Raw genomic sequence first — 40,480 nt, 5'->3', positions numbered from 1 at the left:
AATGCAACCGTCAGCGTTATCAATAATCGGGGCAATCTGGGGGCAGTGTTCAAGGACGTCACCTCATCGGATGCGATGAAGGGCTACGTGATATCGGGCGTGACGGCAGGCCTGACGAAAGGGCTTTTCGATGGTTGGACAGGCACGCAGACCAATCCAAACACAGGGGCCGTTATCACTTCGCCAGCCCTCAACACCTGGACCGGCGTTGGCCAGTTTGCGGCGAACCAAGCCTTGCAGAACGGTACGTCGACTTTGCTGAGCAAAGCGCTCGGACAAGGTGGTGACTTTGGTGATGCACTCAAAGGCGCATTGTTCAATACATTGGCTGCAGCAAGTTTTAATGCCATTGGCGACTACACCCATGGGGTACTGACGGAAGGCTACCCTCCTAAAATTGTGGTTCATGCAATGGTGGGTGGCTTGCTCTCTAAGGCCACAGGCGGGGACTTCAGAACGGGGGCTTTGGCAGCCGGGATCAACGAAGCTCTAGTCGTTCATCTGGACTCTTTGGTTAAAGGCGATAAGACCTTGTTGTCCATGAGCTCACAGATTGTGGGAGTGCTGGCAGCGGCTTCGCAGAAGGATGCTGATGCGAAGTCGATCGAGAAGGGTGGCTGGGTAGCTAAAAATGCTACGGAGTATAACTACCTGGGCGATCATCAAAAGGCTCAGAGAGAGAAAGAGCTGGCAGAAAGCAGTGACTCGTTGGATCGGCTCAGGATCAATACGAAGTGGGAATTGATCGATGCTGGGCAGGACGCCAGCTTTGCGGGTGGGGCAGTGGTTGGGGTGCCGGAAGGGCTACTTGATACGGTCAAGGGCATCTTGGAAGCTGCCAGCAGCCCGATGGAGACGTTTCGGGCATTGAAATCCGTGGTTCAAAGCGGGGATGTGCTGGGTAACGTCTCGGACGCCATGAAGCAGTCCTATATCCAACGCATTGACAATCTAGAAGCGGAGTATGAGAGAGCCGGGGCGAGTGGATCGTTTAACGCAGGGCGTGAAACCGGGAAGCTGATAAGCGAAGTGGCGGCGCTTGCGACGGGAGTGGGAGGAGCCCTAAAAGGAGGGGCATTGCTCGTCGAAAAGGTCGCTGCTAAGGTTGTTAAGGTGGAGTTGAAGGGTGCAAAAGGACCAGTGCAGGTTATCCCTGATGCAATCAGCCCACCGAAGCTCAGCCCGGTTGAAGACCTGTTTGGGCAGACATTTGAAAGTATCCCGCTGTCGCACCTTCCCAATTGGAAGACCGGTTCGCTTGTAAATGATGGGGTGTTGGGCGAGCAACTGGCCCTTCAAACCCTCAATGGAAAAACCGGCCTCAATTTCAAGCCATTGCAGAACGGTAGCAACCACGGCTGTGATGGCTGCGCGGTGGCGATCAATGGCGATACGATTACCGTGGTAGTGATGGATGCGAAGTCTTCGGTGAATGGCGTGAGTAAGGCCGGTACGCCGCATGGGGACCCGAGGACGCGGTTGGAGGGGCAGCTGGGTAATAAATCAATTGCTGACTCTGATCCTGCCTTACGTGATGCTTTGCAAGCGGAGTTGGACTCAGGAAAAGCCAAGGTTCAAGGTTTAACAGTCAAAGTCGGTGTTCCCGCCCCCGGTAAAACAGGTGTAGCAGAATTTAAGGTGGAACCATGGACCAAGAAGTAATTCAGTGCGAGCGCTCGGGCGTAAACCCAAAATGGCCCTCCTACAAAAGTGTGCTGGTGCGCATAGCCAAGGGACCACACGTCTCAGATGAATACGAGTTGAACGGCATCCGTGAATATGTTGAGCGCGGTGATGCATTTGCGAAGCCATCAATGCCTGTACCGAATAGTGACAACGTTACGCGTAGTAGCTCTGAATGGATGGCCGTTACACGAGCCCACAAGGTATTGGCAACCGCACCAGATAATCCGCAATGGCTTCTGGAATTGGCCCATTGGCTGCGCTATTACCAAGTAGGCATTTGGCAGTTGTTCTTCTGGGCGGGCCAGTTCGACATTATTGCCAAAGCGGCAGGCAATGATCGACGGCGCCAGAACTACAGCATCCAAACCGCCACTAATATGATGGCCGCTATGGCGATGTTAGGCTGGAAGGATGCCGTCATCCATCAGGGCTATCTCACCCATGCGGCTCTCAACCGTGGGCATCAATTAGTGATTGAGTACGAGGAGCAACACCGCCGCGCCCAAGCCTTTATGCTGCGTGTGTTTGCCGATTGGGTGGGCGATGTCTCGCATCAATGGCCTGCTTATGCTTACGACGAACCCATCTACGAAGCCTTGTTGGCCAAGTGGCGCACTCCCTGCCCCGACGACCTGATGCCCTGTCTGTTGGCCGCGTGTGACCGCCACACTTGGCAAACCGGCAAAGAGAGCCAGAAGAATTCCTACGACTTCAATCAGGATTGGCACTTGGAGCGCGTGCCCGTGGAAATTCTCTATATCTTGCGCCTGCGCCAGTGGGAAGGTTTAGCCAATCCGCAGAAGATTGATCATCCGCTGCTGACCGCGCCCTTTGACCAATTGCCGCCCGAGCAGCCAGTGCCTGAGTTGGACAAGTTGATGCAAGGTGTGCTCAAGCGCGCAAGGGAAGACTGGCCGCAGTACGATGAAGTGCTGTCTCTGCCAGCATTGAAGGGTTGAACAGGTGCAAAAGCCACAGCGGGTTCTGTAGACAAGCAAGCGATGCCTAGTTTTTCCAATCAATTCCCAGATCATCCAACCGTTGTTATAACGCTAATCTCAGATACAAAATTGACCCAAAGCGCAGAAAGATATAGCTAAGTCGTTCTTCAGGATGGTCAGTTAGTGAACGGGCGAAGGTTTAATGATGTAGGTGGTGGTCACATTGACCTAGCGAATGGCAAACCCGTTGTTGCTGCGGGATAAGTAAAATTGTGAGCGGAAAAGTTAAATGTATTGATAATGCATAAGCATACTATGACCCCTCTGGTCGGGCTGCTCAAGCCGCAGCAGAAGAAGCTTTTTCTAAAAAAGGGTTTGAAATGGGAGAGGAATATATAGAAAAGTCTGGGTGCCAGATTCTGGCAATTCCAGAAAAGGTGTTTGGGGGGCGAAATGAATGACGTCATTAAAGAGTTTGATGAGCTTTGTGATATAGCTATAGCCGCTTTTGGTGAAGAGCTAGATATTACCTATGAGAGGTCCTTGATAAATATTTTGGAATTTGTAAAAAAACATCCTGGCTGTAAAGAATATTTCATAAATAGATTTAAGTTGATTTTAGTGTCTCGGGGGTCTCCATTTGAAGTTGTGGCATTTTGCATGCGTGAGCTTCAGTGGCCCGAAATTAAAGAATTTGTCATTTCAAACATGAATCCTTCTGAGGACCCTCGTAGTGAGGCCCTACAAAGTACATTAACCGCATACGACGAACGTTGGCCTGATGCGGATCTTTACAGTTACTATGGTGGGGATTAATGGGTCCAAAGCAACTGGTGGCGCTGCCAGAAAGTTAGATGATCTAGCTACTAGTGGCTTAAGTTCAGCGTCAAACCTGCTAAGTGGAACAGGTCTTGGTGGTTTCAAGGTCGACTCAAGTGCAGGCGACATCACTGCTATAAATTCACAGTTTGGCAGTTTGGTTTCATTCAGAGAAATTGATACGGCTATTGCAGATGCTGCCAATTATGATGGTTTTTATAAAGAAAGCGGGTTCAATGATCAGGGGTATTACTGGCGGGCATCTTTTTGGTAATGGAAATAAATGGACTGCTGTTGAAGTGGTTGAGCAGCTGAATGTAAAAACGGTGTGGATGGCCCGCCAAAGCAAATTATTTGGAATGTTGTGGATAAGGGGTAAATGGGGTCTGACCCCAATTAGTCCCAGTAAATGGCGGCTGACCCTGAGCAGTCCCGTTAGAGTAGTTGGAGAGTAGCTGTGAACGAGTCTGATTTTAATGATGTTAAGAGACAACTGATTCGGTACCTCTCAACCGGGCTTGTCGAAAATGCAATAGAATATTTCAAGGCCTGCTCGCATTCACTGTCTGATTCTGCATGTGCTGAATGTTTAGGTGATATATGTTTCTATCAGCGTGACTTTGGTCAGGCTATTAAGCATTATGAAGTCGCTACCCAGTTGGCCCCTGATCAAGTCATAGCTCGATATCTTTTCCTTGCAGGCGTATCGAATGAGCGTGCGTCAAATGTTGTCGACGCATTCAAGTATTATCAGGCCGCCATTGAAGCCGAACCTTCATTTGTCGATACGTATCTTGAACTAGGTGCGATGTTGGTTAAGGTGGGAGATCTTGAAGGCGCCTTGCAGTGTTATGAGGATGCTATGAAAATAAAGCCTACAGACTTGGCTATTCATGAAAGTCTGGTGTCGATTTTGGGGGAGCTTCACAAGCGCACTCCGGAAAAATATGCTGATAAGTATTTAGGGGTCAACGCGGAAACTGAAAAAGTTAAGCATTCCGGAACGTCGACACCCTCGAACCGTCACGCTGCGTGGTAAGTAAAATTGATAAAGGGGATCCTAAACGGGGCGGATTTATTGAGTTTGAGGTAGGTGACGAAACGAATCGAGTGATGATGCTGTATCTAATTCGGGCCGACAATCGCCTTGCGCTGAATGGCGGGTTGATGGGGTAAATGGTGTCTGACCCTGAGGGATCCCGACCAAGCCAAGTTCCATCAGATTACGTAATGATTGACGGGAAGAAAGTTATCGCAAACACTAGGAGTTCAACTGCTTTGATAGAGGCAGGCGTTCCTAAAAATCCATGGTATGGAACCAATAAGACAGGAATAAAGGCATATGATAACTTGACCTTTGATGATTTGGTAAGGCAACAGCTTAATAACAACTACGGCGGCTCTGTAGATAAGGCTAGAAAATGATTGAAAAAATTAAATTGTCAAATCCTAGGCAACTGCTTGATCTCGATCAGTTGTTGCCTGGTGGCGGTGAAAATAGATTTGAGATTTTTTATTCGGGAACAACTCTTGAATTGGATGTTTATTATGATGATGAGAATTCAAGTGCTGGAGAGATTAAAAAGAGTATTCGTTTCTTAAAGGTTTCATATTTTTTAAAGCAGCCATTTCCCGGTTATAGTTTTTTTAGTTGTAAGGATGATGGTGATATTTCAATGCTTGGATCTCTTGTTGAATATGGATATTCAGATATTATAGCCATGCAGCAGGGCAAAGAGCTTTCAAGTGGTGACAAGCATTACAGGCTATTTCTGCATTCTGTAGGTGTTGCGTTATATGTAGTTGCAAAATCAGTAGAGGTTTGAGTTTGTGAGGTGGTAAGTTGTTGAAGGTAGGGTGTGTTCACGTGATTTAAGCATGTATAAAAGGCCTGATTTCTTGGTGTTAGTGGTTAGGCTTTGTAAGTGTTAAAGGCTGTTTCTTGTTTGTTTTTGGGGTCTTGTACCGTTGTATGGGAGAGGAAAAGTTGTCGTTGGGGAATTCTGTCTATCTATTATCTTCGATAATAAAGTTACGCGGTACGTGATTGGTTGACCAAGTGTTGTTTTCGGCCCGAAAGAATTTGAAACTGCTTGGATCAATTCGTAGTCTAGAACTTGTCCCTCTTTAGCTGCCCCTCAATTAGTAAAGCAATTTTCGCCCAACCTTCTGTATCTAGCTTAATGCCGAAGGTTACTCGGTAACTGACAGAGGGCGCCTCCTTTTCCTACAGGTCATTGAAAAGTCCTGCTTTGACAAGCCCCTCCAACCCGACTAACTTTCCTAGCGTGACGCACTCATGCGACCCACGCTATGCAGCTAACCTATTTTCTGCGCCACATTTCGTCGTGGCCCCAGTGCGCCTAACAGCTAGCAAGTGACTGTTAATCATTCGGTCCCTGGTTCGAGTCCAGGTCGTGGAGCCAGATAGCGACATAAAAAGAAGCTAGCAGCGATGCAGGCTTTATTTGCCTTGGGTTTCGCTAGGCGCTAAAAGCTGCCCCCTCAATGTGATAAACCTGCGGCTCCTCCGAAAAGTATTTTTCCAGTCCCAACCTAAACACCCGATGATCTTCACTCGCTTCAAACCCCGGTGTGTGATCCTCCAGCGATGCCCAGCGCATAATCAGGTTGAATCGCTCAGGCGTCTCGATCCCTTGCGCGAGCATGTGGCCCAGGTAGCCTTTGGCACGGCTCAGCAACGGCGCCACCTCGGCAAAGGCCCGCCTGAACGCGTCGATGTGTTCTTTATGAACCGGCAGCACGGCGATCTCGTAAATCATGGCGTTGCTTCCTGAGTGGGCAGGACGGTGATCACCATTTTTCCTTGGATACCGTTGTGAGCACTCTCCAATCGGGCATGGGCAAGTCCAATGTCGGCCAGCGCATAGACCGCCCCTACATGCGCCCGCAGTTGGCCCTGCGCAACCAACGTACTCAACTCATCCAGCTTGCCGCGATTCTGCCGCGTGAACACAAAGTGGTAGCTCGCGTTCTTGCCCCAGGCCTGGACCAGGTTCTGCGGCTGCGCTATGTATCAGAGTTTTGATCCGCCTCCTATAGCGCGCTGTTCACGACCGTGAGTATCAAACGGCTCGGATGCCCGGCGCCGATATGCACGGTATTGCGCGCCACCTGCGGATGCTCGCCCATGCCTTCGGCCTCGCCACTGTTGGGGTTTACATCGAAGCGCGGAAAGTTGCTGCTGGCGATATCCAGGCGCAGGCGGTGGCCACGCTTGAACAGGTTGCAGGTGGCGAAGGGTTCGATCACCACCTTGAAGGGCTCTCCCGGCGTGAGCGGAGCAGGGTGTTCCCACGAGTCGCGGTAGCGACACCGGATAATCCCGTCGGTGATATTCATGGCGTACCCCTGCGGGTAATCGTCGCTCGGCGGATAGACGTCCACCAGCTTGGCGGTGAAATCGGTATCCGGCGCGCTGCTGTGCACCCACAGTTCGACTTTCACCGGGCCGGCGACCACCCAGTCGTGCTCAAGCGGTTGGGTTTCGAAGCTCACTACGTCATCTCGGTCGCACAGTGCCGAGTGGTCACCCCGGGTGCCGAAAAAGTCCGGGCTTTCGATCTGGTTGAAAGCGCCACCCACGAACACCGGAGCGCCCGATGTCAGCGAGCCGCCAATGGTCGGTACCGGGTGGGCGGGATCGCTGAAGTAGCTCAATGAACTGGGCGGCCCCACAGGAGCGAGCGGCGAAAGGGCTTTTTGTGGTGTCAGGTAGAGGTTCAGCTGTTGGCTGTCCGCGAGCGGCCAACACGGCGACTTGAGCCAACGCCCGCCATGCTCCAGCCGACCCTGCGCATTTTTTCGGCCGCTGCCGCCGCCCATCAGGAACACATCGACCTGATGAGTGGCGCTCCGTTCGGCGTCGGTCGGTTTGAGCCAGCGTTGCATCCATTCCACTCGGCAACTCAACCAGTCTTCGCCCAGGTTGCCGTCGAAAGGCGCGGCGTTGCCAAATTCGGCGTTGCCGCTGTAGCTGATGTTGCGGTCACCGTGTAGCCACGGGCCCATGATCAGGCGTTGAGGTGACTGCTTGCGTGCGGTGAACGCCGTGAAGTTGTCCAGCGTGCAACTGACATAGGCGTCGTACCAACTGGACATGAACAACACGGGGATGTCCGGGATCTGCTCGTAGAAACCTTCGGCATAGATACCCAGTTGCTTCCAGTACTGATCGAAGTCCCCGTGGGACCACTGCTCGAACAGGTAGTTTTCGTACTCCGGTACATGGCGCAATGGCGAATGCCCTGGGCGCCACGGCATGCGTGCAAACCAATCGAGAATATCTTCCTGGGCCAACGCCTCTCGCAACTGCGGGTCGGCCTGCACGGCGGCGCTTTGCTGGGCTTGCTTGTAGGCCCAGGTCGCTTGCTTGAGTTCGAACGCGCCGCCCTGGCGAATGCCGCACTGGTAGGCGTTGGCGAACCCCCCCGAGTCCAGCACCATGGTCTTGAGACCTGGCGCATTGCAGCAGGCCATCGCCATCTGCGTGTGCGCTGCATAGGACAGGCCCATGCTGCCGATGTGGCCATTGCACCAGGGCTGTTCGACGATCCAGCGCAAGGTGTCGTAGCCGTCTTCGCCTTCATTGATGTATTTGGTGAACACGCCTTCGGAACGGTAACGCCCGCGACAATCCTGGAAGATCGCCACAAAGCCCTGCTCGGTAAAAGCTGCGGCCATTTGCTCGCGGGTAAGGTGCAGCCCGTCCAGGCGTTTTTCCGAGCGTGAGGGGCCGGATTTGTCGTAGGGCGTACGCTCGATGACAACCGGCCAGGGCCCGCTGCCCAGCGGTAGATAAATGTCGGTGGCCAGGCGCACGCCATCGCGCAGGGTGATCATCTGGTTGCGTACGATGTGCATGTTTTCGAATGCAGGGAGGGTCATGACAAAGCCTTGGTCAGTCGAATTCAATAGCCGGTGAGGGCGGCGCAGGCGAGCAGGAGCAACGCCACCGCGGTGCAGATCAGGAACAGCGGCAGCACAAACCGAGCCCACTGCACCCAGCCCACATTGGCCGCAGCAAGCAGTACCAGCAGGCCGCTGGAAGTGGGCGTGATCATGTTGGTCAAGCCGTTGCCCAGCAGGAAGGCATACACCGTGGTCTGCGGGCTCACGCCGGCCAGTTGGCCCAGCGGACCGAAGATCGGCATCGTCACGGCGGCCTGCCCGCTGGTGGACGGAATCACCACATCCAGGCTCATCTGCGCGAAGAACATGCCGAACGCCGCAGGCAGTTGGCCGTGCTGGCCAATGATCTGCGACAGGCCGTGCACGATGGTGTCCAGCACCTGGCCGCTGGCGAGGATCGACTCCACGGCCGTGGCCAGTGCGATCAGCACGCCGGCCATGAGCATCTTGTTCATGCCTTCGACAAAGGTGCTTGCCGTGGTGCTCGGGCTCATGCCTGCGATGGCGGCGAAGACGATGGTCAGCGCCAGGTAATACGAGGACAGCTCGGGGGACTTCCAGTGCCAGGTGTTGGAGGCGTACACCAGGAAGCCGACCCCAACCCCCAGTGTGATCAGGCTGAGAGTGTGCCGCACGGAGAGTTTTTTGCCCGAGTGGGAAAATGTGGCCGAGGTATCGAAGCCGCTCCGGCGGATGTAGAACAAGATGTAGCCCACGGCCAGCGTGACAAAAATGAAGTACGCGACGATGCGCATGCTCAGCCCGCTGAACACTGGCAGGCCGACCAAGGGTTGCGCGACAGACAGCGCGATGGGGTTGGAAATCGAGCCCATGTACCCAGTCTTTACCGCCAGCGCGACGATTGCCAAGCCGACGATGTTGGGCAGGCCCAGGCGGTTTGCCATGGCCACCATCACGGGCACGAACATGATGTATTCCTTCGCCAGCCCCATGAAGGTGCTGCCTGCCGACAATGCGAGCATCAGGGTTGGCACCAGAATGTAGACGTTGCCTTTGGTGGCACCGAGCAGCCGGTCCAGGCCGGCATCGATGGTGCCGGTCTTGTTCAGCACGGCAAACATGCCACCGATGAACAGCACCATGAAAATCAGCCCGGCGCGTTTCTCGATGGCCAGGGGAATGGCCAGAAAGGTCTCGGCCAGCGATACCGGTTGTGCCACGGTTTTATTCGACGAGCGCGGCGGCAGGGCGAAGAGTTGGCTGAGCGAGGTGTCTTTTTCCAGTACCTGATAGGTCCCGGGAATCACGCGGACGTCTTGGCGTTCAAACTGGCCGGAGCGCACCACATAAGTCAGCACCATGGCCAGGAACACAATGCTCAGCAAGATGATTGCCGGGTTGAGTTGGCGGGTGTTTTTGGGTGGCGCGGTGTCGGTGACTGTTGGCGCAGTGGATGACATAGCGGTGCTCTCATCTTTTTTTTATGGGGATAGCCAACGGCTACATCGGCACAGTAGGGCAATCATAAATACCTCACAACGTTATGAAGAACGCGTATTGGGCTATGCGTTTCAAGGTGTTGTCGGGTTATCTGTCATAGCCTGATGCGCTTTTGTCATAAGCTTGTCGCCCCTGTTTTAATTCGATAGCGTTGTTTGCTCATTCAGGTCATTAACACCGAAGAACATCGGCCAGGAAATACTTGGTCAAGTTACTTTTCTTACTCTCTGCCACAAAAAATAAAACACAGCTGAGGGCTTAACTATGCGTGCGTTTATAACGACCGGCGGGCTTTTGTGCGCCAGCTTAATGGTGCCTGGTATATCAAGCGTGCGCGCCGAAGGTTTCCTCGGGGATTCCACCGGCCACCTTGCGTTGCGTAATTACGCCTTCAATCATGACAACCGCAGCGGCGGCAACGACCGTGTCGAATGGGCACAGGGGTTGTTGCTGACGATGCGTTCCGGATTCACGCCCGGGGCCGTCGGGTTTGGCCTTGACACCCTTGGCCTGCTGGGGCTGAGGCTTGACTCCAGCCCTGCACACGCCGGTACAGGCCTGTTGCCAGTGCATGATGATGGCCGCGCCGCCCGTGATTTTTCCAGCCTAGGCGTGACCGGCAAGCTGCGTTTTGCCGATGTCGTGGTGAAGACGGGCACGTTGTTGCCCAAGAACCCGGTGGTCAGTTACAACGATGGGCGTTTACTGCCACAGACGTTCCAAGGTACGCAGTTTGAATACACCGGTATCGAACATCTATTTGTGCAAGGTGGGCGACTGGATCAATCAAAGTTGCGTAACTCCAGCGATAACGTCGATCTGATACCGAGCGGTTACAAAGGTCCGAAGCATGGTGATTTTTACTTTGTGGGTGGTACGTATGCACTCAATAAGACCATCAGCCTGTCTTATTACTACGGTGAACTTGAAAACTTCTATCGCCAGCACTTTTTCGGGGTTGTGCATAAAGTGGCTGTCGGGCCAGGTCACTTGACGACGGACGTGCGTTATTACAACAGTTTTGAAACGGGGGCGGCCTATAACGGTGCTGCGGACGCCGACATGTTCAGCGGCTCCTTGAGTTATCGGCTCGGCGGGCATACGTTCGGAGGCGGCTATCAGCAATTGTCCGGTAACGCCGCATTGCCGTATTTGAATGGTGCGGCCACCACGTCCTTTACCAGTCCGGGCGTGAGCAAATTCATCCTGGAGGATGAGAAAACCTGGATGCTGCGCTACGACTATGACTTTTCCGCCCTGGCGATCCCGGGCTTGAGTTTCATGATCCGCTACTACAAAGGATTCGACGCCAAGTATTCTGGCAAACCGGCCGATGAGCACGAGCTGGATACCAGCCTCAAGTACGTGATCCAGGACGGCACATTCAAAGGCCTGGGGGCAGAATTTCGCAACACGGCGTACCGCTCAAATGTGCTCACCAGTTGGGACTACAATCGCCTGTACCTGACCTACGACATCAAGCTCTGGTAGGGCTGCAAGGCTGGACGCCGCCGGTGTTGCCAGCGGAAACTGCGCCCAGTCGTGTCTGCTTGGAGCCCGAGCGTGAATCTCAAACAACTGGAAGCGTTCCAGGCCATCATGTCGACCGGTTCGACCATCGATGCCGCCACGCGCATGGGCTTGTCCCAGTCGGCCATCAGCCGTTTGCTCAGCCAGCTCGAAGAGTCACTGGGCTTTGCCTTGTTCCTGCGCAGGAAGGGCAGGCTGACGCCGACCTCCGAGGCCGAGGCGTTTTTGCCGGAGGTGTCGGGGCTGGTCGACAACATGCAACGCGTCCAGCGCATGGCCGACGACCTGCGCCTGGGTCACGCTGGCCGGGCGCTGCTGCGCGTGGCGGTGCCCACCAGCATGACCCACCAATGGTTGCCCCGTGTGGTTGCCGAATTCATGCAGGGCCGCGACGACCTTGTTATCGAACTGGTCACCGGTTCCTACGATGCGCTTGAGCGCGCGGTGCTGGACCGCAGCGTCGATTTTGCCTTTGTGCGCCTGCCCACCGAATTGCCGGGCTTCGACGTGGTGCCGGTGTTGCAGGTGCAAGGCGTGTGCGTGCTTCCCCAAACGCACGCGCTGTGCGAAAAGCGCGTTATCCAGGTGAATGATTTGCGCGGTGTGCCGCTGGTGCTGCTGGGCCGCCAGCGCAACCTGCGCACGGAGCTTGACCAGGTATTTCGGCAGGCGTCCATTCTTCCCAACGTGCGCATGGAAGTGCATTCGGCAGGTGCTGCCTGCGCTTTCGTCGCCGAGGGCATCGGCGTGTCCATCATCAATGAATTGCTGGCCAATGATTTCTTGGACTTGCCGATCGTGACGCGGCCTTTTCTACCGGTTTTGCCGTATTCATTCGGCCTGGTTTTTCGCAGTGATGTTCCCCGTACGGCCCTGACGCAAGCGTTCTCCGATTTACTTGCCCAGCGTTTGCGAATGGCGATGCCGCAGGTGCATTGACGTCAGCGCAGCCCTTCGAGCGTGCGCCACAACTTCCTCATCGTCGGGTTCTGGTTTTCAATCGCGCAGTACGAGCGAATCTCCAACCGCGTACTCCACTCCTCGCCACCCGCCCGCACCAGCAGCCCACGCTCCAACTCATCCACCACCGCGCTCTGTGGCAACCACGCCACACCGTAACCTTCGATAGCCATGCGCATCAGCAGCATGGCCATGTCGGCTTCGTAGCAGCGCTCCAGCACGGCGGGTGCAGGGCCGTTCTTGATCACGATTTCCGCGACCCTGCCCAGGAACGTGGTGGCCGTGTAAGCCAGATGCGGGACGGGTTTTCCCGTGCTCCCCGGCAGGCGATACAGCGGTCGACCGCGTTTGTCCGGCGCGCACAACGGAATAAACGCATCATGCCCCAGGGCCAGGCTGCCGAAGCGTTGCGCATCCAGCAGGATCGGCGCCAGGGGATGGTGGTAGACGATCATCAAATCGCAACTGCCTTCTTCCAGCGCAATCACCGCGTCATGAATATTCGCCGCCACCACCCGTGCATTGAACTGCTCGGTCTGGCGCTGGAACTGCGCCAGCCACTTGGGCAGGAAGGTCATCGACAGGCTGTGGCCGGCGGTCACCTGGATCGAGCGGCCCGGCATGCGTTCCACCTCGCGCAGGCTGGCGCGCAGGCGCATCAGACCGGCCAGCGCTTCGCGGCTTTCGCTGCAGAAGGCTGCGCCTGCGGCGGTCAGTTGCACCGGGTAGGTGCCACGGTCGACCAGTTCGACGCCCACCCATTCTTCCAGTGAACGAATGCGCCGCGACAACGCCGATTGCGTCACGCAGCGCACTTCGGCGGCGCGGGAGAAATTTTTCCACTCGGCGATGGCCAAGAGGTCGTCCAACCATTTGATCTGCATGCCGGTTCTCCAGGCGATGAGCCCTGAGTGTATGCCGCCGCGCGCAGCCTGGGCTGGGCTTTCTACAAACTATTCCAAAAGCGCATGGGGTTAGCTGGATTACTCATCATGGCGGCCGGGGTGGGTCCCTAGAATCCGCTCCATACAACAAAAGCCATCTGAGGGCCGCACCTGTGAAGAAGAACAAACTCCCCCGTCGAATCGCAGTTGGCATCGTCTTGGGCGTGCTGGTGGGTTGGGCATGTCACCACTATGCAGGAAGCGAGCAGGCCGCCAAGGCGCTGGCCGGGTACTTTTCGATGGTCACCGATATTTTCCTGCGCATGATCAAGATGATCATTGCGCCGCTGGTGTTCGCCACCCTGGTGGGCGGCATCGCGAGCATGGGCAGTTCGCGCTCGCTAGGGCGCATCGGCTTGCGTGCGATGCTGTGGTTCGTCACGGCGTCGCTGGTCTCGCTGATGCTTGGCATGGCCCTGGTCAATCTGTTCCAACCGGGGGCCGGGCTGAACATGCAGGTGGCGCAACATGCGACGGCAGCGGTGCCGGTCAACACCGGGGACTTCAGCCTCAAGACCTTCATCAGCCACGTATTCCCGCGCAGCATTGCCGAGGCGATGGCCAACAACGAGATCCTGCAGATCGTGGTGTTTTCGCTGTTCTTCGGCTTCGCCCTGGCCGGGGTCAAGCGCGCCGGCTACACGCGCATCACCGACACCGTGGACGAGCTGGCCAAGGTAATGTTCAAGATTACCGACTACGTGATGGCTTTTGCGCCGATCGGCGTGTTCGCCGCGATTGCCTCGGCGATCACCACCAACGGCCTGGGCCTGCTGGCCGATTACGCCAAGCTGATTGCCGAGTTCTACCTGGGGATCGCCCTGCTCTGGGTGTTGTTGTTCGCCGCCGGTTACCTGTTTCTCGGACGCTCGGTGTTCACCCTCGGCAAGCTGATCCGCGGGCCGATCCTGCTGGCGTTTTCCACGGCCAGCAGCGAGTCGGCCTACCCCAAAACCATGGAGGCGCTGGAGAAGTTCGGCGCGCCCAAGCGGGTCTCCAGTTTTGTGTTGCCGCTGGGCTATTCTTTTAACCTTGACGGCTCGATGATGTACCAGGCGTTCGCGATCATGTTCATCGCCCAGGCCTACAACATCGACCTGAGCTTCACCCAGCAACTGCTGATTTTGCTGACGCTGATGATTACCAGCAAAGGCATGGCCGGCGTGGCGCGGGCGTCGGTCGTGGTGGTGGCGGCGACGCTGCCGATGTTCAACCTGCCCGAGGCGGGTTTGTTGCTGATCATCGGTATCGACCAGTTCCTCGACATGGCGCGCACCGCCACCAACGTGGTGGGCAACAGCATCGCCACGGCGGTGGTGGCCAAATCCGAGAGCGCGGAAGAACCCGCTGAACTGCCGCAGGGAGTGCACGCATGAAAACCACCTCCCGGCTGGGCATCGTCGGCGGGCTCGGTTCGCTGGCGGGCGGCGATCTGTTCTACAAACTGGTCAAGTCCCGTGCCGTGCTGGAGGACCAGCGGCGCTATCACTTCCTGTTCGAGCAGCACCCGTTCAAGGATGTACTGCTGCCCCTGGACCGTAACGCGAGCATGACCGCGCGCAAGTTCTATGTGTTCCAGGTATGCAAGACCTTTGAAAACACCGGGGTGGATGCGGTGCTGCTGCCGTGTTTTGCCAGCCAGACCTTTCGCGCTGAAATCCAGCAGGAACTGGGCATTCCCGTGCTGGACATGATGCACGCGCTGGTCCGGCACATCACCCGTCGAATAGCGCCTGGCACCACCCTCGGCGTGATCGCATCGGACTTCGTGCGTCACAGCGGCTTGTTTGAACAGCACCTCGGTCAGCACTTCAACCTGGTGTACCCGGAGGACCACGCCCAGGCTGCCTTGATGGAGGCGATGTACGGCGTCAACGGCATCAAGGACGGCCACCTTGACGGTGTGCCGCTGGAGTCGGTGTACCAGGCGTGCCTGTCGCTGCAAGGGCAGGGCGCCACGGTGATTGTGCCGGGCATGACCGAGCTGTCGCTGGTCTGCGGCGACCTGCAACGGCGTGGCATCAGCGCCCTCGACATCAACCAGATCTACGCCGAGTTCGCCACCCAGGCCGATGGCTCGGCGCGTCAGCCACCGTTCAAACTGGGCATCGTCGGCGGCGTCGGCCCGGCGGCTACCGTGGACTTCATGGGCAAGGTGGTCGCCCATACCCCGGCCGGCAAAGACCAGGACCACATCAAGATGGTGGTGGAACAGAACCCGCAGATCCCCGACCGCACCGCCAACCTGCTACGCGATGAAACCGACCCGACCCTGGCCCTGTACGCCACCTGCAAACGCCTGGAAAGCGCCGGCGCCCAGGCCATCGCGATTCCGTGCAACACCGCCCATGCGTTTGTCGAACGCATCCAGGCGCACCTGCGCGTGCCCATCGTCAACATGCTCAGCGAGACGGTGGAGTGGATCGTGCAGACCTACGGCAGCCGCCAGGCCGTGGGCTTGCTGGCGACGTCCGGCACCCTGCAAAGCCAGGTCTACCACCAGGCCGCGCGAGGCTGCGGCCTGCAACTCATCACGCCTGGCTTTGATTACCAGGCGCTGGTGATGGAGGCGATCTACGGCGAACGGGGGATCAAGGCGGGGTTTACCGCTGGCGTGTGCCGTGAGCAGTTGCTGCTGGCGGCGGAGCATTTGTGTGAACAAGGGGCGAAGGTGTTGATTCTCGGGTGTACCGAGTTGCCGTTGGTGCTGGCGCATTGCGAGGCGTTCGAGATCGGCGCCCACCGGGTCGCCCTGGTTGACCCCACGACGGTTCTGGCGCGCCGTTGTGTCAGCCTTTCGTCGGGAGCTCATCGTGTCGGATAAAAAAATTTTGTGAGCGCCGCTTGAAAATTTCCAGCCTGAACCTACTTAGGTTTTACGCGATGCCGAATGCGGGTCGCGTATCAAATCACTTGGAGAAACCTCAGGAGATTTTGCAATGGCTACTACTCTTTCGTTGGCCCCACTGTTCCGTCACTCTGTCGGCTTTGACCGTTTCAACGACCTTTTCGAATCGGCGCTTCGCAGCGAGGCCGGCACCACCTACCCACCTCACAATGTCGAAAAGCACGGTGACGATCATTATCGTATCGTGATTGCGGCCGCAGGCCTGGTGGAGGATGACCTGGAAATCCAGGTGGAAAAAGGCGTGTTGACCGTCGCCGGCGGCAAGCGCGAACACGATGAGGGCATCACCTACCTGCACCAGGGCATCGCCCAGCGCGCGTTCCGCTTGTCGTTCCGCCTGGTCGACCACATCGAAGTGCAGGGCGCGCAGCTTTCCAACGGCCTGCTGAGCATCGACCTGCTCAGGGTGGTACCGGAGGAAGCCAAGCCAAAACGCATTGCGATTGGTGGCGCTGCCAAGGCGGATGTGAAATCCATCAGCGAGCAGTGAGTTGAAATGAATAAAGGCGCTCTTTGGAGCGCCTTTATTTTGCCCAATGATTAACAGTCATTTTCTATCTTATTTGCGCTCGTCGTTTGAGCCCGAGTCCACCCCTGCGAGGCCGGGCACGATGCCAAGGGCTCGGGATCGTCCGGTGCATATGGGGTCAGGCCTTTATGAAGAATTATTTAAGAATGACCTGGCACATCCTGTCGGCGTGAGTGCTTTCTGGGCGTACCGCGTTTTTGACTCCCTTCATTAACCCCTAATAATCAATTGCTTGAAAAAGAATAGTCAGTGTCGGATCGGGAAACCGTTCATAAGCTGGCTATCTTTTTATGCGCGTTTTATTCCAAAAAGGTCTTTTGTCGAAAAAGCGGCGACATGATTGATTCACGTTGAAGTGTAATAACTTGTTTCAGATTTTTTGCCGCTTTTGGGTACCGATCTGAGGGCTTTCTGTCGGATAACAGGGGGACATCCGTTCGTTGCGATGCGGTGGTTTCGGCCTGTGACATTGATGATTTTGCTTCCACCCACGCGGTGGAGTGCAAACAAGGGATCTGTATTAATTATCGAGGCTTGAACCGATGAACCTACAAGGGCCAGGACTACACACTTGGTAAAGCACCCGCCGACAGCCGGGGCGACCTGGCTGTCGGCGCGGTTGTGCGCCTTTCAAGAGGATCACAAGCATGGCATTCACCACCCTGATACTCGATGCACCCGGCCCGCCGTTGTTATTCGAGGAAGTCGACCGATTCCTCGCGTTGGGCCTGGTCGTCACCCTGAATCTCTACTATTTCACTGATAAGGATGGTATCCGCGAGCACTATGGCGAGCGCATTCACTACACCGAGATCAACGGTCACGACCGGCAGGCTTTCATGGGGGCCGTGATGTTGGCCGGAGGGTACAGCGTGTTCAAGACGCGCCTGAATATTCCCATTGAGGGCGAACTGATTCGCAACGCTGCGTCACCGGCTCTGCCAACGCCGCTGCGCGCTATTGCTCAAGCCGGTACGGGTGTCAACCATATCGACCGGCAAGCGGCCCAGCAGTGTGGCGTGACCCTGCTGAACACTCCAGGCGCCAACGCGATTGCGGTTGCTGAATATGTCCTGGCCCAGGCGTTGTATTTATCCCGGGACCTGGACCACTACAACGCTGAAACGCACAAGGGATGCTGGTCCAAGGGCACCTTGGCGCCAGGCCTGGAGTTCGGCGAACTCACGCTAGGGGTGGTCGGCACGGGCAGCATCGCTCAAGAGGTCGCACGCAAGGCGGGAGCGCTCGGTCTCAAGGTCATCGCCACCGGTTCGGAACGCTTTACCGACCAGGTCGCGCGCAGCCTTGGCCTTGAGCGCCGGCAAACCCTCGAAGCATTGCTGAGGGAGGCCGACGTGGTCTCGATCCACGTACCGTTGACCCCGCTGACCCGCGGCCTGTTTGGGCTGACCCAGTTCAGGCAGATGCGCCAAGGTTCGATACTGATCAACACCGCGCGCGGCGGCATCGTCGATGAAGCGCAGTTGGCGAGTTTCATGACGGCGTTTCCCAGGCATATAAAAGCAGTCGCCATCGATACCTTCGCCCTGGAAAAAGACTGCTTCCACTCGCCACTGGCAGGCGTCGGCAATGCCCAGCTCACACCGCATATTGCAGGCACCACAACGACGGCAATCCGCAAGGCTTCGCGGCAGATTGTCGACAAGATCCACGCGCTCAGCCTGGCGGCGAACGCAGGTTAACCCCTCGACACAAGGAAGCCTTCCTCATGCAACGCTCTATTCATCAACGCCTGGACGCCCTCAGTTGTACCGACCTCAAGCCGCTGGACCGGTCCTTCAGCCTTACGGGCAAAGCCTGGACCCTGCGCTACGGACCTGTTGGCCTGGAGGGGGGCTCGGTGGGCGACGGCCATCGACGCCGGTGTCCCATTGCGGCAAGCGCGCGCAGACTACGGGTACCACGCCTTGCAAACCCCGCGCGGCTGACAACCCTGATCGAGCCAACGGCGTAAGCAAGCAGTGGCACACTGGGCGCGGACGTGTTGCAATCCCCCGCAGCCGTAACCGGGTGGACCCATTGTGAAACGCCATTTCGAAGACCTGCAGCTCGGCAGCATCGAGCTGTTTTGCCTCGCCGCCGAAGCCAACAGCTTCACCGCCGCCGCGCAGGTCGCCGGTGTCACGCCGGCGGCCGTGAGCCGCAGCATTTCACGCCTGGAAGAGCGCCTGGGCGCGCGGCTGTTTGTGCGCACCACGCGCAGCATCCGCCTTACCGACAGCGGCCGGACCTTCTTCGAGCAATGCCGCCAGGCCCTGACCCAACTGGTGGAGGCGCAACAGGAGGTGATGGGCGCGCAAGCAGTGCCGTCCGGCCTGTTGCGCATCAGTATTCCCACCACCTACGCCCATCACCGTCTGCTGCCGCTACTGCCCAGGTTTCGTGCGCTGTACCCGCAGGTGACGGTGGATATCCACATCAGCAATCGCAATATCGACTTCGTCGCCGAAGGCTACGACCTGGCGGTCCGTGTGCGCGCCCAGCCCGACTCATCGCTGATTGCGCGCCTGCTGGAAGACGCCGAGTTGGTGGTGGTCGCGGCACCGTCCTATCTTGAACGCGCCGGCATCCCACAGACGCTGGAAGATCTGCCCGCCCATGAATGCATCCAGTACGAATTGCCCAGCAATGGCCGGCGTATCTCCTGGCTGTTTCAGGTGGATGGCAAGGCGCAAGAGTATGCGGGGCAGGCGGGGTACAGCTGCTCCGATGATGTGCTGGGCGGGGTGACCCTGGCCAGGCACGGCGCGGGGTTGTTTCAGACCTACAAGTTTATTGTCGAGCAGGAACTGGCTGACGGCAGCCTGGTAGAAGTCCTGCAGCCGTTCGGTGGGCGTTCACGGCCGTTTACCTTGTTGTATCCCCATGGTCGCTATGTGCCGCATCGTGTGCGGGCGTTTGTGGATTTCCTGATGCAATGCCGGGACGAATCGGCGGCGCCGTAGACGCGGCAATATCCCAGGTCAGCAGCAGTTGGCTGATCGCCGCGTCGATGCTGGCGTGGGGTACGTTGTCGCGCGCAAGGATCGAAATGCCCTGCAGAAAACTGTCAAATACCGTCGCCATCACCGCCGGGTCAATCGTGCCTGGCAATTGCCCTGCACGTATCGCACGCTGCACACAGGCCACAATCCCCGCCCGTGTGCGCAGCCGCGATTGCGTCAATCCATTCGCCACCCGCGCATTCTCGGGGCTCGGCGCACTCATCACGCCCAGCGCCACCATGCAACCCTTGGGATGCCCGTCTTCACACTGCATGCGTGCCGACTGGCGCAGCGCCGTTTCAACCGCCTGACGCGGCGACAGGCTTTCGTCCCACAGGCATTCGGTGACCTGTGCGTAGGTCGTCAGGTAGCGCTGTACACATTCGTCGAACAGCGCCTCTTTGGAACCGAACGCCGCATAAAAACTCGGCGCGGAGATACCGCCACCCAGGCCAGCCTTGAGTTGGGCGAGTGAGGTGGCGTCGTAGCCGTGCTGCCAGAACAGGTGCAAGGCTTGGTCTACGGCGTGATCGCGGTCGAAGGTGCGGGGGCGGCCCATTTGTGCCATGGCGGATCTCCGGTGGAGGAAGCGAGATAAATACTAGTCGATACATAAGTCGTTGACAACACGCTATGTCCAGACGCAACATTTGTATCGATCAGTATTTAAATCCCGCTCAAGGAGTTACCCGTGACACCTCCACTCACTTTATCGGCGTCATCCGACCGCCTGCCCATCGGCGCCTTGCTCGCCCTGGCCATGACCGGCTTTATCTGCATCGTCACCGAAACCCTGCCCGCCGGCCTGTTGCCGTTGATTAGCGACGGTCTGGCAATTTCCCCGTCGATGGCCGGGCAGATGGTCACCGCGTATGCCTTGGGCTCGGTGCTGGCGGTGATCCCCATGACCATCGCGACCCGTGGCTGGCGCCGGCGCAATGTGCTGTTGCTGACCATCGTCGGTTTCCTGCTGTTCAACTCCATCACCGCGCTGTCGTCCCACTATGGTGTGACCCTGGTGGCGCGTTTTTTTGCCGGTGTGGCAGCGGGGTTGGCCTGGAGCCTGCTGGCCGGTTACGCCCGGCGCATGGTCGCGCCGCACCAGCAGGGCAGGGCGCTGGCGTTGGCGATGGTCGGCACGCCGATTGCGCTGTCGTTGGGTGTACCGCTCGGCACTTGGCTGGGTGGGTTGGTGGGATGGCGCACCACGTTTGGCCTGATGTCGGCGGTGAGTCTGGTGTTGATTGCGTGGGTGTTGGTCAAAGTCCCGGACTACGCTCCCCAGCCCGCCCATCAACGTATGTCGCTGGGCCAGGTGCTGAGCACGCCGGGCGTACGGCCGGTGCTGGCGGTGGTGATCAGTTGGATGCTGGCGCACAACATTTTGTACACCTACATTGCACCCTTCGTGGCGCCGGCGGGGTTGGCCGAGCGGGTCGACCTGGTGCTGTTGGTGTTCGGGGTTGCCGCGCTGGCAGGGATCTGGCTCACGGCCAGGCTCGTTGAGTCGTTGTTGCGCAAGACCGTGCTCGTCAGCCTGGCGGTGTTCGCGGTCGTCTCGCTTGGGCTGGGTCTTTTTGGCAACCTGCCGGAAGTGGTCTACCTCGGCGTGGCCGTGTGGGGCCTGAGTTTCGGTGGCGCCGCGACCCTGCTGCAGACCGCCCTGGCCGATGCGGCGGGCGATGGCGCCGACGTGGCGCTGTCGCTGAATGTGGTGGCCTGGAACAGCGCTATCGCCGGCAGCGGTGTCGTCGGTGGGGTGTTGCTCGAGACCTGGGGCGTGGCCTCGTTTCCGTGGGCGATGTTGCTGTTGATCGGTGTGTCGCTGGCGATTGCCTGGAGCGCCCGTGCCCATGGTTTCAAACCCGGGCGGCGCATGGGGGCGCAGATAATGGCTCATTAAACCCTCGGACGAATGCCAGAGGGTGTACGCTGGATATCAATTCATCGGATATCAGCCCTTCATGTCCACGCTAAGCGAAGAGAGCCGCCAGATCGTAGCTTCTCTGGCGCACCGTGTTGGTCCCTCCGCGGATATCGCAGGCATCGCCGAGGCGATCACGTCGATATTGCAGGACATGGACGCAGCACTCACGCCCATCATCGGGCAGCAAGGCTGTGTCGCCTTGCTGCGCCGCAGCCTGCACCTCAGCGCCTCGGCCCATGCGCGATTGGCCGGCATGCACGATGGTGTGCAAGCCACGCCTGACAGATCCGGGCTCAAAGCCGTACTGCTTGAGCAGACTGAGGCCGATGCGCTGTTTTTCGGTGAGGTGCTGCTGACCACTTTTTACACTTTGCTCACCACGCTGATCGGGCCTTCGCTGACCGCGCGTTTACTACGCGACGTGTGGGAACCTTCTTTGAGCGACACCCCTTCGCAGGAAAATTCGCCATGAGCACCAAAGTAACGATCAACCGCCTGGCTACCGGTGTGCCAGGGCTGGACGAGGTGCTGGGCGGAGGTTTGCCGGAGTTTTCGTTCAACCTTATCGCCGGTCCGCCTGGCTGTGGCAAGACCACCCTGGCGCATCAGATGATGTTTGCCCTGGCGACACCCGAGCGTCCGGCGCTGTTTTTCACCGTGCTGGGCGAGCCGCCGCTGAAGATGCTCCGTTATCAGCAGCAGTTCGACTTCTTCGACAGCGACGCGATCAACCAGTCGATCCGCTATATCAACCTGGCCGACGACACCCTGGCCGGCGACCTGGACGAAGTGCTGCGCCGGATTGTCAGCGAAGTGGAGGCGCATGCGCCGTCGTTGGTGTTTGTCGACTCCTTCCGTTCGGTGGTGCTCGCCAGCCAGACCCAGCACAACCCCAATAACAACCTGCCGCAGTTCGTACAACAATTGGGTATGTTGATGACCACGTGGCAAGCGACCACCTTCCTGATCGGCGAGTACTTCACCGAGACCGACACCAACCCGATCTTCACCGTGGCCGATGGATTGATCTGGTTGCGCCAGAGCGTCGAGCGCAATTCGATGGTGCGCAAGATGGAAATCATGAAGATGCGCGGCCAACCGACCTTGCCGGGGCTGCACACCTTTCGTATCGCCAGTTCAGGCATCAGGGTGTTCGCACCGGCCCCGCTCAACCCGGACGAGACGCCGAGATCGCTGCCCATGCAGCGCCTGAAAATGGGCGTGCCACGCCTTGATGAGATGCTCGGTGGCGGCCTGCCCCGTGGCTATTCGTTGCTGGTGGCGGGGCCTTCGGGGTCGGGTAAGAGCATCCTGGCAGCGACCTTCCTGGCCGAGGGCGCGCGCAATGGCGAAGCCGGTGTGATCGCGGTGTTCGAGCAACGGCCCAACCACTCGCAAAACGCAACGCTGGCCGACTTGATCCGCAGCGGCCAGGTCAGCCTGGTAGACAGCCGGGCGCCGGACCTGTCGATCGACGAAATTGTCCAACTGCTGCTCAGCGAAATCAGCCGCTTGAACGCCACGCGGGTGGTCATCGATTCGCTGTCGGGCTTTGAGCTGGCCCTGGCGCCGACCTTCCGCGCAGACTTCCGTGAGTCGTTGTCACGTATGGTCACCGCGTTGACCCGCGCCGGGGTCAGCGTGTTGATGACCTCAGAGCTGGAAGACCGCTACACCGACCTGCGCTTCAGCCCCTACGGCACCGCGTTCCTGACGGACGCGATCATCGTGCAGCGCTACATCGAAGTCCGCAGCCGCCTGCTGCGCATCATGGCCGTGGTCAAAGTGCGCGCCAGTGCCCACTGCGACGAGCTGCGCCAATACCACATCAATGACGATGGCCTGCAGATCGGCGAGATGCTCGCTGACCAGGAGGGGCTGCTGGGTGGGCGTCCGACGACCCAGCGCACAGGAGACCACAATGATTGAACTGACCCATGAGTAATTCGGCGGGAGAGGACGCGCGTAAAGTGGCCAATGCGGCCCATGAGCTGTTCCTGCTCGGCCAGAAAATCGTTGAAGCCCGTGCAGTACTGGCTGCGCTGCAGCAACAACTGGAAGGCGCCAACACTCGCCTAGAGGATACCCAGCATGTCGAGCAACTGATCGAGGCCAACCAGCAGTTGGTGCTGGCACTGCTCCTGGCCCAATCCGACACTGTCGCGGCGCCGAAGGTAGAGGACCAACTGCTGTTCCAGAAGCTGCGCGAAGCCAATGCGCAACTGGTGTTCGCCGCACTCAGCGCCCAGGACCTGCAGGTCACCGCCGAACGTGCGCTAGGTCAGCAGAAACGCATCCTGGCGATGGTCGCCCATGAACTGCGCAACCCGCTGACGCCTATCAGTCTGATTGCCGAGCGCATGGTCCGGCTACCCAGCGACGAACTGCCGCGTATGCGTGAATTGATAGAGGGCCAGGTCCAGCATATTTCCCAACTGGTCGATGACTTGCTGGATGTCTCGCGTGCCAGCACCGGCAAGCTGCGCATCCACCGTCGCGAGGTGGACATGCTGCGTATCCTGAATGCCGCTGTCGAGGCCTATAGCCCAGTGATGATCGGTCGAAAGCAGCAATTCGATGTGGTGTTGCCGGATGTTATCCCGAGCCTGTACGGCGACCCCGTACGGCTTGCGCAGATCCTGCACAACCTGCTGGGCAACGCAGCCAAGTACACGCAAGCGGCTGGCCGTATCGCGATGGTGGTGAGCGTAGAGGCCGGGCAACTGAAGATCAGCATTGCCGACAACGGCATTGGCGTGACCGCCAAGGCCTTGCCGTTCATTTTTGATCCTTATGTGCAAGATGCCCACGCCATCGGTTTCAACAGCGCCGGCCTGGGTATTGGCTTGACCGTGGTGCGCGAACTGGTCGAAGCCCACGGCGGTACAGTGACGGGCATGAGTGAAGGACACGGCAGGGGCAGCGAGTTTGTGGTCGTGCTGCCGCTATCCAGTCAAGGGATCAGCCGTGCATCGCGCAACTGATCGAACACGTCGAAAAAGGCCTGGTCGCTGGCCTGGTAAGCGGTGAAACCCAGTTGGCGGCTCTTGGACATATCGGTGACCACCTCGATCGGCCGTCCCAGGTCGGCGTCGGTGTGCCATGGCGAAATGAGTCGGCTGATGTCGGCTTCTTTCAGCCCGTACTGCGCCGCGATCTGGTTCCAAGTGGCCTGGTCGTCGGCCATCTGGCGCTCGAGTGGGGCGGGCGCGGCTGGGAACGGTGCTGGTGCAAGGCCGAAGTAATCGGCAATCTGCCCCCACATCCATTGCCAGCGGAAAACATCGCCATTGGTGATGTTGAACGCCTGGTTGGCAGCCGCTGACGTGGTGGCTGCCCATAGCTGTTGCTGGGCCAATTGCCGCGCATCTGTCATGTCGGTGAGGCTGTCCCATTGCACGCGGGAGCCTGGGAACACGAATGGGCGCCCGGTGTATTTGCACACGCTGGCGTAGACGGCGAGGGTGGTCGCCATATTCATCGCATTGCCCACAGCGACACCCGTGACGGTGTGCGGGCGGTGCACGCTCCAGGTGAAACCATCTTTCTCGGCCGCAGCGAACACTTCGTCTTCCTGGGCGTAGTAGAAATTCTCCACGTCCAGGCGGCCTTGGTCTTCGCGGAACGGAGTTTGCGGCAGGCTGCCCTTGCCATAGTTTTCAAAGGGGCCGAGGTAGTGCTTCAGCCCGGTGACCAGCGCTACGTGTTGCACACTGCCGGTGGGGCGTACGGCGTCCAGCACGTTGCGCACCATGGCGGCGTTGACGCGGATGTTCTCGACTTCCGTGGCCTGGCGCGACCAAGTGGTGATGAATACGTGGGTGGGTTTTAACGCGGTCAGTGCCTGCTGTACGGTGGCCGGGGATTGTAAGTCGGCGCTTATCGGGATCACGCCGGGCACCTGGGAGGGGCTGCGTGAGAGCGCGGCAACCTGCCATTGGTTGTCCAGCAGTAATTGGGTGATGGCGCTACCAACGATGCCGCTGGCGCCGACGACTAAGGCTGTCTGGGTCATAAAATTCCTCCGAGGATGTAGGGTTCTGAACCCTTGCATGTAGGAGAGGTTCAACCTTTACCGAAAGCCTGGCGGCACCAAACAGGTATCTGAGGGTCCATAGGCCCCGCACGAATATTCGCGCGTGTCCGTTTACCCTTACCATAAGATCTAACGCATGTACCTACGCAACGTTGCAGTCGGGCTGTCGGCCCTCGTTTTGCTCTCCACCGCTGTAGACGCACGCAGCCTCGCCAATCCCTATACCCCCACCCAGCAGCGCAGTTCGTTTGACGGTTGCGCCCAACTCTTTCCTGCCACCAGACCGATCAACACCGCCACCGTCCCGGCGTCGATGAAGCCTCTGGCCCTGTGTTCGGACACCTTTGCGGTGCTGTACTCGCAAACCAGCAAGACCCCGCTGGTGGTCGTCGAGCGCCTGAATGCCGCGCAATTGAAAGACGCCAAAGGCGAGGAGCGCACCAACCAGTTCTATGCGGACCCGCGCATTCCCCAGGGTGGCCGCGCGGAGCTGAGCGACTACCGCAGCCAGCACCCGGCCGTGGACCGTGGCCACCAGGCCCCGGCCGCCGATGCGCCTGACGCCCACGCCATGGCGCAGTCTTTTGCCCTGTCGAACATGGTGCCCCAGGACCCCACCAACAACCGCAAGGTCTGGAGCAAGGTCGAGGCCGACGTGCGCAAGTTTGCCGTGCGTGCCGGTGGCGACGTGTATGTGTTCACCGGCCCGTTGTTCGACCCTGGCTATGGCACCATCGGCCACAACAAGGTCTGGGTGCCGACGCGGTTGTTCAAGCTGGTGTATGACGCCTCCAGCAAGCGCGCCTGGGCCTATGTGCTGCCCAACGCCGAGACGCGCATCCAGAAACCGATGGACTACGCGACGTTTGTGAAGAGCACCGGGCTCAAGCTGCTGGGTGATCTTCCGGTGTCGGGGTCGGTGGGGCGGGGTTGACCCCCATCTTGCGGGCCAATTGTGGTGAGCAGGCATCTGTGGCAAGCCCGCTCGCCACAGATGCATGAACAGCCTCACCTGGCTTTTTTCAACGCCTTGAGGCGCTGTGTCGCACGCTGTACGGCCGCCATCTTCTCCGGGCGTTTCATGCGTTTCCATTTGCGGATGTCATCCTTGGTGCGTCCGCAACTGACGCAGAGGTCGCCGCTGAGCTGGCAGAGGGAAACGCAGGGGTTCTCGATGTCTTTGGCCACGGGTTCACCGGCTGATGGAGGAAAGGGGCGACGTCAGGCCACACGCATCCCGGGATTATCTACACACAAGGGTATACTCGCCACCCTCGCAGCCTACTCCTTTCAAACAGACCGAGATTCCCCATGAGTACCTCTCTGCCTCTCACCCCCGCGCGCAAACCCGTCGCGCCGCTGGTGGCCTTTATCATCCTGGTGCTGGGCGCCCTGTTCCTGCAAAACAGCGTCGGTTCGCACCAGGTGCTGTTGCTGGTGGTCGGCGCGGCACTGGGCTTGACCCTCTACCACGCCGCCTTCGGTTTCACTTCGGCCTGGCGCGTGTTCATCAATGATCGCCGTGGCGCTGGCTTGCGCGCGCAGATGGTGATGCTGGCGCTGGCGGTGCTGCTGTTCTTCCCGGCGCTGGGGGCGGGCACGCTGTTCGGGCAGCCGGTGACCGGGCTGGTGGCGCCGGCCGGGGTGTCGGTGGTGTTCGGGGCATTTATTTTCGGCATCGGCATGCAGCTGGGCGGCGGTTGTGCGTCGGGTACGCTGTTCACCGTCGGCGGCGGCAATGCGCGCATGCTGGTCACGTTGCTGTTCTTTATCTGCGGTTCGTTGATCGCCACGCACCATGTTGACTGGTGGTTCGGGCTGCCGGCGTTCCCGGCGGTGTCCATCGTCAAGAGCTTCGGCGTGGTGCCGGCATTGGGCTTGAGCCTGGCGGTGTTCGCGATCATTGCGCTGGTGACCGTACGGCTGGAGAAGGGTCGCCATGGTCAATTGGAAGAGGGCGTGAAAAGTGAGCACCGAGGCCTGCGCCGCTTTCTGCGCGGGCCGTGGCCACTGGTGTGGGGCGCCATCGGCCTGGCCCTGCTCAACTACGCCACCCTGGCGCTGGCGGGACGGCCCTGGGGCATCACCTCGGCGTTCGCGCTGTGGGGCGCCAAAGTCGCCAGCGGCCTGGGTGTGGACGTGGCCAGCTGGGCGTTCTGGCAGATGCCGGGCAATGCCAAGGCCCTGGCCGCGCCGGTCTGGGAAGACATCACCAGCGTGATGGACATCGGCATCGTCCTCGGTGCGCTGCTGGCCGCCGGCCTTGCCGGGCGCTTTGCCCCCAGCCTCAAGATTCCGGCGCGCTCGCTGGTGGCGGCTGTGATCGGCGGCCTGCTGCTCGGCTACGGCTCGCGCCTGGCGTACGGTTGCAACATCGGCGCGTACTTCAGCGGCATCGCCTCGGGCAGCCTGCATGGCTGGGTATGGCTGGTGGCGGCGTTTATCGGCAACAGCGTGGGCGTGCGGTTGCGGCCGTTTTTCTTTGCGGGGGAGCGGCGGCAGGTGGCGTTGAGCGGTTGCTGAGTCAGCTTTCCGGGGAAAGGCTTGGGTCCTGGGCAGCTTCGGCCGCGAGCTTTTCCCGGTCTGCCTTGCTGATGTACTTGTCCTTCTTCTTCGGCGCCAATTTGGCGTTGGCCTTCCTGGCTTTTTCCTTGAAGAGCTGCTGGAGTTTTTTCTGGCGGTTCATGTGGTTCTCCCCGGGTTGTACAGGCCCGGGATGATACCAGCTAAAAATCGGCCGCCGCGCGCCGTGCCGCTGTCCGCCCCAAAAAACCGGTGATCAGATCCAGCACCTGTTGCTGAATCACCGCCCTTGGCCGAGCCCCCTCGCCATCGCGGCAAATCATGCCATCGCCCGGCGAGTCTTCTTCGATCAACGCCATGCCACCCGGCTTGCAGATCGACATAAAGCTGAAGTGCGTAGCGTCGCTGATCTCCACATACTCGGTCGAGGCCTTTGGCATACGCCTGACCATATCGGCGGACTCCAGGTTGGGGTCCATATCTTCCGTTGGCACGCCCCCCGCAATCACCAGCGCCGGCACCGGCAGGGCGGCCAGGCTGGCGTCGGTGAAGCCGCGTGACAGGCCCAGGTCCAGTGTCACTACAGCGCCGACGCGTGGGTCGCGCAGGTCAGCGGCCAGTTGGGCCTTCGCCGCCGGTGTCGCGGCGGGTTTGATCTGCTGGTAGCCAATGCAGCCGCCCAATTTGGGGTGAGTGTTGCAGTCGCGGGCGAAGAGGTCCGGGTCGAAACGCGTGCCGGCGATTTCCATGGCGGTCCAGCCACCGATGGAGTGGCCGACCACGGCGATACGGTTGTTTGCCACGGTGCCGAACTGCGTCGGCTGGGCGATCACCGCATCGATGGCCCGGCTCAAGTCTTTGGGCCGTTGCCACAACTGCGCAGCGGCCTGGGGGCTGCGATCCTTGCTGGTGGTGCCGGGATGGTTGACCGCCGCCACGATGTAACCCTGATGGGCCAGGGCGCTGGCCAGCCACACCTGGTTGCCCCAGTTGCCGCCGTAGCCGTGGGAGAGCACCACCAGCGGATGTTCGCCGCTCGCTGCCGGCGCATCGGGCACTGCCAAGGCACCGAAAAACACGGCGTCATCGCGGATCAACTCAGGCGTAGCTGCGGTGGCGGCGGGGTACCAGACCACCATTTGCAGCGGGCGTTGTGCATCAGGGACGTTGATGCTCTTGAAGCCGATGGGCGTGGTGTCGGCGAATGCAGGCATCGCCAAGCCAATCAACAGCAGCGCGGTGAGGGTGGTTTTCACGGTTTTATCGTCCTTGATGTGAGGGCGGCATCATGCCTTGGAACAGGGGTTTTTAATAGAGGGGAGGCGGGACTAGGAAGTTACTGACAAAGTCCTACTTGTAAGTATTACAGATAAGGGCTTCATGTTTTTAGGAAGCGGGTGCCTTACTTGAATTGAAAAATCGTGCAAGGGTAGTGGTGTGATTCCTACTGCTGGAATGATTGGAACCTCAGGTATTAATTTATGAACTAGGGTGAAGATTATGAAGAGCTCGAAAAGTATCAATAAGGTTTGGCTTGCTGTGGGTGTTGTTTTAACTATTTTTACAAAAAATTCCGTGTTGGCGGCGGAGGGCGTCTTTACTAAAACGGTGGCACCAACTCCCGTATTGGTACTGTCCAATTCTAATACTGTGCCGAGTCGTGAATTCGCAAACTTTAGCGTGCTGGCTGCGGATATTCCCTCAGGAACACTCCAAGACCCCAAGCAGATATCAGAAATTCGGTGGAGTACAACGTACTATCCTGGGACACTGAGTGAGAAGGTTGAGCTGTGTTACTTTCGCTCCTTCAGTGCTGAAAAAGATTGTCGTGATATCTTTCCGAGTTCTTCGGGTGTGCTGATGGATTTTAACAATCAGTCATTCGGTCACGGTTCAAAAGTTACGATTTTTCATACGGTATTGGGCGGCACTCCACCTTACGCTCGTCCTGCCGGCGTTGATTCTGTGACAATTAAATATAGCTATTAGTGTGGTGTGATGCCCGCAGCCAATTTGGCTACGGGTATTTGGATAGGTAAGAAACTTTTACATGACCATTCACATGCCTAACGCAAGGTGAATACTAATGATCACTATCAGCCCTAATACCTCCTCGTCTAACAGTCGCGTGATGAATGAATCCGGCGGCATTGTTATTCCGTCAACAGTCTCGCCTGACAACGCCCAGGCTGATGCCCCCCTCTCTACACGTAATGCCGGCACCACCACCGTCTCAATCCTGGCGCGTCAACTGAGTGATGCGGCACAGCGGGCGGAGACACCCGTTGGCCAAAAGAACGCCGACTCCCTAGAACCCATCACCGACGAACAGTATTTCGCCAACAAGGCACAACACGACGCAGAGACTCCAACGGCCAATGACCCAGAACTCCTGGCCCGTGCGCGACAAGCGACCGGTTTCCTCAACGGTCATGACAGCAACCCCTTCAAGGGACTAGGGCGAGATCAACTCAACCTGATCGCCCGCGACAACGGCGGCGCCTTCACGGTTAACGAGCGCAGGGTGGCGTGGGAAACCGTCCAGTCGATGGCGCCTTCAGGTGTTTCTTATCCTGAGCCAGTCCCCATTAACGGTCGTGAGACCTTCATTTCGCGCATGTTTCACAATGGCGAACCACCCGTTGCCCTTCCACCCGCGACCTTTGAAAACGGCACTCAAAATCGCAACGACTTTCTCACCCTCGATGACCGTGCCTTGATCTCGGATATGTACGCTTATGCACATTCAGAAGGTGCGGATCTACGTCACGTCGACCGATTGGTTTATGCACTCGCTGACTATCGTTATTTCAGCGACGGTCGCCAACTCATTAGCAATAATGGCTATTACGTCGATGAGTATTGGACGACGTTCGATTTCAAGCCGGAGGACGCCACCATCGCTTCACGGATACTGTCCAGTTCAGCGCTCGGCAGCAGCCGTATTGACCCGGGTTTTGTGAAGCACATCCTGGATCCGGGCATTGGGGTGTACTCCCACTTAGGCGGCATACCGTTCCTGGAGCGTATGGTGAAAAAATTCTCCAGTGAAGGTGCGGATCAACCCCCCCTCGGCAGTGAGTACGTCACCTTCAACTACGCCAAGGCGGCGGACCATATCGTCACCACCACGCACAAGGACATAAAACTCCCCCCCTCCGAGGCTCTCTTCGAAGTCGTCAACGGGGTGTGGAACCTCACCGAATACGGCAAGGCCGCCGGCTATGTACTGGATGTGGCTAACCGCCGTGTCTATAAGCCAGAGGAACCAGCAAGCGTTCCAACTCACCCGGTTTCAAACGTGAACGGGCCTGACGGTGAAGCTTCCAACAAAACCTTTCTGGACGCTCTCGGTGAGACTCGCGACCCGCCCCAAGCACACTGGATCTGGCCCGGCCACCTGTTCAAATTGATGAAAAACTTCAAACCCTGAGCTCCCGGCGCACTGCGTAACAAACCGTGAATCTTGCTATTGGCCAACACGGCCCCATAACTAGGCAGGTATTCACTTATCGCAAGGGCAGACCATGACCAACTCAACCGAAACCGCCATCCTCGCCGGCGGTTGCTTCTGGGGCATGCAGGACCTGTTGCGCCGCTACCCCGGCGTGCTGCACACCCGCGTCGGCTACACCGGCGGCGATGTGCCGAATGCCACCTACCGCAACCATGGCAACCACGCCGAAGCGATTGAAATCGTGTTCGACCCGGCGGTGATCAGCTACCGGCAGATTCTGGAGTTCTTTTTCCAGATCCATGACCCGAGCACGCCGAATCGGCAGGGCAATGATTTGGGGCCCAGTTATCGTTCGGCGATTTATTACCTGAGTGAGCAGCAGCGGGAGGTGGCCGAAGATACGGCGGCGGACGTGGATGCATCGAAGCTGTGGCCGGGGAAGGTGGTGACGGAGATCGAGCCGGCGGGGCCGTTTTGGGAGGCGGAGCCGGAGCATCAGGATTATCTGGAGCGGATTCCCAATGGCTATACCTGCCACTTTATTCGGCCGAATTGGAAGTTGCCCAAGCGTGGCTGAAAGCACTGCCTGGAAGCGCGAGTCGTTGTAAGGGGCAGCCCTTTCAAGGTCGTTAGGTAGAACTGACGATAAGTACCCTGTGGCGAGCGGGGCAAGCCCGCTCGCCACAGCTGCAGTGTTCGCCCTTATGGGACGGCATCAGCCGGATATGGCCGGTTTCTCAAAGACCTGGATCGGCTAGCGTAGCTTTGCGCTCCATCAGCTTATCCACCAACAAAACCCCCAACTCACTCAACTGGTGAATGGCCAGCACCACATCCCGCTGTTTACCCGTCAACGCCTCCGACAGGTCGAGCAGCAAGGCGCTGACCGAGGAAAAGGTTTCGTAGCTGTTGACGATCAATGTTTCGTTGCTGGCATCGCTGGCGATGCTGAAGAGTGGCGCAGGTGGTGCTTCGGCACCGGGGTTGAGGTAATGGTCAATCGCACGATTCGCCGCATGATTGAGCTTCAGGTCCGGACCGTTTGGAGGATTGGGCGTGACTTTGAACATGTGTGTTGTACCTGTTTTAGGGCCAACACCTTTTCGCTACTAAACGAGAGGGTGGCGGCTGTACGCAGGTTAGTAGACCGGGGAAACACACAAAGCCGGCGCGCCCGAGGGCGCCCTGCGCACAGCCACCATCAAGCACAGACAAGAACATCTGATCGATGAGGCTCATGCACTTTATGTTGTCACTCGGGCTACTAAACCCGATCACTGAGTGTTCAGCGACCGAGCCACCTTAGAGACGCTCACCCAAGCGCACAAGCCGGCGGATTCTGACGCAACTGTAGGCAACGGGGCAAGGTGCGGTCGACCTGCCCTAAGCGTCTGAGGACTTGTCGTACGCCCTGTACGCGTTCTGCACCACGATATGGTCCGCCACGTACTTCGCATCGTGCCAAACCCCATAGATAAATGAAGATGCGCGGTTGACCAGGTTCGGCAAACCCAGGAAGTAAATTCCGCTCTGTGCCGAGATCCCGCGTTTGTGGAACGGCTCGCCTTTCTCGTCGAACGCGTCCACCTTCAACCAGCTGAAATCGAACTTGAAGCCGGTGGCCCAAAGGATTGTGGTCACGCCCGCTTCAGCCAGGTCCAGGCTCAACATCGGGTTCACCAGGCACTCTGGATCGGGCAACAGTTCCCAGGCCTGTGGCTCCGGCGGGAACGGCAAGCCATTGGCCTCGATATACGCATCCGCATCGCGCAGTACGTCAAAGTAAGCGCGGTCGCCTTCAGCCACGTTCTCGGCCAACCCCGGTTGAAACCTCATCACGCCTTCCGCCCAGTCCTGGGTAACGCCCACCAATTGAATGCCTTGATGTGCCAGTCGGCGAAAGTCCACCGTCTTGCCGCCTTCGTAACCACTCACCGCAAACGCCACGTGCTTTTTCTTCGGCTGGATCTTGACTTCATCCCACAAGCCCAACGCGCCCAGCCACCAGCAATAGTCGCGGCCACGATAGGCGCGGGGCGGGCGGTAGTGTTCGCCCACCGAGAGGTACACGGTCTTGCCGGCCTTTTGCAGTTCTTCGGCGATCTGCGAGCCGGAGGCACCGGCGCCGACCACCAATACGGCGCCTTCGGGGAGTTGGCCGGGGTTCTTGTAGGCGCAGGAATGCAGTTGGTGCAACGGTGCGCTGGCGGGGACGATGTTCGGGATTGACGGGCGCTGGAACGGGCCGGTGGCAGCAACGACGTTGGCGGCTTCGATCACGCCCGCGGAGGTGGTGACCTTGAAGCCGGGGCGACCTGCGTGGCGTTCCACCGACTGGACTTCCACGCCCGTGCGGACAGGGGCCTGCAACTTATCCGCGTAGGCCTCGAAGTAGTCGGCCATGCGCTCTTTTGGCGGGAAGGCTTCCGGCGAAATGCCTTCGAAGGTGAGACCGGGAAAGCGGTCATGCCACGCCGGCCCGTTGGCGACCAGAGAGTCCCAGCGTTCCGAGCGCCAGCGTTCGGCAATGCGGTGGCGTTCCAGCACGAGGTGGGGCACACCCATCAAGGACAGGTGCTCGCTCATGGCGACGCCGGCCTGGCCTGCGCCGACGACCAGGGTGTTGATTTTTTCGACGGACATAGGCGGTTCCTGAACAGTCATTAGGCGGTTTGGCCTAGCAATTCGGCCACAGCCGTGATTGCCAGTTGGTAACCCAGCGCCCCCAACCCGGCGATCACACCGGTAGCGGCCCTGGACACGTAGGAGTGGTGCCGGAAGCTTTCGCGCTGCCAGATATTGCTCATGTGCGCTTCGATGATCGGGCCGTCGAACGCCAGCAACGCATCGAGGATCGGCACCGAGCTGTAGCTGAGCCCGGCGGCGTTGATCACGAGGGCGTCGGCGTGCAGGCGTGCTTCCTGAATCCAGTCCACCAGCACGCCTTCATGGTTGCTCTGGCGAAAGTCCAGCGTCAGGCCCAGGGCGGCGGCGTGGCGTTGGCAGCGGGCGTCGATGCTGGCGAAGCTTTCGCTGCCATAGGTGCCGTTTTCATCCAGCCCATACAGGTTGGCGTTAGGCCCGTTGAGGAAAAACACACGATGGGTCATGGGGCACTCCAGGCAATCAGCGCTTTCATACGGCCCAATCGTCCGGCACCACGGCGATCACATCGATCTCCATCAACCACTCCGGCTGGCCCAGCCCGGAGATCACCAACCCAGTGGAAATCGGGAACACACCTTTGAGCCACTTGCCCACCTCCTGGTACACCGGCTCGCGGTAGCGCGGGTCGATCAGATAGGTGGTGGTCTTCACGATGTGCGACAGGTCCGAACCTGCTTCTTCCAGCAGTTGCTTGACGTTCTTCATCGCCTGCTCGGCCTGGGCGCGCGGGTCGCCGAGGCCGACCAGGTTGCCGTCGAAATCGGTGCCGATCTGGCCGCGCACGTAAATGGTGTTGCCGGCGCGCACGGCCTGGCACAGGTCGTTGTCCAGCGCCTGGTTGGGGTAGGTCTGTTGGGTATTGAACATGCGGATGCGGGTGTGGGTCGGCATAACGGCAACTCGTGGGAAGCGGGATAGATCCAGCTTCACACCGCCCCGGCTGCGGCGAAACCAGCATTTGCGCGGGGTAGTGCTTAGGAAAAACCGAAGCCCGTGCAGGTCATCGGTTTGCGCCTGACCCGGCACGAACCCTGCAACACCACCGGTACAGTCATTGTTGAGGGGCAGGCGTCATGCTCAGTCGTATTACTCAGCGTCAACTGGAGTATTTCGTCGCGTCGGGAGAGGCGGGCAGCATCAGTGCGGCCGCCGAGCGCATTCATGTGTCGTCGCCGTCGATCTCGGCGGCGATCACCCATATGGAGGCGGAGCTGGGCATTCAGTTGTTCATCCGCCATCACGCCCAGGGCATTTCCCTCACGGCGGTGGGGCGCCTGGTGATGCAAGAAGCCAAGCTGATCCTGGAGCAGATGACCAACCTCTACACCATCGCCTCGGAGTCCTTGAACACGGTGCGCGGGCCGTTGCGCGTGGGTTGCCTGGAGTCGCTGGCGCCGATGATCACGCCAGAGCTGGTGTTCGGTTTCGGCCGTGCGTTTCCCGGCGTACGGCTGACGCAAGCCGAGGGCAACCATGAAGAGCTGCTGGAAAAACTGCGCAGCGGCGAGCTGGATATCGCCCTGACCTACGACCTGGTGACAAGCCCGGACATCGACTTCCAACCCCTGGCGCAACTGCCGCCCTACGTGATGGTGGGCGAGTACCACCCACTGGCGAACTCACCGGCCGTGAGCATGCAGGACCTGGAGGCCTTCCCGGTGGTGCTGCTCGACACGCCGTGGAGCCGTGACTATTTCCTCAGCCTGTTCATCCAGGCCGGCACCACACCGAACATCATCATGCGCTCCACCAACCTTGAAACGGTGCGCGCCATGGTGGGCAACGGTATCGGCTATTCCTTCGCGAATGCGCGGCCCAAATCGAACATGTCCCAGGACGGCAAGCGCGTGATCCGCCTGCGCCTGGCGGGTGCACACCGGCCGATGCGCCTGGGCTACGCCACGGCCAGCAACACCCAGCTGTCGCGGGTGGTGTCGGCGTTTGCCGAGCGGTGCCGCATGTTTGTGTCCGACCAGTACATCCCCGGCATGGCGCCGCCGAGCTTTTTTGACCCGCATGCGGTGCGGGTGTTGAGCGGTGTGGGCTGAGCTTGCACCAGTAAGTGGCATGCGCAATACGGCCGATTCAAGCCTGCACCAAAGGTGGGAGGGGGCCCCCTCCCACATTGGATTTTGGTTGCTCTCAGGCTGCATAGGTTCTGCCTACCCAGTGCCCCGGCTTTTACGAATTGACCCCAACCGCCTCCCGCCACGACTCTGAACCCATCGATGTAGATCAACTTCTCAGGGCACAGCGACGATGACATTCGACTGGAACTACATGTTGGGTTTGCTGGGCGATGCCGAGTTCTGGCGCGCGACGTGGACGGTGATCAAGCTCAGCACCCTGACCTGGGTGTTGAGCATTGGCCTGGGCTTTCTGCTGGCCCTGGCCAAGCAATCCAGACATGGCCTGCTGAGCGTGCCGGCCCGCGGCTACATCTGGCTATTTCGCAGCCTGCCGTTGCTGGTGCTGCTGATCTTTATCTACAACCTGCCGCAAGCGTTGCCCGGTACCTCGGCGGTGCTGGCCGACCCGTTCTGGTCCGGCCTGTTGGCCCTGGTGATCTGCGAGACCGCCTACGTGGCTGAGATCCATCGCGGTGGCCTGCTGTCGATTCCCAAAGGGCAGGGCGAGGCGGCTCGTGCGCTGGGCCTGAAGTTCTTCGGCACCCAGTGGCGCGTGGTAATTCCCCAGGCGCTGCGGGTAGCGTTGCCGTCGCTGGCCAACGAATACATCTCCATCGTCAAGCTCACCTCCCTGGTGTCGGTGATCTCCCTGACCGAGATCCTGATGGTCGGCCAGCGCCTGTATTCGCAGAACTTCCTGGTGATCGAAACCATGGCGGCGGTGGCGTTCTTCTATGTGTTTATCGTCACGGTGTTCGACTTCCTGCTCAAGCGCCTGGAGCGCTTTCTCGACGTCAACCAGCGCAACGTGTCCCGTGTTCCCGATGCGGCGGTGCTGGCCCTGGCGACCCAGCAGCGCACTGCCTTGGCGCGCCCGGCCAATAATGGCGAGTCGGCGTTGCAGGCCACGCGGTTGCACAAGGCCTACAACGATATCGAGGTATTGGGCTCGGTGAATCTGCAGATCCAGCCCGGTGAAGTGGTGTCTGTGATCGGTCCGTCGGGCTCCGGCAAGACCACGCTGATCCGCCTGCTTAATGGTCTGGAGCAACTGGACAACGGCGAGATCAGGATCAATGGCCAACCCTTCATCCACTTGAACAAAGTCGGCGCGCAGAAACCCCAGTACATCGAGCACGCCGAGCATCGCCTGCACATCGGCATGGTGTTCCAGAGCTTCAACCTGTTCCCGCACTTGAGCGTGCTCGACAACCTGCTGATGGCGCCCAAGTACCACCGCCTGGGCGCGACCGCCGAACTCAAGCAACAGGCCTACGCGCTGCTGCACAAGGTCGGCATGCTCGACCACGCCTGGAAGTACCCGCACCAGTTGTCTGGCGGCCAACAGCAACGCGTAGCCATCGCCCGCGCCTTGATGATGCGCCCGCAGATCATGCTGTTCGATGAGCCTACCTCGGCGCTGGACCCGGAGAAGGTCAACGAGGTGCTGCAGGTGATCGAAGCCCTGGCCGAGGAGGGCATCACCATGGTCATCGTCACCCACGAGATGAACTTTGCCTTCAAGGTCTCCGACCGCATCGTGTTCATGGAGAAGGGCCGCGTGGTCTGCGACGACACGCCGGGCGTCTTGCGCAGCGGCCACAACCCACGCGTGGAGGCGTTCCTCAAGGACGTCTCGCTGGCGTGATCTCTTTAACGTTCAGGAAACACTAAAATGATCGAGCAATCGCAAATCGAACAATTCCAGCGCGACGGCTTCCTGGTGGTCGAAGGCGTGCTGTCGCAGGATGAAGTGGCCGCGTTGCAGCACGACTTCGACCAATGGGTGGAAGAAAGCCGCAGCCATGACCGGGGCTGGGGCGCCACTGTCGATGGCCGTGAGCGCTTTGACCTGGAGGGCGACCACCGCGCCGACCACCCGTCCCTGCGCCGGGTCAGCTCGCCCACGGAGATTTCGCCGGCCTATGAGCGCGTGGCGTTGCACTCGCGCATGGCGGCGATTTCCGCGCAACTGATCGGCGCCCAGGGTACGCGTTTTCACCACAGCAAGATCAACTCCAAACTGCCCCACACCGCGACCCAGGTGAAGTGGCACCAGGACTTCCTGTTCACGCCCCACAGCAACGACGACATCGTCACCGCCTTGCTGATGGTCAGCGAAGTGACGCCGCAGAACGGCCCGCTGAACGTGATCCCCGGCAGCCACAAAGGCCCGCTGTGGTCGCACTGGCAGCATCAGCGTTTCACCGGTTCGGTGGACGACAGCGTGGTCGCGCAACACTGCCAGCAACCGGTGGCCTGCTACGGGCCGGCCGGCTCGGTGTGCTTCATGCACACCCGGCTTTTGCATGCTTCCAGCCCAAACGAGACCGAACTGCCGCGCACGCTGTTCATCAGTGTCTATGCCGCTGAAGACGCGCTGCCCTTCGGCGAAAACCCGTTGCCCAGCGCACATGCCGGCCTGTTGGTGGCCGGTGAGGAAAGTGGCCTGGTGCGTTCCACCGACAACCACATGCGCCTGCCGCAGAAGCCTCGTGGCGCCTCGTTCTTCGTGCAACAGGCGGGACAAGATTCAGCCACTGCCTAACCCCCCTAAACCCTTGCAGGTAATCACCATGACAGCGTTTCGTAAAAGTGTTCGTCCCCTTGCCGTGTGCCTGCTGGGCGCAGCCGTTGCACTGACCTCGTTGGCCGCTTCGGCGTTCCAGCAGGACGGCAAGATCATCGCCGGTTCCGACGTGACGTTCTTCCCCTATGAGTACATGGATAACAACAAGCCGGCGGGTTTTGATATCGAGTTCATGGACGGCCTGGGCAAGGTCATGGGCCGCCAGGTCGAGACCCTCGACACACGCTTCCCCAACCTGATCACTGGCCTGCAGGCCGGGCGTTTCGATGTGACCAACTCGTCGATGTACATCACCGCCGAGCGGGTCAAAGTGATCGACATGATCCCTTATCTGAAAAGCGGCGAGTCGATCCTCACCCTCAAGGACAGCGCCTTCCAGCCCAAGACCCCGGAAGAGTTCTGCGGCCACAAGATCGGCTCCATGGGGGCCACCTCGTGGCTGGCGCAGATGAACAAGCTGTCCACCGAATACTGCGTCGCCAAGGGCCTGAAGCCGATCCAGATCAGCGAATACAGCACTGACCCGCAAACCACCCAGGCGCTGCTGGCCCACGCCGTCGAAGCGCAGATCACCGATGCCGCCGTGGCCCGAGGCGTGATCGACAAGCTCGGCAGCCGCGTGGTGATCTCGTCCGACACCCTGATCTACCCGGTGCTCAACGGCTTCGGCGTGAAGAAAGGCAATGACACGGTAAAAAAAGCCCTGCTCGACGGCCTGGAAAAATACCGCGCCACGCCGGAGTACGCCGCCCTGCTCAAGAAGTACAACTTCCAAGCGCCGACCGATGCCGACATCGCCGCACTGATGCCGAAGTAAACCTACACGCGCGTGCCGCATTCGCCTGCGGCCGCGCCCTGCGGAGAGCGATCCATGGCGTTATCCCACGAAGAACAGACGCGCATCGACCTGGCGGCGACCTTTCGCATCATCGCCCATCTGGGCATGCATGAAGCGGTGGCCAACCACTTCAGTGCCGCCGTTTCGGCCGATGGCAAACAGTTTCTGCTCAACCCGAAGTGGAAGCACTTTTCGCGTATCCGCGCGAGCGATCTGTTGCTGTTGAATGCGCACGACACGGCCTGTGCCGATCACCCCAACGTGGACGCCACGGCCTGGTCGATCCATGGGCAGATCCACCGGCTGTTGCCACAGACCCGTGCGGTGCTGCACCTGCACCCGGTGTACACCACGGCGGTGGCGTGCCTGGCCAGGCCGCACATCCCGCCGATCGACCAGAACACCGCGCGTTACTTCAACCGCGTGGCCGTGGACGAGCTGTACGGCGGCATGGCCGACACCGAGGCCGAAGGCGCACGGCTGGCCGGGTTGCTCGACGGCAAGACGCGCTTGTTGATGGGTAACCACGGCGTAATGGTCACGGCCGGTTCCATCGGTGAAGCGTTCGACGACATCTGGACCCTGGAACGTTCCTGCC

41 protein-coding genes, 1 tRNA gene and 1 pseudogene (1 of these 43 running past the window's edge) are annotated in these 40,480 nt (G+C 59.1%); 29 read left to right on the top strand and 14 right to left on the bottom strand.

Features of this window, described 5'->3' with window-relative positions; translation table 11 throughout:
- From BFN10_RS29745 to BFN10_RS14160, 8 genes are all read left to right on the top strand, one after another.
- Positions 1–1,662: DUF637 domain-containing protein (locus BFN10_RS29745; protein WP_244159050.1), on the top strand; the 1,662-nt coding region annotated here is incomplete at its 5' end.
- A gap of 308 nt (positions 1,663–1,970) precedes the next feature.
- Complete coding sequence (locus tag BFN10_RS14175; RefSeq protein ID WP_071490205.1) at positions 1,971–2,645, top strand: hypothetical protein; 675 nt, start codon at positions 1,971–1,973, stop codon at positions 2,643–2,645.
- A 435-nt stretch (positions 2,646–3,080) separates the two neighbouring features.
- Positions 3,081–3,443: a hypothetical protein gene (locus BFN10_RS14170; protein WP_071490199.1), complete on the top strand. Its 363-nt coding sequence runs from the start codon at positions 3,081–3,083 to the stop codon at positions 3,441–3,443.
- On the top strand, positions 3,409–3,720 hold the full coding sequence (locus tag BFN10_RS29255) for a hypothetical protein (protein WP_130898116.1): 312 nt from the start codon (positions 3,409–3,411) through the stop codon (positions 3,718–3,720). Before BFN10_RS14170 ends, BFN10_RS29255 begins: the two co-directional genes overlap by 35 nt.
- A gap of 183 nt (positions 3,721–3,903) precedes the next feature.
- Complete coding sequence (locus BFN10_RS14165) at positions 3,904–4,485, top strand: tetratricopeptide repeat protein (protein WP_071490198.1); 582 nt, start codon at positions 3,904–3,906, stop codon at positions 4,483–4,485.
- A gap of 140 nt (positions 4,486–4,625) precedes the next feature.
- On the top strand, positions 4,626–4,871 hold the full coding sequence (locus BFN10_RS28805) for a hypothetical protein (protein WP_175531773.1): 246 nt from the start codon (positions 4,626–4,628) through the stop codon (positions 4,869–4,871).
- A complete protein-coding gene (locus BFN10_RS29250) occupies positions 4,868–5,272 on the top strand; it encodes a hypothetical protein (protein WP_130898115.1) in 405 nt (134 codons plus the stop codon). Before BFN10_RS28805 ends, BFN10_RS29250 begins: the two co-directional genes overlap by 4 nt.
- Before the next feature lie 527 nt (positions 5,273–5,799).
- Positions 5,800–5,872: transfer RNA gene (locus tag BFN10_RS14160), tRNA-Asn, on the top strand.
- A gap of 57 nt (positions 5,873–5,929) precedes the next feature.
- Here BFN10_RS14160 and BFN10_RS14155 read toward each other — a convergent pair.
- The 4 genes and pseudogenes from BFN10_RS14155 to BFN10_RS14140 form a co-directional block, all read right to left on the bottom strand.
- The gene (locus BFN10_RS14155) at positions 5,930–6,229 is read right to left on the bottom strand and encodes an antibiotic biosynthesis monooxygenase family protein (protein ID WP_071490197.1); all 300 of its coding nucleotides are present in this window, start codon (positions 6,227–6,229) and stop codon (positions 5,930–5,932) included.
- Positions 6,226–6,480 (bottom strand): annotated as a pseudogene (locus tag BFN10_RS28800) (zinc-binding dehydrogenase); the annotation flags it as partial. The pseudogene BFN10_RS28800 and the gene BFN10_RS14155, both read right to left, overlap by 4 nt.
- A gap of 23 nt (positions 6,481–6,503) precedes the next feature.
- Positions 6,504–8,330: a CocE/NonD family hydrolase gene (locus BFN10_RS14145; protein WP_071490204.1), complete on the bottom strand. Its 1,827-nt coding sequence runs from the start codon at positions 8,328–8,330 to the stop codon at positions 6,504–6,506.
- A gap of 47 nt (positions 8,331–8,377) precedes the next feature.
- Complete coding sequence (locus BFN10_RS14140; protein ID WP_071490195.1) at positions 8,378–9,799, bottom strand: YfcC family protein; 1,422 nt, start codon at positions 9,797–9,799, stop codon at positions 8,378–8,380.
- Between the two features lie 304 nt (positions 9,800–10,103).
- On the opposite strand from BFN10_RS14140, the gene BFN10_RS14135 reads away from it, so the two are divergent.
- Together BFN10_RS14135 and BFN10_RS14130 are read left to right on the top strand one after the other, a co-directional pair.
- Positions 10,104–11,330, top strand: coding sequence for an OprD family outer membrane porin (locus BFN10_RS14135; protein WP_071490194.1), 1,227 nt, complete (start codon positions 10,104–10,106; stop codon positions 11,328–11,330).
- 72 nt (positions 11,331–11,402) lie between these two features.
- Entirely contained in the window at positions 11,403–12,308 is a 906-nt protein-coding gene (locus BFN10_RS14130; protein WP_071490193.1) for a LysR family transcriptional regulator, read from the top strand.
- Between the two features lie 2 nt (positions 12,309–12,310).
- On the opposite strand, the gene BFN10_RS14125 is transcribed toward BFN10_RS14130, so the two are convergent.
- Entirely contained in the window at positions 12,311–13,213 is a 903-nt protein-coding gene (locus BFN10_RS14125; protein ID WP_071490192.1) for a LysR substrate-binding domain-containing protein, read from the bottom strand.
- Between the two features lie 173 nt (positions 13,214–13,386).
- Between BFN10_RS14125 and BFN10_RS14120 the strand changes: the two genes are divergently transcribed.
- The 5 genes from BFN10_RS14120 to BFN10_RS14100 all read left to right on the top strand — a co-directional run bounded on the left by BFN10_RS14120 (position 13,387) and on the right by BFN10_RS14100 (position 19,676).
- Positions 13,387–14,649 carry a dicarboxylate/amino acid:cation symporter gene (locus BFN10_RS14120; protein WP_071490191.1) on the top strand — a complete coding sequence of 421 codons (1,263 nt, stop codon included), beginning with the start codon at positions 13,387–13,389 and terminating at the stop codon, positions 14,647–14,649.
- The gene (gene cuyB / locus BFN10_RS14115) at positions 14,646–16,097 is read left to right on the top strand and encodes a cysteate racemase (RefSeq protein ID WP_071490190.1); all 1,452 of its coding nucleotides are present in this window, start codon (positions 14,646–14,648) and stop codon (positions 16,095–16,097) included. The genes BFN10_RS14120 and cuyB overlap by 4 nt, the downstream gene beginning before the upstream one ends.
- A gap of 115 nt (positions 16,098–16,212) precedes the next feature.
- Positions 16,213–16,671 carry an Hsp20 family protein gene (locus tag BFN10_RS14110; RefSeq protein WP_071490189.1) on the top strand — a complete coding sequence of 153 codons (459 nt, stop codon included), beginning with the start codon at positions 16,213–16,215 and terminating at the stop codon, positions 16,669–16,671.
- Between the two features lie 686 nt (positions 16,672–17,357).
- Positions 17,358–18,413 carry an NAD(P)-dependent oxidoreductase gene (locus BFN10_RS14105; RefSeq protein WP_071490188.1) on the top strand — a complete coding sequence of 352 codons (1,056 nt, stop codon included), beginning with the start codon at positions 17,358–17,360 and terminating at the stop codon, positions 18,411–18,413.
- Between the two features lie 339 nt (positions 18,414–18,752).
- Entirely contained in the window at positions 18,753–19,676 is a 924-nt protein-coding gene (locus BFN10_RS14100; RefSeq protein WP_071490187.1) for a LysR family transcriptional regulator, read from the top strand.
- On the opposite strand, the gene BFN10_RS14095 is transcribed toward BFN10_RS14100, so the two are convergent.
- Positions 19,579–20,283 carry a TetR/AcrR family transcriptional regulator gene (locus BFN10_RS14095; protein WP_071490186.1) on the bottom strand — a complete coding sequence of 235 codons (705 nt, stop codon included), beginning with the start codon at positions 20,281–20,283 and terminating at the stop codon, positions 19,579–19,581. The two genes, BFN10_RS14100 and BFN10_RS14095, sit on opposite strands and share 98 nt — an antisense overlap.
- A 123-nt stretch (positions 20,284–20,406) precedes the next feature.
- Between BFN10_RS14095 and BFN10_RS14090 the strand changes: the two genes are divergently transcribed.
- The 4 genes from BFN10_RS14090 to BFN10_RS14075 all read left to right on the top strand — a co-directional run bounded on the left by BFN10_RS14090 (position 20,407) and on the right by BFN10_RS14075 (position 24,626).
- Positions 20,407–21,618 (top strand): MFS transporter, encoded by a 1,212-nt coding sequence (locus tag BFN10_RS14090; protein WP_071490185.1) that lies wholly within the window; start codon positions 20,407–20,409, stop codon positions 21,616–21,618.
- Positions 21,619–21,679: 61 nt separating this feature from the next.
- The gene (locus BFN10_RS14085) at positions 21,680–22,114 is read left to right on the top strand and encodes a hypothetical protein (RefSeq protein WP_071490184.1); all 435 of its coding nucleotides are present in this window, start codon (positions 21,680–21,682) and stop codon (positions 22,112–22,114) included.
- Positions 22,111–23,571: an ATPase domain-containing protein gene (locus BFN10_RS14080; RefSeq protein ID WP_071490183.1), complete on the top strand. Its 1,461-nt coding sequence runs from the start codon at positions 22,111–22,113 to the stop codon at positions 23,569–23,571. The genes BFN10_RS14085 and BFN10_RS14080 overlap by 4 nt, the downstream gene beginning before the upstream one ends.
- An 8-nt stretch (positions 23,572–23,579) precedes the next feature.
- Positions 23,580–24,626: a sensor histidine kinase gene (locus tag BFN10_RS14075; RefSeq protein WP_071490182.1), complete on the top strand. Its 1,047-nt coding sequence runs from the start codon at positions 23,580–23,582 to the stop codon at positions 24,624–24,626.
- Here BFN10_RS14075 and BFN10_RS14070 read toward each other — a convergent pair.
- The gene (locus BFN10_RS14070) at positions 24,596–25,657 is read right to left on the bottom strand and encodes an SDR family oxidoreductase (RefSeq protein ID WP_071490181.1); all 1,062 of its coding nucleotides are present in this window, start codon (positions 25,655–25,657) and stop codon (positions 24,596–24,598) included. The two genes, BFN10_RS14075 and BFN10_RS14070, sit on opposite strands and share 31 nt — an antisense overlap.
- Positions 25,658–25,814: 157 nt before the next feature.
- Between BFN10_RS14070 and BFN10_RS14065 the strand changes: the two genes are divergently transcribed.
- Positions 25,815–26,612, top strand: a complete 798-nt coding sequence (locus tag BFN10_RS14065) for a DNA/RNA non-specific endonuclease (RefSeq protein ID WP_071490180.1) — start codon at positions 25,815–25,817, stop codon at positions 26,610–26,612.
- Between the two features lie 74 nt (positions 26,613–26,686).
- Here BFN10_RS14065 and BFN10_RS14060 read toward each other — a convergent pair whose 3' ends face one another.
- The gene (locus tag BFN10_RS14060) at positions 26,687–26,866 is read right to left on the bottom strand and encodes a DUF1289 domain-containing protein (protein WP_058425670.1); all 180 of its coding nucleotides are present in this window, start codon (positions 26,864–26,866) and stop codon (positions 26,687–26,689) included.
- A gap of 123 nt (positions 26,867–26,989) precedes the next feature.
- Between BFN10_RS14060 and BFN10_RS14055 the strand changes: the two genes are divergently transcribed.
- The gene (locus BFN10_RS14055; protein WP_071490179.1) at positions 26,990–28,201 is read left to right on the top strand and encodes a YeeE/YedE family protein; all 1,212 of its coding nucleotides are present in this window, start codon (positions 26,990–26,992) and stop codon (positions 28,199–28,201) included.
- Position 28,202: 1 nt separating this feature from the next.
- Here BFN10_RS14055 and BFN10_RS14050 read toward each other — a convergent pair whose 3' ends face one another.
- Both BFN10_RS14050 and BFN10_RS14045 read right to left on the bottom strand, forming a co-directional pair.
- The gene (locus BFN10_RS14050) at positions 28,203–28,364 is read right to left on the bottom strand and encodes a DUF2986 domain-containing protein (RefSeq protein ID WP_071490178.1); all 162 of its coding nucleotides are present in this window, start codon (positions 28,362–28,364) and stop codon (positions 28,203–28,205) included.
- A 40-nt stretch (positions 28,365–28,404) separates the two neighbouring features.
- Positions 28,405–29,457 (bottom strand): alpha/beta hydrolase family protein, encoded by a 1,053-nt coding sequence (locus tag BFN10_RS14045; protein ID WP_071490177.1) that lies wholly within the window; start codon positions 29,455–29,457, stop codon positions 28,405–28,407.
- A 244-nt stretch (positions 29,458–29,701) separates the two neighbouring features.
- On the opposite strand from BFN10_RS14045, the gene BFN10_RS29245 reads away from it, so the two are divergent.
- From BFN10_RS29245 to msrA, 3 genes are all read left to right on the top strand, one after another.
- Positions 29,702–30,190: a hypothetical protein gene (locus BFN10_RS29245; RefSeq protein WP_130898114.1), complete on the top strand. Its 489-nt coding sequence runs from the start codon at positions 29,702–29,704 to the stop codon at positions 30,188–30,190.
- 97 nt (positions 30,191–30,287) lie between these two features.
- Positions 30,288–31,634, top strand: coding sequence for a hypothetical protein (locus tag BFN10_RS14040; protein ID WP_071490176.1), 1,347 nt, complete (start codon positions 30,288–30,290; stop codon positions 31,632–31,634).
- Between the two features lie 94 nt (positions 31,635–31,728).
- Positions 31,729–32,235, top strand: coding sequence for a peptide-methionine (S)-S-oxide reductase MsrA (gene msrA / locus BFN10_RS14035; RefSeq protein ID WP_071490175.1), 507 nt, complete (start codon positions 31,729–31,731; stop codon positions 32,233–32,235).
- A 160-nt stretch (positions 32,236–32,395) separates the two neighbouring features.
- Here the strand turns inward: msrA and BFN10_RS14030 are convergent, their stop codons facing one another.
- The 4 genes from BFN10_RS14030 to BFN10_RS14015 all read right to left on the bottom strand — a co-directional run bounded on the left by BFN10_RS14030 (position 32,396) and on the right by BFN10_RS14015 (position 35,216).
- Entirely contained in the window at positions 32,396–32,728 is a 333-nt protein-coding gene (locus BFN10_RS14030; RefSeq protein ID WP_071490174.1) for a DUF6124 family protein, read from the bottom strand.
- Between the two features lie 313 nt (positions 32,729–33,041).
- On the bottom strand, positions 33,042–34,301 hold the full coding sequence (locus tag BFN10_RS14025; RefSeq protein ID WP_071490173.1) for a flavin-containing monooxygenase: 1,260 nt from the start codon (positions 34,299–34,301) through the stop codon (positions 33,042–33,044).
- Between the two features lie 20 nt (positions 34,302–34,321).
- Positions 34,322–34,768: a type II 3-dehydroquinate dehydratase gene (locus BFN10_RS14020; RefSeq protein ID WP_071490172.1), complete on the bottom strand. Its 447-nt coding sequence runs from the start codon at positions 34,766–34,768 to the stop codon at positions 34,322–34,324.
- 25 nt (positions 34,769–34,793) lie between these two features.
- Positions 34,794–35,216: a RidA family protein gene (locus BFN10_RS14015; RefSeq protein ID WP_058425659.1), complete on the bottom strand. Its 423-nt coding sequence runs from the start codon at positions 35,214–35,216 to the stop codon at positions 34,794–34,796.
- Between the two features lie 182 nt (positions 35,217–35,398).
- On the opposite strand from BFN10_RS14015, the gene BFN10_RS14010 reads away from it, so the two are divergent.
- The 5 genes from BFN10_RS14010 to BFN10_RS13990 all read left to right on the top strand — a co-directional run.
- Complete coding sequence (locus tag BFN10_RS14010) at positions 35,399–36,373, top strand: LysR family transcriptional regulator (protein WP_071490171.1); 975 nt, start codon at positions 35,399–35,401, stop codon at positions 36,371–36,373.
- A gap of 211 nt (positions 36,374–36,584) precedes the next feature.
- Positions 36,585–38,102 carry an amino acid ABC transporter permease/ATP-binding protein gene (locus BFN10_RS14005; RefSeq protein ID WP_071490170.1) on the top strand — a complete coding sequence of 506 codons (1,518 nt, stop codon included), beginning with the start codon at positions 36,585–36,587 and terminating at the stop codon, positions 38,100–38,102.
- A 27-nt stretch (positions 38,103–38,129) separates the two neighbouring features.
- Complete coding sequence (locus tag BFN10_RS14000; RefSeq protein WP_071490169.1) at positions 38,130–39,002, top strand: phytanoyl-CoA dioxygenase family protein; 873 nt, start codon at positions 38,130–38,132, stop codon at positions 39,000–39,002.
- Between the two features lie 28 nt (positions 39,003–39,030).
- The gene (locus BFN10_RS13995; RefSeq protein ID WP_071490168.1) at positions 39,031–39,861 is read left to right on the top strand and encodes an ABC transporter substrate-binding protein; all 831 of its coding nucleotides are present in this window, start codon (positions 39,031–39,033) and stop codon (positions 39,859–39,861) included.
- A gap of 54 nt (positions 39,862–39,915) precedes the next feature.
- Positions 39,916–40,480: the 5' portion of a class II aldolase and adducin N-terminal domain-containing protein gene (locus BFN10_RS13990; protein ID WP_071490167.1), read on the top strand. The gene runs 167 nt beyond the window's last position; 565 of the gene's 732 nt are visible here — the first part of the coding sequence; it begins with the start codon at positions 39,916–39,918; the stop codon falls past the right edge of the window.

Origin of the sequence: Pseudomonas extremorientalis (assembly GCF_001870465.1) — a bacterium.
Classification (GTDB): domain Bacteria; phylum Pseudomonadota; class Gammaproteobacteria; order Pseudomonadales; family Pseudomonadaceae; genus Aquipseudomonas; species Aquipseudomonas extremorientalis.
The sequence above is the reverse complement of the archived record's forward strand: the minus strand, read 5'-3'. Positions and strand labels throughout refer to the sequence as shown.

Excerpts from the sequence above, each read along its gene's own strand:
- BFN10_RS14170 (WP_071490199.1), top strand. The coding sequence starts at position 3,081 with ATGAATGACGTCATTAAAGAGTTTGATGAGCTTTGTGATATAGCTATA.
- BFN10_RS29255 (WP_130898116.1), top strand. The coding sequence starts at position 3,409 with ATGCGGATCTTTACAGTTACTATGGTGGGGATTAATGGGTCCAAAGCA.
- BFN10_RS29250 (WP_130898115.1), top strand. The coding sequence starts at position 4,868 with ATGATTGAAAAAATTAAATTGTCAAATCCTAGGCAACTGCTTGATCTC.
- BFN10_RS14155 (WP_071490197.1), bottom strand. The coding sequence starts at position 6,229 with ATGATTTACGAGATCGCCGTGCTGCCGGTTCATAAAGAACACATCGAC.
- BFN10_RS14145 (WP_071490204.1), bottom strand. The coding sequence starts at position 8,330 with ATGCACATCGTACGCAACCAGATGATCACCCTGCGCGATGGCGTGCGC.
- BFN10_RS14140 (WP_071490195.1), bottom strand. The coding sequence starts at position 9,799 with ATGTCATCCACTGCGCCAACAGTCACCGACACCGCGCCACCCAAAAAC.
- BFN10_RS14135 (WP_071490194.1), top strand. The coding sequence starts at position 10,104 with ATGCGTGCGTTTATAACGACCGGCGGGCTTTTGTGCGCCAGCTTAATG.
- BFN10_RS14125 (WP_071490192.1), bottom strand. The coding sequence starts at position 13,213 with ATGCAGATCAAATGGTTGGACGACCTCTTGGCCATCGCCGAGTGGAAA.
- cuyB (WP_071490190.1), top strand. The coding sequence starts at position 14,646 with ATGAAAACCACCTCCCGGCTGGGCATCGTCGGCGGGCTCGGTTCGCTG.
- BFN10_RS14110 (WP_071490189.1), top strand. The coding sequence starts at position 16,213 with ATGGCTACTACTCTTTCGTTGGCCCCACTGTTCCGTCACTCTGTCGGC.
- BFN10_RS14105 (WP_071490188.1), top strand. The coding sequence starts at position 17,358 with ATGGCATTCACCACCCTGATACTCGATGCACCCGGCCCGCCGTTGTTA.
- BFN10_RS14095 (WP_071490186.1), bottom strand. The coding sequence starts at position 20,283 with ATGGCACAAATGGGCCGCCCCCGCACCTTCGACCGCGATCACGCCGTA.
- BFN10_RS14085 (WP_071490184.1), top strand. The coding sequence starts at position 21,680 with ATGTCCACGCTAAGCGAAGAGAGCCGCCAGATCGTAGCTTCTCTGGCG.
- BFN10_RS14080 (WP_071490183.1), top strand. The coding sequence starts at position 22,111 with ATGAGCACCAAAGTAACGATCAACCGCCTGGCTACCGGTGTGCCAGGG.
- BFN10_RS14075 (WP_071490182.1), top strand. The coding sequence starts at position 23,580 with ATGAGTAATTCGGCGGGAGAGGACGCGCGTAAAGTGGCCAATGCGGCC.
- BFN10_RS14070 (WP_071490181.1), bottom strand. The coding sequence starts at position 25,657 with ATGACCCAGACAGCCTTAGTCGTCGGCGCCAGCGGCATCGTTGGTAGC.
- BFN10_RS14065 (WP_071490180.1), top strand. The coding sequence starts at position 25,815 with ATGTACCTACGCAACGTTGCAGTCGGGCTGTCGGCCCTCGTTTTGCTC.
- BFN10_RS14055 (WP_071490179.1), top strand. The coding sequence starts at position 26,990 with ATGAGTACCTCTCTGCCTCTCACCCCCGCGCGCAAACCCGTCGCGCCG.
- BFN10_RS14050 (WP_071490178.1), bottom strand. The coding sequence starts at position 28,364 with ATGAACCGCCAGAAAAAACTCCAGCAGCTCTTCAAGGAAAAAGCCAGG.
- BFN10_RS29245 (WP_130898114.1), top strand. The coding sequence starts at position 29,702 with ATGAAGAGCTCGAAAAGTATCAATAAGGTTTGGCTTGCTGTGGGTGTT.
- BFN10_RS14040 (WP_071490176.1), top strand. The coding sequence starts at position 30,288 with ATGATCACTATCAGCCCTAATACCTCCTCGTCTAACAGTCGCGTGATG.
- msrA (WP_071490175.1), top strand. The coding sequence starts at position 31,729 with ATGACCAACTCAACCGAAACCGCCATCCTCGCCGGCGGTTGCTTCTGG.
- BFN10_RS14030 (WP_071490174.1), bottom strand. The coding sequence starts at position 32,728 with ATGTTCAAAGTCACGCCCAATCCTCCAAACGGTCCGGACCTGAAGCTC.
- BFN10_RS14025 (WP_071490173.1), bottom strand. The coding sequence starts at position 34,301 with ATGTCCGTCGAAAAAATCAACACCCTGGTCGTCGGCGCAGGCCAGGCC.
- BFN10_RS14020 (WP_071490172.1), bottom strand. The coding sequence starts at position 34,768 with ATGACCCATCGTGTGTTTTTCCTCAACGGGCCTAACGCCAACCTGTAT.
- BFN10_RS14015 (WP_058425659.1), bottom strand. The coding sequence starts at position 35,216 with ATGCCGACCCACACCCGCATCCGCATGTTCAATACCCAACAGACCTAC.
- BFN10_RS14010 (WP_071490171.1), top strand. The coding sequence starts at position 35,399 with ATGCTCAGTCGTATTACTCAGCGTCAACTGGAGTATTTCGTCGCGTCG.
- BFN10_RS14005 (WP_071490170.1), top strand. The coding sequence starts at position 36,585 with ATGACATTCGACTGGAACTACATGTTGGGTTTGCTGGGCGATGCCGAG.
- BFN10_RS14000 (WP_071490169.1), top strand. The coding sequence starts at position 38,130 with ATGATCGAGCAATCGCAAATCGAACAATTCCAGCGCGACGGCTTCCTG.
- BFN10_RS13995 (WP_071490168.1), top strand. The coding sequence starts at position 39,031 with ATGACAGCGTTTCGTAAAAGTGTTCGTCCCCTTGCCGTGTGCCTGCTG.